This is a genomic window from Laribacter hongkongensis DSM 14985 (assembly GCF_000423285.1).
Lineage (GTDB): Bacteria > Pseudomonadota > Gammaproteobacteria > Burkholderiales > Aquaspirillaceae > Laribacter > Laribacter hongkongensis.
The window spans coordinates 1-56,193 of sequence record NZ_AUHR01000005.1; the positions used below are offsets into that span (position 1 = coordinate 1).

The 56,193-nt window shown below is 60.6% G+C and carries 56 protein-coding genes and 1 pseudogene (1 of these 57 only partly in view); 36 read left to right on the forward strand and 21 right to left on the reverse strand.

Annotated features, from left to right (window positions below):
- Nucleotides 1-18: 18 nt before the first annotated feature.
- The 6 genes and pseudogenes from G542_RS18925 to G542_RS0105830 form a co-directional block, all read left to right on the forward strand.
- Nucleotides 19-150, forward strand: a pseudogene (locus tag G542_RS18925) (integrase core domain-containing protein); the annotation flags it as partial.
- Nucleotides 151-219: 69 nt separating this feature from the next.
- Complete coding sequence (locus tag G542_RS19455; protein ID WP_012696396.1) at nt 220-354, forward strand: hypothetical protein; 135 nt, start codon at nt 220-222, stop codon at nt 352-354.
- Nucleotides 355-403: 49 nt separating this feature from the next.
- Nucleotides 404-967 carry an arsenic resistance protein gene (locus G542_RS19725; protein ID WP_444542964.1) on the forward strand — a complete coding sequence of 188 codons (564 nt, stop codon included), beginning with the start codon at nt 404-406 and terminating at the stop codon, nt 965-967.
- Nucleotides 913-1,467, forward strand: a complete 555-nt coding sequence (locus G542_RS19730; RefSeq protein ID WP_444542965.1) for an arsenic resistance protein — start codon at nt 913-915, stop codon at nt 1,465-1,467. The genes G542_RS19725 and G542_RS19730 overlap by 55 nt, the downstream gene beginning before the upstream one ends.
- Nucleotides 1,468-1,754: 287 nt before the next feature.
- Complete coding sequence (locus G542_RS16075; RefSeq protein ID WP_211218786.1) at nt 1,755-3,386, forward strand: AIPR family protein; 1,632 nt, start codon at nt 1,755-1,757, stop codon at nt 3,384-3,386.
- Nucleotides 3,387-3,650: 264 nt separating this feature from the next.
- Nucleotides 3,651-4,238, forward strand: coding sequence for a recombinase family protein (locus G542_RS0105830; RefSeq protein WP_027823640.1), 588 nt, complete (start codon nt 3,651-3,653; stop codon nt 4,236-4,238).
- A gap of 132 nt (nt 4,239-4,370) precedes the next feature.
- On the opposite strand, the gene G542_RS16080 is transcribed toward G542_RS0105830, so the two are convergent.
- A complete protein-coding gene (locus tag G542_RS16080) occupies nt 4,371-5,399 on the reverse strand; it encodes a rep family protein (protein ID WP_027823641.1) in 1,029 nt (342 codons plus the stop codon).
- 571 nt (nt 5,400-5,970) lie between these two features.
- Between G542_RS16080 and G542_RS18460 the strand changes: the two genes are divergently transcribed.
- Together G542_RS18460 and G542_RS17890 are read left to right on the forward strand one after the other, a co-directional pair.
- On the forward strand, nt 5,971-6,267 hold the full coding sequence (locus G542_RS18460) for a hypothetical protein (protein WP_012696401.1): 297 nt from the start codon (nt 5,971-5,973) through the stop codon (nt 6,265-6,267).
- Entirely contained in the window at nt 6,264-7,589 is a 1,326-nt protein-coding gene (locus G542_RS17890; protein ID WP_081666758.1) for a relaxase/mobilization nuclease domain-containing protein, read from the forward strand. Before G542_RS18460 ends, G542_RS17890 begins: the two co-directional genes overlap by 4 nt.
- A gap of 4 nt (nt 7,590-7,593) precedes the next feature.
- Here G542_RS17890 and G542_RS0105855 read toward each other — a convergent pair whose 3' ends face one another.
- Together G542_RS0105855 and G542_RS17895 are read right to left on the reverse strand one after the other, a co-directional pair.
- Nucleotides 7,594-8,118: a hypothetical protein gene (locus G542_RS0105855; protein WP_143714437.1), complete on the reverse strand. Its 525-nt coding sequence runs from the start codon at nt 8,116-8,118 to the stop codon at nt 7,594-7,596.
- A 113-nt stretch (nt 8,119-8,231) separates the two neighbouring features.
- A complete protein-coding gene (locus tag G542_RS17895) occupies nt 8,232-9,233 on the reverse strand; it encodes a recombinase family protein (RefSeq protein WP_081666759.1) in 1,002 nt (333 codons plus the stop codon).
- A gap of 210 nt (nt 9,234-9,443) precedes the next feature.
- Between G542_RS17895 and arsD the strand changes: the two genes are divergently transcribed.
- The 11 genes from arsD (at nt 9,444) to infA (ending at nt 17,482) form a co-directional block, all read left to right on the forward strand.
- Nucleotides 9,444-9,812: an arsenite efflux transporter metallochaperone ArsD gene (gene arsD / locus G542_RS0105860; RefSeq protein ID WP_012696404.1), complete on the forward strand. Its 369-nt coding sequence runs from the start codon at nt 9,444-9,446 to the stop codon at nt 9,810-9,812.
- 14 nt (nt 9,813-9,826) lie between these two features.
- Nucleotides 9,827-11,347 (forward strand): TRC40/GET3/ArsA family transport-energizing ATPase, encoded by a 1,521-nt coding sequence (locus G542_RS16085; protein ID WP_081666760.1) that lies wholly within the window; start codon nt 9,827-9,829, stop codon nt 11,345-11,347.
- 51 nt (nt 11,348-11,398) lie between these two features.
- On the forward strand, nt 11,399-11,956 hold the full coding sequence (locus tag G542_RS19460) for an oxidoreductase (RefSeq protein WP_211218787.1): 558 nt from the start codon (nt 11,399-11,401) through the stop codon (nt 11,954-11,956).
- A gap of 34 nt (nt 11,957-11,990) precedes the next feature.
- Nucleotides 11,991-12,374 carry a beta/alpha barrel domain-containing protein gene (locus G542_RS19465; RefSeq protein WP_280513441.1) on the forward strand — a complete coding sequence of 128 codons (384 nt, stop codon included), beginning with the start codon at nt 11,991-11,993 and terminating at the stop codon, nt 12,372-12,374.
- Entirely contained in the window at nt 12,352-12,630 is a 279-nt protein-coding gene (locus G542_RS18940; protein WP_211218788.1) for a hypothetical protein, read from the forward strand. The genes G542_RS19465 and G542_RS18940 overlap by 23 nt, the downstream gene beginning before the upstream one ends.
- A gap of 398 nt (nt 12,631-13,028) precedes the next feature.
- Complete coding sequence (locus tag G542_RS0105875) at nt 13,029-13,760, forward strand: class I SAM-dependent methyltransferase (RefSeq protein WP_027823645.1); 732 nt, start codon at nt 13,029-13,031, stop codon at nt 13,758-13,760.
- A gap of 672 nt (nt 13,761-14,432) precedes the next feature.
- Nucleotides 14,433-14,972: a hypothetical protein gene (locus G542_RS0105880; protein WP_012696411.1), complete on the forward strand. Its 540-nt coding sequence runs from the start codon at nt 14,433-14,435 to the stop codon at nt 14,970-14,972.
- A gap of 160 nt (nt 14,973-15,132) precedes the next feature.
- Nucleotides 15,133-15,882, forward strand: coding sequence for a sulfite exporter TauE/SafE family protein (locus G542_RS0105885; RefSeq protein WP_012696412.1), 750 nt, complete (start codon nt 15,133-15,135; stop codon nt 15,880-15,882).
- Nucleotides 15,883-16,053: 171 nt separating this feature from the next.
- Nucleotides 16,054-16,647 carry a GNAT family N-acetyltransferase gene (locus G542_RS0105890; protein ID WP_027823647.1) on the forward strand — a complete coding sequence of 198 codons (594 nt, stop codon included), beginning with the start codon at nt 16,054-16,056 and terminating at the stop codon, nt 16,645-16,647.
- A gap of 278 nt (nt 16,648-16,925) precedes the next feature.
- Nucleotides 16,926-17,129 (forward strand): cold-shock protein, encoded by a 204-nt coding sequence (locus G542_RS0105895; protein WP_012696415.1) that lies wholly within the window; start codon nt 16,926-16,928, stop codon nt 17,127-17,129.
- Nucleotides 17,130-17,218: 89 nt separating this feature from the next.
- A complete protein-coding gene (gene infA, locus G542_RS0105900; RefSeq protein ID WP_012696416.1) occupies nt 17,219-17,482 on the forward strand; it encodes a translation initiation factor IF-1 in 264 nt (87 codons plus the stop codon).
- A gap of 114 nt (nt 17,483-17,596) precedes the next feature.
- On the opposite strand, the gene G542_RS0105905 is transcribed toward infA, so the two are convergent.
- From G542_RS0105905 to G542_RS0105925, 5 genes are all read right to left on the reverse strand, one after another.
- Entirely contained in the window at nt 17,597-18,862 is a 1,266-nt protein-coding gene (locus G542_RS0105905; RefSeq protein ID WP_027823648.1) for a D-amino acid dehydrogenase, read from the reverse strand.
- Nucleotides 18,863-18,924: 62 nt separating this feature from the next.
- Nucleotides 18,925-19,830: a CheR family methyltransferase gene (locus tag G542_RS0105910; protein WP_012696418.1), complete on the reverse strand. Its 906-nt coding sequence runs from the start codon at nt 19,828-19,830 to the stop codon at nt 18,925-18,927.
- 107 nt (nt 19,831-19,937) lie between these two features.
- Nucleotides 19,938-20,288, reverse strand: a complete 351-nt coding sequence (erpA, locus tag G542_RS0105915) for an iron-sulfur cluster insertion protein ErpA (RefSeq protein WP_012696419.1) — start codon at nt 20,286-20,288, stop codon at nt 19,938-19,940.
- A 226-nt stretch (nt 20,289-20,514) separates the two neighbouring features.
- Complete coding sequence (argC, locus tag G542_RS0105920) at nt 20,515-21,543, reverse strand: N-acetyl-gamma-glutamyl-phosphate reductase (RefSeq protein WP_012696420.1); 1,029 nt, start codon at nt 21,541-21,543, stop codon at nt 20,515-20,517.
- Nucleotides 21,544-21,679: 136 nt separating this feature from the next.
- Nucleotides 21,680-22,297, reverse strand: a complete 618-nt coding sequence (locus tag G542_RS0105925) for a peroxiredoxin (protein WP_012696421.1) — start codon at nt 22,295-22,297, stop codon at nt 21,680-21,682.
- 438 nt (nt 22,298-22,735) lie between these two features.
- Here G542_RS0105925 and G542_RS0105930 point away from each other — a divergent pair, with 438 nt between their 5' ends.
- From G542_RS0105930 to G542_RS0105945, 4 genes are read left to right on the forward strand one after another with little or no spacing between them, the layout of a single operon-like run.
- The gene (locus tag G542_RS0105930) at nt 22,736-23,764 is read left to right on the forward strand and encodes an ABC transporter permease subunit (RefSeq protein WP_027823649.1); all 1,029 of its coding nucleotides are present in this window, start codon (nt 22,736-22,738) and stop codon (nt 23,762-23,764) included.
- A 10-nt stretch (nt 23,765-23,774) separates the two neighbouring features.
- Complete coding sequence (locus G542_RS0105935; RefSeq protein ID WP_012696423.1) at nt 23,775-24,695, forward strand: ABC transporter permease subunit; 921 nt, start codon at nt 23,775-23,777, stop codon at nt 24,693-24,695.
- 10 nt (nt 24,696-24,705) lie between these two features.
- Nucleotides 24,706-25,668, forward strand: coding sequence for an ABC transporter ATP-binding protein (locus G542_RS0105940; RefSeq protein ID WP_027823650.1), 963 nt, complete (start codon nt 24,706-24,708; stop codon nt 25,666-25,668).
- Nucleotides 25,665-26,642: a peptide ABC transporter ATP-binding protein gene (locus G542_RS0105945; RefSeq protein WP_012696425.1), complete on the forward strand. Its 978-nt coding sequence runs from the start codon at nt 25,665-25,667 to the stop codon at nt 26,640-26,642. Before G542_RS0105940 ends, G542_RS0105945 begins: the two co-directional genes overlap by 4 nt.
- Nucleotides 26,643-26,711: 69 nt before the next feature.
- On the opposite strand, the gene rimO is transcribed toward G542_RS0105945, so the two are convergent.
- Together rimO and phaR are read right to left on the reverse strand one after the other, a co-directional pair.
- Entirely contained in the window at nt 26,712-28,052 is a 1,341-nt protein-coding gene (gene rimO, locus G542_RS0105950) for a 30S ribosomal protein S12 methylthiotransferase RimO (RefSeq protein ID WP_027823651.1), read from the reverse strand.
- A gap of 154 nt (nt 28,053-28,206) precedes the next feature.
- Nucleotides 28,207-28,803: a polyhydroxyalkanoate synthesis repressor PhaR gene (phaR, locus tag G542_RS0105955; protein ID WP_012696427.1), complete on the reverse strand. Its 597-nt coding sequence runs from the start codon at nt 28,801-28,803 to the stop codon at nt 28,207-28,209.
- A 340-nt stretch (nt 28,804-29,143) separates the two neighbouring features.
- On the opposite strand from phaR, the gene G542_RS0105960 reads away from it, so the two are divergent.
- Nucleotides 29,144-29,704: a phasin family protein gene (locus G542_RS0105960; RefSeq protein ID WP_027823652.1), complete on the forward strand. Its 561-nt coding sequence runs from the start codon at nt 29,144-29,146 to the stop codon at nt 29,702-29,704.
- A 113-nt stretch (nt 29,705-29,817) separates the two neighbouring features.
- A complete protein-coding gene (locus tag G542_RS0105965; RefSeq protein WP_012696429.1) occupies nt 29,818-30,945 on the forward strand; it encodes a M14 family metallopeptidase in 1,128 nt (375 codons plus the stop codon).
- Between the two features lie 61 nt (nt 30,946-31,006).
- Here the strand turns inward: G542_RS0105965 and miaA are convergent, their stop codons facing one another.
- Entirely contained in the window at nt 31,007-31,942 is a 936-nt protein-coding gene (miaA, locus tag G542_RS0105970; RefSeq protein ID WP_012696430.1) for a tRNA (adenosine(37)-N6)-dimethylallyltransferase MiaA, read from the reverse strand.
- Nucleotides 31,943-32,163: 221 nt separating this feature from the next.
- Between miaA and G542_RS17415 the strand changes: the two genes are divergently transcribed.
- Entirely contained in the window at nt 32,164-33,165 is a 1,002-nt protein-coding gene (locus G542_RS17415; RefSeq protein WP_012696431.1) for a GGDEF domain-containing protein, read from the forward strand.
- A gap of 521 nt (nt 33,166-33,686) precedes the next feature.
- Here the strand turns inward: G542_RS17415 and G542_RS0105980 are convergent.
- Complete coding sequence (locus G542_RS0105980; protein WP_012696432.1) at nt 33,687-35,117, reverse strand: aminotransferase-like domain-containing protein; 1,431 nt, start codon at nt 35,115-35,117, stop codon at nt 33,687-33,689.
- Between the two features lie 173 nt (nt 35,118-35,290).
- On the opposite strand from G542_RS0105980, the gene G542_RS0105985 reads away from it, so the two are divergent.
- Complete coding sequence (locus G542_RS0105985) at nt 35,291-35,575, forward strand: hypothetical protein (RefSeq protein WP_012696433.1); 285 nt, start codon at nt 35,291-35,293, stop codon at nt 35,573-35,575.
- Between the two features lie 33 nt (nt 35,576-35,608).
- Here G542_RS0105985 and ubiG read toward each other — a convergent pair whose 3' ends face one another.
- From ubiG to mnmC, 6 genes are all read right to left on the reverse strand, one after another.
- On the reverse strand, nt 35,609-36,313 hold the full coding sequence (gene ubiG / locus G542_RS0105990; RefSeq protein ID WP_012696434.1) for a bifunctional 2-polyprenyl-6-hydroxyphenol methylase/3-demethylubiquinol 3-O-methyltransferase UbiG: 705 nt from the start codon (nt 36,311-36,313) through the stop codon (nt 35,609-35,611).
- Nucleotides 36,314-36,356: 43 nt separating this feature from the next.
- Nucleotides 36,357-37,673 carry a TRZ/ATZ family hydrolase gene (locus G542_RS0105995; protein WP_012696435.1) on the reverse strand — a complete coding sequence of 439 codons (1,317 nt, stop codon included), beginning with the start codon at nt 37,671-37,673 and terminating at the stop codon, nt 36,357-36,359.
- A gap of 254 nt (nt 37,674-37,927) precedes the next feature.
- Nucleotides 37,928-38,152, reverse strand: coding sequence for a hypothetical protein (locus G542_RS0106000; RefSeq protein ID WP_012696436.1), 225 nt, complete (start codon nt 38,150-38,152; stop codon nt 37,928-37,930).
- Between the two features lie 291 nt (nt 38,153-38,443).
- Nucleotides 38,444-38,713, reverse strand: a complete 270-nt coding sequence (locus tag G542_RS0106005; RefSeq protein ID WP_051189937.1) for a DUF2442 domain-containing protein — start codon at nt 38,711-38,713, stop codon at nt 38,444-38,446.
- Nucleotides 38,714-38,879: 166 nt separating this feature from the next.
- Entirely contained in the window at nt 38,880-39,503 is a 624-nt protein-coding gene (gene trhA / locus G542_RS0106010; protein WP_012696439.1) for a PAQR family membrane homeostasis protein TrhA, read from the reverse strand.
- A 117-nt stretch (nt 39,504-39,620) separates the two neighbouring features.
- Complete coding sequence (gene mnmC, locus G542_RS0106015) at nt 39,621-41,528, reverse strand: bifunctional tRNA (5-methylaminomethyl-2-thiouridine)(34)-methyltransferase MnmC2/FAD-dependent 5-carboxymethylaminomethyl-2-thiouridine(34) oxidoreductase MnmC1 (protein ID WP_012696440.1); 1,908 nt, start codon at nt 41,526-41,528, stop codon at nt 39,621-39,623.
- Between the two features lie 121 nt (nt 41,529-41,649).
- On the opposite strand from mnmC, the gene ppk2 reads away from it, so the two are divergent.
- From ppk2 to uvrB, 3 genes are all read left to right on the forward strand, one after another.
- Nucleotides 41,650-42,726 carry a polyphosphate kinase 2 gene (ppk2, locus tag G542_RS0106020; protein WP_012696441.1) on the forward strand — a complete coding sequence of 359 codons (1,077 nt, stop codon included), beginning with the start codon at nt 41,650-41,652 and terminating at the stop codon, nt 42,724-42,726.
- 229 nt (nt 42,727-42,955) lie between these two features.
- Nucleotides 42,956-43,261 carry an H-NS histone family protein gene (locus tag G542_RS0106025; protein ID WP_027823656.1) on the forward strand — a complete coding sequence of 102 codons (306 nt, stop codon included), beginning with the start codon at nt 42,956-42,958 and terminating at the stop codon, nt 43,259-43,261.
- A gap of 162 nt (nt 43,262-43,423) precedes the next feature.
- Entirely contained in the window at nt 43,424-45,433 is a 2,010-nt protein-coding gene (gene uvrB / locus G542_RS0106030; RefSeq protein WP_012696443.1) for an excinuclease ABC subunit UvrB, read from the forward strand.
- Between the two features lie 693 nt (nt 45,434-46,126).
- Here the strand turns inward: uvrB and G542_RS16100 are convergent.
- Nucleotides 46,127-47,527 carry an FAD-binding oxidoreductase gene (locus tag G542_RS16100; RefSeq protein WP_051189938.1) on the reverse strand — a complete coding sequence of 467 codons (1,401 nt, stop codon included), beginning with the start codon at nt 47,525-47,527 and terminating at the stop codon, nt 46,127-46,129.
- Nucleotides 47,528-47,657: 130 nt separating this feature from the next.
- Between G542_RS16100 and dnaX the strand changes: the two genes are divergently transcribed.
- The 5 genes from dnaX to G542_RS16105 all read left to right on the forward strand — a co-directional run bounded on the left by dnaX (nt 47,658) and on the right by G542_RS16105 (nt 53,472).
- The gene (gene dnaX / locus G542_RS0106045) at nt 47,658-49,967 is read left to right on the forward strand and encodes a DNA polymerase III subunit gamma/tau (protein WP_027823657.1); all 2,310 of its coding nucleotides are present in this window, start codon (nt 47,658-47,660) and stop codon (nt 49,965-49,967) included.
- A gap of 3 nt (nt 49,968-49,970) precedes the next feature.
- Nucleotides 49,971-50,297, forward strand: coding sequence for a YbaB/EbfC family nucleoid-associated protein (locus G542_RS0106050; RefSeq protein WP_012696447.1), 327 nt, complete (start codon nt 49,971-49,973; stop codon nt 50,295-50,297).
- A 73-nt stretch (nt 50,298-50,370) separates the two neighbouring features.
- A complete protein-coding gene (recR, locus tag G542_RS0106055; protein WP_027823658.1) occupies nt 50,371-50,982 on the forward strand; it encodes a recombination mediator RecR in 612 nt (203 codons plus the stop codon).
- A gap of 101 nt (nt 50,983-51,083) precedes the next feature.
- Nucleotides 51,084-51,725, forward strand: a complete 642-nt coding sequence (locus G542_RS0106060; RefSeq protein ID WP_012696449.1) for a nucleotide-binding protein — start codon at nt 51,084-51,086, stop codon at nt 51,723-51,725.
- A 130-nt stretch (nt 51,726-51,855) separates the two neighbouring features.
- Complete coding sequence (locus G542_RS16105; RefSeq protein ID WP_081666761.1) at nt 51,856-53,472, forward strand: Na/Pi cotransporter family protein; 1,617 nt, start codon at nt 51,856-51,858, stop codon at nt 53,470-53,472.
- Between the two features lie 215 nt (nt 53,473-53,687).
- Here the strand turns inward: G542_RS16105 and G542_RS0106070 are convergent, their stop codons facing one another.
- Together G542_RS0106070 and G542_RS0106075 are read right to left on the reverse strand one after the other, a co-directional pair.
- Complete coding sequence (locus G542_RS0106070) at nt 53,688-54,464, reverse strand: CHAD domain-containing protein (RefSeq protein WP_027823659.1); 777 nt, start codon at nt 54,462-54,464, stop codon at nt 53,688-53,690.
- 2 nt (nt 54,465-54,466) lie between these two features.
- Nucleotides 54,467-55,363, reverse strand: coding sequence for an ion transporter (locus tag G542_RS0106075; RefSeq protein ID WP_051189940.1), 897 nt, complete (start codon nt 55,361-55,363; stop codon nt 54,467-54,469).
- A gap of 160 nt (nt 55,364-55,523) precedes the next feature.
- Between G542_RS0106075 and cysK the strand changes: the two genes are divergently transcribed.
- Nucleotides 55,524-56,193 carry the 5' portion of a cysteine synthase A gene (cysK, locus tag G542_RS0106080; protein ID WP_012696454.1) on the forward strand. Its footprint extends 263 nt past the window's final position, so only the first 670 of its 933 coding nucleotides appear in the window; it begins with the start codon at nt 55,524-55,526; its stop codon lies beyond the right edge, outside the window.

Genomic DNA, 56,193 nt, shown 5'->3' on the forward strand with positions numbered 1-56,193 from the left:
AACCGGCAGAAGTAGTCCAGCGGCGAGCATGAATTCGACCGGCTATGTACAGCGCTGGAGATTGAGTTCCGGCTGACCAAACCGCGCACACCGCAGACAAACGGGATAGTGGAGCGTTTCAACGGCCGGATCAGCGAGGTGCTGGCTACGCTGGTGTTGCTGTTTGCCTTCTAGGGCGAAGCCATCCTGAACCAGCCGCTGGTCATCGCCCTGCTGGCCGTGCCGATCCTGATCCAGGTGCTGTTCAACAGCGGGCTGGCCTACTGGCTGAACCGGGTGACAGGGGAAAAGCACAGCATTGCCTGCCCGTCAGCCCTGATCGGCGCCTCCAATTTTTTCGAGTTGCGCAACTAATCCCACCAATAGATTAGAAATTTGTAGGTACTAAGTTCAAGGAAAAATTATGTCTACTCAGTGCGAAGTCACTGCCCAGGCCGCATCTCAAGCACGAATGAGCATATTCGAACGCTTCCTAACCATCTGGGTCTTCCTCTGCATCGTCACCGGAATCGCTGCCGGCCAGATGGCTCCCGGTTTGTTTCAGACCATTGGCCGGCTTGAAGTCGCCCAAGTCAATTTGCCCGTTGGCTTGCTCATCTGGGTGATGATTATCCCGATGTTGGTAAAAGTGGATTTTGGTGCCTTACACGAGGTCAAACAGCATGTCCGCGGCATCGGCGTAACGCTGTTCATCAATTGGTTAGTCAAGCCGTTCTCCATGGCCTTTCTTGGCTGGTTGTTTGTTCGCCACCTGTTCGCTCCTATGCTGCCAGCGGAGCAGCTAGACAGCTATGTTGCCGGACTTATCTTATTGGCTGCCGCACCCTGTACTGCGATGGTTTTCGTCTGGAGTCGGCTGTCCAAGGGAGACCCACTGTTTACGCTGTCCCAAGTGGCCATGAAGACACAATTATGGTGTTCGCCTTCGCCCCCGTCGTCGCCTTCCTGTTGGGCATCTCGTCCATAAAGGTGCCTTGGGATACGCTGCTGACCTCAGTTGTTCTCTACATCGTGATTCCGGTAATTTTGGCTCAGGTTTGGCGGAAGTATCTGCTGGACAAGGGACAGGATGCCTTTGATTCCGCTATGGCCATAATTGCTCCTTGGTCCATCTTTGCGCTGTTGGCAACCCTGGTGCTGCTCTTTGCCTTCCAAGGTGAAGCCATCATCAAGCAACCGCTAGTCATAGCGTTGCTTGCCGTTCCTATTCTGATTCAGGTCTTCTTCAACTCCGCCCTCGCGTACTGGCTTAATAAGGTCGTTGGCGAGAAGCACAATATCGCTTGCCCTTCATCACTCATTGCCGCAAGTAATTTTTTCGAGCTAGCTGTAGCTGCCGCCATTAGCTTATTCGGATTTGAGTCTGGGGCTGCGTTGGCTACCGTAGTCGGTGTTCTTATTGAAGTTCCTGCCATGCTGTTTGTCGTCAAAATCGTCAATAAATCGAAGTATTGGTACGAGTCCTGACCATAGGTGTAGCTACCCTATCGCTCATAGCGGCTAGTAATTTGTCCGAGTTATCCAAATAATCTCCATCAATAATTGGACCCAGCAAACGGAAAAAAGAACCCTTGGCCGATTCTCCCAAAAACAACCGGTCGACGACCAACTTTTCGCTACGTTTCAGGCTCATCAGATATGCTTTTGTTATATAATAATTGCCAAACGGAGAATTACATGGGCATAATCGACGTCAAGATGCCGGTAACCAAGCGAAGCCAACGGGTCGATTAAAATATTTCAAAGGGAGAGTCATGGATAAAATCACAAAATCGCTACTGGACACGTTTTCCGTCCAGAATGAAATAGAGCGACTAAATGAATCCGTCCAGTTTGAGTATTTCTCCAACTACTCGATAGTTTCAAAACTTAATAGGTCTAGCTTTGAGTTAGAGGATATTCACACGGGAACCGAGGGCGACTGTGCAATTGACGGTTTGTGCATCATTGCCAACGGAAAAATAATTGTCGACACAGATGAACTAAATGAAGTTATTGAGGGGCCGGGGTATTTGGACGCTGAAATTATATTCATCCAGTCTAAAACCACATCATCGTTCAGTGGATCCGACGTTGGCTCCTTTATTTACGGGGTAAAAGACTTTCTTTCTGACGAGCCGAAAATGGTCCAGAATGAAAAAATCATTAATGCCAAAAACATATGGGACAATGTTATTAACAAATCGTCTTATATGGTGAATCGCCGCCCCCTCTGTAAGCTGTTCTATGTGTGCACGGGCAAATGGGTGGGCGACCAAAATCTCCAGGCAATCATAGATAGCGGGAAGACGGAAATCGAGTCGTTCGGCATATTCGAAGACGTTACGATAATTCCAAATGGCGCCACGGAGATTCAGAAACTATATCACGAAACAAAAAACAAGCTCTCAACAACGGTTAATTTTCAAAACAGAATAACCCTCCCAGACATTGCAGACGTGCAAGAAGCATATCTTGGAATTATTCCGTTTGGAGAATTCATAAAACTAATTCAGGATGAAAACCAGACAATTCACAGTATATTTGACGACAATGTACGCGACTTTCAAGGGGAAAACGCAGTTAATAAGCGCATCAAAAGCATACTTTCAAGTGGTAAGTTTGACCTGTTTTGCGTTCTAAACAACGGGATTACATTGGTTGCGACCTCTCTAACCGCCGCCGGAAACAGGTTTACCCTGAGAGATTATCAAATAGTGAATGGATGCCAAACAAGCAACATCCTCCACGAGTGCCAGAATATCGAAAACATCAATAGCCTAAACGTTCCAATAAAGATAATTGTCACGGAAAGCGAGGATATAAAAACGGAAATCACACTGGCAACAAATAGTCAGACAGAAGTTCGTACAGAACAGCTGGAAGCGCTCAGCCAATTCCAAAAGCGTCTTGAGTTATATTTCAATGCTGAGAATAATACAATAAAACTTTATTACGAGAGAAGGTCGCAGCAGTACAATTCTCTCCCCGGGGTTAAGAGGACGCAGATTATATCCATTCCAACCCAAATAAAATCATTTGCATCGACCTTCTTAGAGTCGCCCCATCTGGTTTCCGGATACTATGGAACCATAGTGAATAGATTTAAGGGTAGTATATTTGATGGCGGTCACAAATACCTACCCTATTACGTAAGTGCTCTTTGTTATTATAGAATTGAACAGTTTTTCCGGTCCGGCGAGCTGCCAGCCGATTACAAAAAAGCACGGTTCCATATCATGATGGTGGTTAGAATGCTTGTAATGGGCTTCCATTTAGACCCTTTGAATAGCAATGCCATCGAAAAAAGTGCGAGTCGTTTAAAAAATTGCTTCTTGATGAGAAAAAATCACTCAATATTTTTAAGTTGGCAACAGAGATATTTGCCAAATCCGGCTTGGATATGAGTAAGCGACAATACAAATCCGAGTCGGAGACGGAAACTCTAAAAATTGCAGTAAAAAAGCATTGCTGACTGTCTGTCGCATTATCCGCTTAACACTTGATTTTCTTGTTCGCAACAAATATTCTGGCTGAAAGCAGACTATCAATACACTCCAGATTCCGACCGTTTTATAGACCCCTTTCCTAACACTGAAAAACGGGATTCACACTATACATTTTAGTGCGAATTCCCGTACATCAATCAATGTCAGAGAAAGGGGTTTTTTATGGCAATTATTGGATACGCTCGGGTCAGCACCCATGAACAGAATCTGGATTTGCAGATTGACGCCCTCAACCGGGCGAGCTGTGACCTGATATACACCGAGCAGGCATCCGGCAAGTCGGCGAAGAAGAGCGACCGGCCGGAACTTGACCACTGTCTGCGCGCCCTTCGTCCTGAGGATACTCTGGCGGTTTGTCGACTCGACCGCCTGGGCCGCAGTCTCCATGACTTGATAAGCATCGTTCATCAGTTAGAGAGTAGGGGCGTGGGCTTCCGCTCACTAACGGAGGCGATGGATGCCACCGGGCCAATGGGGAAGCTCATCCTGCATATCTTCGCCGCCTTGGCTGAATTCGAACGCGCTTTGATTCGGGAACGCACCCTGGCAGGGCTAGCCGCCGCCCGCAGCCGAGGCCGGCACGGTGGGCGGCCGCGTGCCCTGTCGGATTCTGACGCACGCGCAGCCGTCGCCCTCCTAGCGCAGCCGGGAATCCCTGTCAGTGACATTTGCCGGCGCTTTGGGGTATCGCGCTCGACCCTGTACGGTTATGCGAACGCACTCAAGCAGGCAAGCCCTCAAGCAAACTGACGGTGACCGGGCCACTCTTGACCCCTATTACGGTTTTGGTTGCCGGCGTCAATGTCAGCCAGCCGGTCGGGATGGACGTATAACCGGCGAAATAGGCGGCACGAAGGGCGGCCACCGCCAAGTCCTCCCGCGTCACCACCTGGGCCACGGCCTCCCGAAGACCAGCCTGCACCACCGCGCTCCAGGCATCGGACGAGACCGTCCCCAACCCAACCGCACATATTCACTGTCCGAGGTGTCATCAGCCGTTTCCGCTATCGCCGCTTTGGCGACCCGCGCCGTACCCAGGAAGGACAAGGCATGCTTGCCTTTGATGGCGGCGACGTACTCGGAAAACAAGCGCTTGGCAGCCTGCACCGCTACAGGGTCGGCAATCTGGTCGATGACGCGCAGGAGGTCTATCGGTGTCAGGCTATCGCTCTTGCCGCCATACCCCATATTTTTGGCGCTGTAGGCGACAGCCTTTGCCGCATCGACGGCGGCAACGATGGCCACGGCCGCCTGGGCGAACAGGCAGACCCCGATACCGGCCCGCTTGCCCGCTTCCGACCAGCGTCCGGCAACTAGGGCATGGGCATCCGCCAAAACTGCATGCCGGCTACAGCCTTTGAGGCCCTTGGTAGCCCGCCAATCGCACAGGAAGGACACGTGGTAGTGCGGATGCCAGCCATGAGGAGTCAAAGTGACCTCTAGCCGGCGGATACTGCCGACAATGCCCAAACAGTCGGCCAGTTCGCGCCAGATTGGTTTGCTGCGTAGGGATTTCCAGACCGACTCCAGCCGGTTCAGCACCTCCGGCAGGGATTCGCCGGACGCATGAGGAACGGTCAGGACGGCATCGACCATGAAGCCGCTGGAGGTATAGTGCCCGGTGACAATCTCGGCAATCATCGCCTTATCCTCTGTCATCTTGTTGTGATGACAGACGGGGCAGACGTGGGTGGCGTTGCAGACCATCAGTCCACCCAAGCGGGTGCCTCCTTCGGCGGTCGCGCTGACCGTGACCGACGAGGCCCCCAAACGATGGCGCAGGCAGGCAGAGGCCCGGTGTGTGGGCAGAGCAATACGAACAGCGTTTTGCAGGGTCAAACGCTGCTGCTTATTCCATTCGCGTTTCAGAAACGGCGCGGTGGAAAGCACCGCGTTGAGGTGATACGACAAAGACGCACTCCAAAGTGCGTCGCGTCCCAGCGTTCAAATAGCTGGCCTCAATAGCCCTTACGGGCATTCAAATATTTCCTCTCGTAGCCAGTTGCGACGAGGTTTATCAACTGGCGCTATACTGAGAACGATTGTTGTTACAAGTACAGCGCCAACATGCCCACGCCCCGGTTCCCGCCGGGGTGTTTTTATTGGCTCGCTCCAGTATATCCATTTGCTGGATAAATGCGCAGCATCGTTTGTGGCTCGCATCCGGAGCAGCAAAAAACGGGGGGCTGATTGCCCCCTTGAGAAACGCCACCCCCTCGGGATGACACACTGATTGCCTGCCCGGCCCGTTTCCGGCCTAGTCCCGGTGCGGGGTGCACCCCGGCGTACGATTTCCTCCCTCCGTATAGCACGCCTGCCCCGGATAAGGCGCGACTCATCGCAAGCGCGCTCTTGGCGCTATACCTTCCTGGGTGGTGTCAGGGTAGGAAGCAAGGTATGACCCGCGCTTCGCTTGGTCCCCCTTGCCCTTCCTTTCCTGCGGTCAGTCAGGGGAAGTGCCGCCCATTTCAAGGAGATTGGCATGGGCAACCGAAACCACTGCATATCCGTCCGCGTCTCAGCAGACGAACTCGGCCGGCTGGACGCCGAGCGGGGCCATCGGCCACGCGGCGCCTACCTGCGCGCTTGCTGGCTCAGGCTGCCAACGCCACCGATGGTTCCCGAGGTCAATCGGCGGGCATGGCAAGCCTTGGCCCGAAGCGCAGCCAACCTCAACCAGTTGGCTACGGCCTACCACATGGGCGACGTTCCTGAGTTGGCGGCGGTGCGCCAGGAACTCGCCGCCTTTCGGGCGGCACTCCTGGGCGGCAACGGATGAAGGCCAAGGTGGTACGCGGCGCCGGCTTTCGCGGCACGTTGAGTTACGTCTTGGGCAAGGGCGAGGCAGAGCTAGTCGCCGGCACCATGGCCGGCGCTGACGCCCGCCAACTGGCCCAGGAGTTCGGCGCCCTGCGCCAATTGCGCCCGGACATCGAGCGCCCTGTCTGGCATACGGCCCTCTCTCTCCCGCTGGGCGAGTCGCTTGCCCCCGAGCGCTGGGTCACCGTCGCCCGCGATTTCATGAACCGCATGGGCTTTGACGACCGCCATAGCTGGACCTGCTGGCAGCACCACGACACCGACTATGACCATGTCCATATCGTCGCCTGCCGGATTGGGGCGGATGGGTCGGTCTGGCTGGGTCGCCACGACGTGCGGCAGGCAATCCGGGTAACGGCAGAGCTGGAAGCTCAGCACGGCTTGCAATCGACGAAGGCCTACTCCCCCGAAACCGCCAACCCACAACGGCAGCCAACTAAGGCCGAAATCGAGCAAGCTATCCGTACCCACGAGCAGCCTGTCCGGGCACAGCTCCAAGCAGCCCTTGACCACGCCCTTACCGACCGCCCCGGCCTGCTGGGACTGATGGGCCGCCTGGAAGCCGCCGGCATCTCAGTTCGCGTCAATATGGCATCTACCGGGCGCATCAGCGGAATGTCATTCGAATTTCAAGGTGTCGCCTTCAAAGGCAGTGACCTTGGCAAACACTACTCTTGGAATCAACTTCAACAACGTATCGACTATGAACAAAACCGAGACAATCAAGCAATTGCCGAGCACTGCACCGGCTGCCGGGGCCCAGATGCAACGGTTAGAAACCACAATAGCTCGCCTAGACGAGACCTTGGCGATAGCTATCAATCGAATCGAGACCCAGCAAGATGCAATGGCGGCGGACCTGCTCCCTGTGGTCGAGCTACGCGACCAGATGATGCACGTGCTGACGGAGGCATTCAAAACTTTGAAGACCACAACCACCGCCGCCAAGGACGCAAAAATAGCCCTCACCGACACCCTGAGCGTGTTACAGGAACGGGCGCAGTTGCTCGCAACCGTCTCGCAGAACTCAAAACCGGTCATTTGGAAATCCAGCCTCGCCGCCGGCCTGGTATCCGCGGTGCTGGTCGCCGCCTTGCTGACATGGTGGCAGCCTGGTCAGCCCCTACAGATGCCGACTGTAACAGTGGATGCTCAAGCGCTCAGCGACCAAATCATCTTGAAATGGTCACAACGACAGCAACACAACAGAACGCACGAATAGTCGAGGCCACTCCCGCTACTGTGTCCGCAGCAAAGCGTGACAATGGGCGGGAACGCTAAGAAATTACTTGGACGATTCGTCTATCCACACTGGTTTTCTCTCGCTTTCAATTGAAATAGCATCCGTTAGCGCTATGAACGAAGGAACTGCCACCCTCCGTAATTTTAGAATCGCATGGTCATGAAAGACATTGATTACCTCAATTGCCCCTTGAAGGCGTATCCTAAACTCAGCCCTCTGGTCTATGGCGTTAACGTCGACTATGCAGTGCTCAACTGTATGCATTTCCTCTTCGACAGCCTCCACAACCCAACTATTATTTGAGCCAGACGATGCTAGTTCGAGTTTAAGGCTCTCGTGTTCGTCATTCAGTCGCACATCCTCTGCACGAATCTTATCCAACCGAGAAGCAACATCCGCAATTGTTATGGCGCCGACTTCAATCGCATTCAGCAGGTTTTGTTTCCTGGCTTCACAGTCAATTCGCTGAGCATCGATAGCTCTTATACGGTCCTCGATTTCCTGCCTCTGTGTTTCCATAGCTGGATTGTGCCCAGCCATGTAGAGGTGCTCCAACAAAGCTTGCATCAATGAGAGCCTTTTGGGTCGCTTATACCGACCACTGGTTCTGGCTTCGGCACCGAGCAACAATGTTTTGTAATTGATACGGTTGTCGCAGGTGGTGACACCATTGTTGGCGTTCATGCATGAATAGAAGAATTTGCCGATTTCATCCTGGCCAGCTTTTTATCCAATGTGAAAGTGCCACCGCAATATTCGCACTTCAACATGCCGGCAAGGAAATTACGGTAGCCCCCATCTGTGCGCCGCCCCTTAGGCGCCCGTTGGCTTAACAGCGACTGAACCTTCCAAAATAGTTCTTCGGTAATGGCTGCGGGATAATAATTCGGTATTGGAGGCCCAACAGGAATCATCTTTACGCCATCCATTACAAAAGCCTGGTATTCACCGATAACAGACTTGGCACGCAGTAGCTTGGATACCCGACTTGGATACCAGCCTTTACTCTTTCGTCTAGAGGGTACTACACGTTTCTCAGTATTAAACCTGCGTGCAATAACGGTTGCGCCAATGCCTTTAGCTGCAAGTTCGAATATTTCCATGACGGTTGCTGCGTGTTCTGGGACTAACTCCCATCCATTGGCAGTTGGCCTCAACCATCCGGGTGGCACGTGACCAATCTTTGAAGCCCCTTCAGCCCTACGCTTCGCGTAGTGCCCTTGGAGCATTTCAGACTTTCGTCGGCTTTCCTCATGCCCTCGAACCAACATAACGGCAGCCATCATCAGTGCCGTCAAATCACGATTTAAGGTCTTTGAATCGTACAGGCGACCATCAGATACGGTGACAACGCTAATGCCACACTGAACAAGGTCATTTAATAGATTGAACGCATCCATCGGTTCTGCGCGTGTTAGGCGGTCAAATGCCTCAATTGCGAGGATGGAGCCTTTTTCTATCTTTCCCTCTCTTGCTAGTGTCAAAAACTGGCCCAATGCCCCTGTACGAAGGTTGGTACCATCAAAAGCGGATTTGCCGCGGTCATCTAGTTGCAGCTCGGTGTCTATCACGTAACCGTGCTTATCTGCCCATTCCTGTGTTTTGTCTTTTTGGCGACGGATGCTGTCCCCCGTTGCCTGGGCTACATGGGAGAATCGTTTGTATGAATAGACTTTAGGCATCGTCCACCTCAACTTTGTTGGTGGGGATGATAAACCAACTTCTTTGAACTGGCCGTTGCCGCCGCCATCAGCCTGTTCGGTTTCCAGTCCGGCGCGGCACTGGCCACCGTTGTCGGCGTACTGATCGAAGTGCCGGTCATGCTGCTGGTCGTCAAGGCCGTCAATACCAGCAAAGGCTGGTACGAATCCCGCTAAACCAAGGAATCCTTCATGAAAAAGCTCGAAGTCTTTGATCCGGCCATGTGCTGCTCCACCGGCGTTTGCGGTGTCGATGTTGATCCGGTACTGGCGCAATTCGCCAGCGATCTCAAGTGGCTGACCGGGCAAGGCGTGACGGTGGAACGCCACAATCTCGGACAGGAACCGCAGGCTTTTGCCGCGAATGCAGCCGTCGTCAAGGAAATGCAGGCCGGGATGGACCGCCTGCCGCTCCTGCTGGTCGAGGGCCAGGTGGTCTCCACCGGTCTGTATCCGACCCGGGCGCAACTGGCCCAGAAACTAGGCATCTCCATGGATGCCATGGACAAACCACATGCCAGACCGGGGGGCTGCTGCTGCAAACCCGGCGAACGCTGCTGAAAGAGGATTGAAACATGGCATTTCTGACCACTCAGACCCGCTACCTGTTCTTTACATGCAAGGGTGGCGTCGGCAAAACCTCGATGTCGTGTGCCACCGGGCTGGCTCTGGCCGAAGCGGGCAAGAAGGTCCTGATCGTCAGCACCGACCCGGCTTCCAACCTGGATGAAGTGCTGGGTGTCGCTCTGGGCCAGCAGCCCGGGCCGGTTCCGTCAGTTCCGGGTCTGCGCGCCATGAACATCGACCCGGAAGCAGCAGCCCGTGCCTACCGTGAACGGATGGTGGCTCCTTACCGGGGCATTCTTCCGGATGCGGCCATCCACAGTATGGAAGAACAGTTTTCCGGTGCCTGTACCGTGGAGATCGCGGCTTTTGACGAATTTTCGAAGCTTCTGGGCGATCCGGCCATCACGGCGGATTTCGACTATGTCATCTTTGATACGGCTCTGACCGGACACACCCTGCGTCTGCTGACCCTGCCGTCAGCCTGGACCGAATTCATTGCCTCGGCGACCGGTGGCGCATCCTGCCTCGGGCCACTGGCTGGCCTGGAACAGCAGAAAACCCTGTATGCAGCCACGATGGCGCGTCTGTCGGATGCGGGTGAAACCACCGTCATCCTGGTCAGTCGCCCGGAACAGTCCGCCCTGCGCGAAGCCGAGCGCACCCGTGGCGAACAGGCCGGGCTGGGCGTGACCAACCTGCGGCTCATCATCAATGGCCTGTTTGCCGATGCAGCCGGAACGGATCCTGTCGCTCGGGCCATGGCCGGACGGGCCAGCGAGGCACTGACCGGCATGCCGGTCATGCTGGGCCGGCTGCCGCGCATGACGGTGCCTTTCCTGCCGCTCGGCACGGTAGGGCTGGATGCCCTGCGGCTGGTCGCGCACCCGGAGCGGATACCGGCACCTGTCGTGCCCGTCAGCCCCCCGCAAACCGTTCTTCCGGGCGGTATGGGGCCGCTGGTGGAGCAGATCGCCCGCAACGGCCGCGGGGTGATCATGACCATGAGCAAGAGCGGTGTGGGCAAGACCACCGTTGCTGCCGCGATTGCCGTGAATCTTGCCCGGAACGGACATAAAGTGGTTCTGTCCACGACTGATCCGGCAGCACATGTTGCCAGCACCCTTGACGGCCGGATCGACGGCCTGACCGTGACCCGGATTGATCTGGCGGCGGAAGTGGCGCAATACACGGCCGAGGTGCTGGGCAAAACCGCTTCGCAGCTCGACAGCAGCGGGCTGGCCATGCTGGAGGAAGACCTGCGCTCCCCCTGCACGGAAGAAATCGCCGTGTTCCGGGCTTTTGCACGTACGGTGGCCGAGGGCAAGTTTTCATGGGCCTCCTGGGCGGATTGCCGGTTTGATGTGCCCGGACGGCTGGCTGGCGGGGGCGGGACACCGGTCGGGTTCAGGCCGGCGAGCGGGGCGGAGATGTCCGGCAGATGGACCGGAGCCCGGGGCGTGGCTATGGTGCATCGGCAGCAAGCCGGCCGGCAGTCTCCTGCCATGTGTGTGTCTTTATCAGGTGCTTGACCTTCAAGCCAGCTTCAATCTTATCGTGCTGCTTCGTACATGCGGGAGATCATGATGAGTCCTTTTGTGTCTTTGCAGCTGCCCAACGGGGTCATGTTGCCAAACCGTCTTGCCAAGGCTGCGATGGAGGAAGGCATGGCCGACCGGGATCATGCGCCATCCGGCGCGCTGATCCGTCTTTACCAAACATGGGCACAATGTGGTGCGGGCCTGCTGATTACCGGCAACGTCATGGTGGACGGCCGGGCGATGACCGGGCCGGGAGCAGTGGTTCTGGAGTCGTTGCAATTCCGGGAGCGGTTTGAAAAGTGGTCTGCGGCTGCGCGGGTACAAGGTGCGCACATCTGGATGCAGATCAATCATCCTAGTCGCCAGGTGCCTGCTGCGCTGGGGCAGGAGGCGATTGCACCTTCTGCCGTGGCGATGCAGCTGGGAAGTTTTTCCCGACAGTTCGACATGCCGCGCACCATGACGGAGGCCGATGTCCAGGATGTCATCGCCCGCTTTGTCAGGACTGCGCAGCTGGCGGAGCAGTGCGGCTTTACCGGTGTGCAGGTCCACGCGGCACATGGTTACCTGATTAGCCACCCTTGCCAACAAGCGCACTGACCGCTGGGGTGGCAGCCTGGAAAACCGGGCCCGTTTGCTGCGGGTCATCGTGTCGGGAATACGGCAGGTCGTCGGGCCGGATTTTGCCGTTTCGGTCAAGATCAACTCGGCTGATTTCCAGCGGGGTGGCTTTGACGTTGATGATGCGAAGCAGGTCGTTGCCATGCTGGATCTGCTTGGTGTTGACCTGATCGAACTGTCTGGCGGGAGTTATGAGGCGCCTGCCATGCACGGGCAGGCCCGTGATGGCCGTACCCTGGCCCGCGAGGCTTATTTTCTGGAGTTTGCCCGGGACATTGCATCGGTCGCCCGGATGCCGGTCATGGTGACGGGGGGGCATTCGCCGTTACCCGGTGGCGGAACAGGTGTTGGACAGCGGTATTGCGGTGGCCGGTATGGCTACCGCACTGGTGATTGATCCGCAATTGCCGAATGCCTGGCGTGCTGATACGACCGTGACAGCCCGGCTGCATGCTGCCGGCTGGAAAAACAAGGTATTGGCTTCGGTTGCCTACATGGCGCAGGTGAAATACCAGCTGCGCCGTCTTGGCAAGGGCAAGCCTGCCCGTCCCGGTATTTCTCCGGCAATTGCGCTGCTTGGGCAGCAATGGCATGACCGGATCGGGACCATCCGGTATCGCCGCTGGATCGTCAGGAGGACTGCTGTTTCATAATTCTGGTGGATGATTTGCCAGTCGGATGGATATCGGTATGACAAATGTTTTTTTGTCAGAAGGATACCGGGCATTCAAAACAAGGAAATAGTAGAGCTGGCTGGAAAAACAAATTCAAGACCCGCTGGTGAGCACGGATGGTTTGGATTGGGACCCGGATGCTTTTCGGTGCCCTTTAAAAACTGTCATCCTGTTGTTTTCGGGCTGGGACATAAGGTTTTTTCTGACAAGATATGACACAGTTCCATCCGGGCTGACCAATTCGTGCCTTCAGGTTTGTCAGTATCTCTTTTTAGTTTCATGTCATTTTTATGGTGGCATGCAAAGCGTAAACAAATGGTTGCTTTATGGCTGCGATGGCCAAAAGACAGTGATGATCTTTTAAGGTGAGTGTGCAAATGGCGCAAAACATTTATGACCAGCAACATTTTTTTGACAACTATGCCCGGTTGCCCAGATCCGTGCATGGATTGTCAGGTGCTCCGGAATGGGCGGAATTGCGCGCCATGCTTCCATCCCTGCAGGGCAAGGATGTGGTGGATTTAGGCTGTGGATATGGCTGGTTTTGCCGCTATGCCGTTGAACACGGAGCGGCATCCGTTTCTGGACTGGACTTGTCCAGGAAAATGCTGGAGCGCGCGCAGGCACTCACCAATAGCGAAGCAATTACGTACCAGTGCTGTGATCTGGAACAGCTGTCGTTGCCTGCGCAGTCTTTTGATCTGGCATACAGCTCGCTTGCCCTTCATTACCTTCGTGACATTAATCGCTTTTTTGATTGTTTGTCGCAGGCAGTCCGTCCGGACGGGTGGCTGGTGGTTTCCATGGAGCATCCGGTCTATACCTGCCCGGAGAGGCAGGAGTGGGGCGTTGACAGCATGGGGAAACGCTCATGGATGGTGAACCAGTATCAGGAGGAAGGAGAGAGGGTAAGCAACTGGCTGGCAGATGGAGTCAGGAAACATCATCGCACGCTGGGTACAACCCTTAATGCCGTAATCCATGCAGGCTTTGACTTGCGGCATGTCCGGGAATGGGGACCGGACGATGCACAAATTGCAGAACAGCCGGCTCTGGCGGAAGAGGCTGAGCGTCCCATGCTGCTGCTGTTTTCAGCACAAAAACGCTGAGGGTGCAGGTCTGGCAGTGAGCCAGGCCTGTCTATTTATTTCGCGGTTTATCCAGAAACCGTTTATCCACAATGGCTCATGATTTGTCGTTGGTACGGCGTCCGGATCATCAGGGATCGGGACATGTAGCAAAATGATGCATGGTCAATCCGGCAATCACACCCATTCGTCAATGTTGGCGCCGGTATTGTTTGAACCTGAACCTTGTGGTGCTCGCTGCGTGTTTTTTGCGAGTCTTGTGATGATTGCCCCTGTTCAGCTTTTAGTTGGGCAATCCGTTGCAAGCCTGATCCAGCAGCGTCGTGCCTTGGGGGCGGCTGGACGTTGCGGTTGCCTGAAGCTTTCGTGAAGCCAGCACAAAGCATCTGGACAGTAGAGATGGATGAAAACCGGGCTAGGCAAGCGCGGTGTATTTGAACTCGTGCACGAATGGACTGTAGCTGGGCAATGAATCGTTGGTGAGCATGCCGCTATTCCTGTCCGGGGGGCATGATGGCAGATACGGTGCCTGCTGACCGTGATGGTAAAGCTTCGTGTGGGCCGATGTGTTGTTGTCACCATCGTTGTCAGTCCAAAAACTTAAGCCAGATCAAGGTTGCTACAAATAGCCATGCCGGGATTTGTTCTGGATACTGATAGCCTCTGGTTAACCGGACTTGATGGAGGCTGTTTGTGAAACATATCCCGTACTGCACGTTTTCGATAAAAATGGCTATCAATGCAGCATGCAATAGCAGATACCTGATCTCCTTGTTAGTACTGTCCGTTGCATCTGGATGTGCTTCTCTGGAGGATTTCCGGAAAATGGCTCCGGAACAGAGGGCCAGGATGGTGTGTGAAAGTCGGCCTGATTATCTGGAGTTGCAAAGAAAGATCCGGGATTTTGAGCAGAGGATTACCGATATTGATGAGGCACTGAGAAAAGGAATCAGGAATTACCGTCAATGTGAGCAGGTCAAGGTATATGGTGACAGAGTTACAACCTGTACCACGGCAGGTAACACCACGCAATGCAGGGAAAGCCGGCCTGAACGCTTTGAAAAGCGGTGTGTTGATGTGCTGGTTCCAGTTGATCCTAGACAGGAAAAGGAAAACAGAAAAGAGTGGATGGCTGAAAAAAACACTCTTCAGGAGCAGGCCGGTAATGTTTATGGATCTTGCTACAAGATAGTGGTCAAAATGAATGCTGAGGATGCTTATGGGCTTTATTGAATATTGGTTGCCGGTTTTTTCGGCAGGCGCCAACTTTGGGTTTGCTGTGTCATGCGCCACACTTTTTGTATGAAAAAGCATTTTTATTGATATTTTTTTGATTTTGTAATGACGCGGTGATAATCAAGGTCTTTCTGGAGTGCGAGAGAAAGGCTTGATCATGTTGATGTACCTCTCTTGGGTGGATTTGTCTGTAGTTTTTCTGACTGTTTTTGCTGCGTATGTGATTTTCGGGATCGCTGGATTTGGAACGTCGCTTGTTGCCACTCCCGTCCTTGCCATGGTTGTTCCGTTGGGGAAAATAGTTCCGTTGCTGGCTCTGATGGATATGTGTGCTGCAACAGGCAATTTTTTAAAAGATGGCCGAAAGGCCGAGTTGCATGAACTCAAGCGTTTGATCCCATTCATGATTTCGGGCAGCATGATTGGTGCGGCTATCTTGTTGTATGCACGGCCTGATACTCTTGTGTTGGCTCTTGGCCTGTTTGTTGTGGCTTATGCTGTCTATGCTTTGGCTGGCATTCATCCTCACCGGAAATTTTTGCCAGGAGCTGCCATTCCATTTGGACTAGTTGGTGGTGTGTTCAGTGCCTTGTTTGGTACGGGAGGGCTGTTTTATGCAATTTATCTGTCTGGACGGATCGAGAAAACAGACCGTCTGAGGATAACCCAGAGCACTTTGATCGGTCTGGCGACAATGACCCGTGCGATCCTGTTCCTGCTTGCTGGCATATACATGGATACCTCATTGCTGCTGTTGGCATTGATGCTTGCTCCAGCCATGATTTTGGGTATGTTGACTGGAAGGCATGTTTCGATTCGCTTGAGTAGGGAGCAATTCATGCGCGTTATTCATTATGTGGTGTTGATGTCAGGATTGATGTTGCTTGGCCGTTATTTCAGTGGTTGATATTCAATGGCTTGCGTCTGTTTTTGGATTGATAATTGCATCAAGCATGTTGCATGAAATTTTTTGGTGTCTTTTTTGATTGATTATGTATTTTCTTGAAAAAAAGTATCTGTTCAAGGTCTGCGTGTTTCCGTGTTGATGACGATGGAAAATTTCAAAAAGGCTACATGAATGCTGGATGTAAAGCCGGTCGAGTTGCAGGGAAAGCATGTCAGGCTTGTCCCTTTGTCTCGTGATTACCTGCTTGGTCTGCTCGAAGCGGTGGCGGATGGTGAGCTGTGGAAGCTTTGGTATACGGCTGTTCCTGCTTCAGCAGGCATGGGCGATGAAATCGACCGTCGTTTGCGTTTGCAGGCGGAGGGACGGATGCTGCCGTTTGCCGTACTGGATGCCGGAGGACAGGCTGTCGGCATGACGACCTACATGAATATTGATGCGGGAAATCACCGGCTGGAAATAGGGTCGACCTGGTACCGCAAGAGCGTGCAGCGCAGCCCGGTGAACACCGAGTGCAAGCTGTTGCTGCTGAAGCATGCATTCGAGCAGCTGGGGTGCATCGCTGTGGAGTTCCGGACGCACTGGCTCAATCATGCCAGCCGGAATGCAATAGAACGCTTGGGTGCCCGGCTGGACGGTGTGCTGCGCAGCCATCTTGTCCTGCCGGACGGTAGTGTGCGCGATACCTGTGTCTACAGCATCCTCTGTCAGGAGTGGCCTGCCGTGCAGCAACATCTTGCTTATCAACTGACCAGGCCCCGTGACTGAGCTATGCACTGTAGTGCTTTCATTGGAGGTGCCTGCCACCAGGAGATGCAGGAGGTTGCCCGGCCGGTCCGTGTCTTTAGTGCAACCACTTGCCGATTGTATTTGCCACACAGGCAAATGACGTGTAACGTATTGCCTGCGATTTTTAAGTAGTGTTGTTGTTTTGTCGGTTTCGTTCCCGCGGTTTAGCGGTATCAATCCACCATTCGTACCGCGCCAGCTTGAAACTCGCCTTTCTTGGGGCTTTGCCCTGTCACTAGTTTACGGAGAGTCAAGATATGGCAACCGGTATCGTCAAATGGTTCAATGAGTCCAAGGGTTTTGGTTTTATCTCCCCCGATGAAGGTGGTGAAGACCTGTTCGCTCACTTCTCTGCCATCCAGTCCAAGGGTTTCAAGACTCTGGCTGAAGGTCAGCGCGTGTCGTTCGATGTAACGACCGGACCGAAAGGCAAGCAGGCCAGCAACATCCAGCCGGCCTGATGCCTAAATGCCACCCGGCCACTGGCCGGGTGTTTCATTTCAGGGGTTGAGTTTTTCAACCCCTCTTTTATTTTGTAACGGAGCAACCTATGGCCAAAGAAGAACTGCTGGAAATGCAGGGCACCGTCATGGAAGTCCTGCCTGACTCACGCTTCCACGTCACTCTGGATAACGGACACTCGCTGGTCGCCTACACGGGTGGCAAGATGCGCAAGCATCACATCCGCATCATTGCCGGTGACAAGGTGACGGTAGAAGTTTCGCCGTATGACCTGACAAAAGGACGGATTACCTTCCGCTTCATCGAAAGACATCCCTCCGCGCCTTCCCACACCCCGCGCCGGCGTTTCTAAGCCCGTCGGGCTTCCTGTGCAAGCGATCGCTCCAGTCGGACCTGGTCTTGCTTGCGCTCAAGCTGTTTCCCCTCCGTTTTTGCCTTTTTGCCTGGCTCCGGAGCAACAGGCCTCCTAGTCCTGGCTGCACAAACGGAAATCCACCTCGGGCCGGCGCCCGCTGATCACATCGGCAACCAGTTGCCCTGAGCCGCAGCTCTCGGTCCAGCCCAGCGTACCATGCCCGGTATTCAGGTACAGGTTGGCCAGGCCGCGCGCCCGACCGATCAGCGGCACGTTGCCCGGCGTGGTCGGACGCAGTCCTGACCAGTTGTCGGCCTGCTGCCAGTCCAGTGCATCACCAAACAGCTCGCGCCCACGCCGGGCCAGGGCCTCGCAACGCACCGGGTTGATGTGATGCGTGTAGCCACTGCCGAATTCAGCCGTACCGGCAATCCGCAGCTGGTTACCCATGCGGGCAATCACGATGCGGTGGGCTTCGTCTGTCAGGCTGATGCTGGGTGCGCCGGCCGGATCACGGACCGGAACCGTGATCGAATAACCCTTGGTGGGATAAACCGGCAAGTCCAGTCTGGCTGTCCGGGTGATTTCGCCGGAAAAGCTGCCCAGTGTCACGACATAGGCATCGCCTGTCAGCGTGTGGTATTGACCATCACTGCCAGTTACGCCAACCCCCTCAATACGGTTGCCGTTACGGACCAGTCCGTTGATGCGGGTATTGAAACGGAACTCCACCCCGCGCGCAGCACAGTGGCTGGCCAGTTGCCGGGTGAACAGGCGCGCATTGCCTGATTCATCGTCCGGGCAGTAGGTGCCGCCTACCAGCCGGGGAGCAATACGGGCCAATGCCGGTTCCAGCCGGACCAGCTCCTCACTGCTGACGACTTTGCGGGTGATGCCGAAATCGGCCATGAACCGTGCCGAGCGGCCGGCATCATTCAGTTCTTTTGCCGATTCGTACAGGCAGATGATGCCCTGCGTCTGCTGCTCGTATTCCAGATGCAGCTCCTGGCGCAGCGCCTTGAGTGCGTCCCGGCTGTAGCGGCCCAGAAGCAGCATTTGCCGCATGTTGTCAGTGACACGGGACGGACGGCATTCGGCCAGAAAGCGCAGCCCCCACTTCCATTGTTGTGGGTCCAGCCGCAGGCGGAACAATAGCGGGGCATCTTCCTGCCCCATCCAGCGTACGATCTGCGGCAAGACATGAGGCTGGGCCCACGGCTCGGACTGGCTGACCGAAATCTGGCCACCGTTGGCAAAGCTGGTTTCACTGGCGGCCTCGCTCTGGCGATCGACCACGACTACTTCGTGGCCGGCCCGGTTCAGATACCAGGCACTCGTCACGCCGGTCACGCCGGCCCCCAGCACTATCACCCGCATGGCAATCTTTCTGTCGTTTTAAAGGTCAATAAACCTATGCTAATTCGTCTGGCCGCGCGACATCAAATCCGGCGTGGCGAGACCGCCGGAGCAGCCTGGCCTGGCGTGACGACTTCGTAGACGGTCTTGCCGCGCAGTTTCAGCCGCGGATTGGCCTGATAGAAGTTTTCCGAATGCCCGACAAACAGCACGCCGTCTTCGCGCAGGACCGGCGGGAATTTGGCCAGCACGTCAAGTTGCGTCTGGCGGTCAAAATAGATCATCACGTTGCGGCAGAACACGGCATCCATGCGCTCGCTGATGCCCCAGCCGGACTGCGGATCAATCAGGTTCAGGCGGCGGAAGCTGACGATCTGGCGCAGGGCCGGCTTGACGCGGACCTGCTTGCCGTCAGGCAGGGTTTCGAAATAGCGGGATGCGTAGCCGGTAGGCAGCTTGTCGAGTGCTGCGAGCGGATAGACCGCTTCCCGGGCCTGGAGCAGGACCTGGGTATCAAGGTCGGTAGCGAGGATCTGGATACGCGGCGCGCGTCCCATGCCGGCCTGGGCATCCAGCAGGGCCATGGCGATCGAATAGGGTTCTTCACCGGTCGAGGCCGCAGCGCACCAGACCCGGAACACGTCCGCACCTGCCGCTGCCCGCTGGCGGTAGTGCTCGGCCAAGATGGGGAAGTGGTGCTCTTCGCGGAAGAAATAGGTCAGGTTTGTGGTCATTGCGTTGGTGAAGGCTTCCAGCTCGCTGCGCCCGGACGGGCTTTCGAGATGAGCGAGGTAGGTGGCGAAATCTGCCTGTCCCAGTTCACGGACGCGCTTGACCAGGCGGCCGTACACCATGTCTTTTTTGCTGGGGTTGAGGGCGATGCCGGCCGTGCGGCGGATCAGGTTGCGTACCCGCTCGAAATCGGCCTCGGTGAAGACGAATTCGCGGGTGGGAGGATGAATGGGGGTCAACGGTGGAAACATTGCCATGAGAACAGACCGGGTGGCAAAAGCCCGACTCTAAAACAAAAAGCCCAATGACTTGGGCTTTTTTGTCGATGGCCGCATATGCGGCCGGCCGGGCCGGAGCCGGAAAATCAGACCGAGAACGACGAACCGCAGCCGCAGGTCGAGGTGGCGTTGGGGTTCTTGATGACGAACTGCGAACCTTCCAGGCTTTCCTGGTAGTCGATTTCGGCGCCCACCAGATACTGGTAGCTCATCGGGTCGATCAACAGGGTCACGCCGCCTTTTTCCATCACGGCGTCGTCTTCGTTGGTGATCTCGTCGAAGGTAAAGCCGTACTGGAAGCCGGAACAGCCGCCACCGGTGACAAACACGCGCAGTTTCAGGTCCGGATTGCCTTCTTCGGCGATCAGTTCGCTGACCTTGGCTACGGCGCTGTCGGTAAAGTTGAGCGGCAACGGCATTTCGCTTGCAGCGTTCATGTGGTTCATTCTCCAGAAAAACTGGCGCGGATTATCCTGCGCGCGCCAGCAGATTGCAACGCTAATGCAAATAGGGGTTTTGGATGGAAAAGCAAGTGCTTAGCCCGGATTTTTCTGCTCGTGGAGCCGGGTGACCGGGCTGCCGGCAGCCGTTGCCGTACCGGCCGGAGCAGTACCGGAACGATGTGGCGGGCAACCGGGAAGTCCGGCCGCCCGCCGGAGGGGGTTACGGCATCAGCGGGACGATTTCGAGTCCGGTCGATTCCGGCAGGCCGAACATCAGGTTGAGGTTTTGCACGGCCTGGCCGGCAGCACCCTTGACGAGGTTGTCGATCACCGACAGCACCACGACCGTGTCACTGCCCTGCGGGCGGTGGACGGCGATGCGGCAGGTGTTGGAGCCGCGTACCGAGCGGGTTTCCGGGCAGCTGCCGGCCGGCAGGACATCGACAAAACGCTCACCGGCATAGCGTGATTCAAACAGCCCTTGCAGGTCGACGTCTTTCTTGAGGCGGGCGTACAGCGTGGCATGGATGCCGCGCACCATCGGCGTCAGGTGCGGCACGAAGGTCAGGCCGACCGGCTGGCCGGCAACGGCTGCCAGTCCCTGGCGGATTTCCGGCAGATGACGGTGGCCGGCGACACCATAGGCCTTGAAGCTGTCGGTGGCTTCGGCAAACAGGGTGTGCACCTCGGCCTTGCGGCCGGCTCCGGACACGCCGCTCTTGCAGTCGGCGATCAGGCTGGCCGGATCAATGGCTTCGGCTTCGATCAGGGGCAGGAAGCCCAGTTGCACCGCCGTCGGATAGCAGCCGGGGTTGGCCACCACGCGGGCCGTGCGGACGGCGTCACGGTTGATTTCCGGCAGGCCGTACACCGCCTCGGCCACCAGCTGCGGAGAGGCATGGGTCATGCCGTACCATTTTTCCCATTCGGCAATGTCCTTGATGCGGAAATCCGCCGCAAGGTCGATGACCCGCACGCCGGCTTCGACCAGACGCACGGCTTCCTGCATGGCGATGCCGTTGGGAGTGGCGAAGAACACCACGTCGCAGCCGGCGAGGTTTGCTTCGTCCGGCGTGGTGAATGCCAGATCAACCCAGCCGCGCAGGCTCGGATACATGGCATCGACGCGCAGCCCGGCTTCCTTGCGCGAAGTGATGGCCGTGAGCTCGACATCCGGATGACGGCTCAAAAGACGCAGCAGTTCCACACCGGTGTAGCCGGTGCCGCCGACGATACCCACCTTGATCATGCTTTTATCCTCGTAATGCGGGTGTGATTGACAAGCCTGTCATGTTAGCGCGCAAGGCGTGACAGGGGGAAACAAATGGGCATGCAAAAGCCCGCCGGTTTCGGCGGGCTTGCGGGCGGACGGATCCGGCTGGCGATTACAGTTCGCCGGCGTTTTCAGCCAGGTATTCGGCCACACCGGCGGTGCTGGCCTTCATGCCCTTTTTGCCCTTGTTCCAGCCGGCCGGGCAGACTTCGCCGTTTTCTTCGAAGAACTGCAGGGCGTCGACCATGCGGATCATTTCGTCGATGTTACGGCCCAGCGGCAGGTTGTTGACCACCTGGTGCTGCACCACGCCCGACTTGTCGATCAGGAACGAGCCGCGGAAGGCCACGCCGCCTTCGCTTTCCACGTCATAGGCCTTGCAGATGTCGTGGTTGAGGTCGGCCACCAGCGTATAGCCGACCGGGCCGATGCCGCCCTGGTTGACCGGAGTGTTGCGCCAGGCGTTGTGGGAGAACTGGCTGTCGATCGACACACCGATCACTTCGACATTGCGCTGCTTGAACTCTTCCAGACGGTGATCGAAGGCGATCAGTTCGGACGGGCACACGAAGGTGAAGTCGAGCGGGTAGAAGAACACCACGGCGTACTTGCCGGCCGTTGCAGCCTTGAAGCTGAAATCGTCAACGATCTGGCCGTTGCCGAGCACGGCGGAGAACTTTTTGTCGTCATCGGCAAAAAACGGGGCGGTCTTGTTAACCAGAACAGCCATGGAGCACTCCTTCATTTCAATGGTCGTTTAGATACCGGGCAGCAGCACCCGGAAAACTGGACAGTTATACGCAAGCCGTCCAGGGCGAGCCAATTGGGTTTGCCAATGACTCTGATAGCCCGGCGGGCCGATCCGGTACATGGGGATATGCTAGGGGCCATTCAAGCCGTCGCTGGAAAAAACAGCATCCATGCATAATTTTCTGGTGCCGGGGAAGAACAAAAGACTGGTGATTTAATTTGAATCAGGGTTTGTTGCCAGAACTTTCCGCTAGCATCCTCCGCAGATGCCCGTGTGTCCGGTTGTGTTGGCAACCAGTCCGCAGGTCCTGTCCCGGCCCGCTGCGTGTATTGCTCTTGTGTCGAGTCGATGCCGCTGCGGGCGGTTTGTTTTGTACGGGCTGGTGTCTTGCGCACGGCCCGATCAAAGGGAGTTCCGATGCTTTCGTTTGTTCTGAAGCGGCTCGGCCTGCTGATCCCGACCTTCTTCGGCATCACGCTGATCACCTTCGGGCTGATCCGCATGATTCCGGGCGATCCGGTCGAGGTGATGATGGGCGAGCGCCGGGTGGACCCGGTCATGCATGCCGAAGCCATGCACCGGCTGGGTCTCGACAAGCCCTTGCCTGCGCAGTATTTCGATTACGTCAGCAGTCTGGCTCAGGGCAATTTCGGTGAATCGCTGGTCACACGCGAGAGCGTGTGGAAAGAATTCGTCACCCTGTTTCCGGCTACGGTCGAGCTGTCTGCTGCGGCCATGCTGTTCGCCATCGTGCTGGGCCTGCTGGCCGGAGTGCTGGCGGCCATCAAGCGTGGCTCGATTTTCGACCATGGCGTGATGGGCCTGTCGCTGACCGGGTTTTCGATGCCGATTTTCTGGTGGGGCCTGATCCTCATCATGTTTTTCTCGGTATCGCTAGGCTGGACGCCAGTGTCCGGGCGGATCGACCTGATGTACGACATCGAGCCGCAGACCGGCTTCATGCTGATCGACACCTGGCGTGCCGAAATGCTGGACCCGGAACTCAACGCCGGCGCTTTCCGCGATGCGCTGATGCACCTGATCCTGCCGGCGATCGTGCTGGGTACCATCCCGCTGGCGGTGATCGCCCGCATGACCCGCTCTTCCATGCTTGAGGTCCTGCGCGAGGACTACATCCGCACGGCGCGCGCCAAGGGCCTGAGTCCGCTGCGGGTGGTGTTCGTGCATGCGCTGCGCAATGCGCTGATCCCGGTCCTGACCGTCATCGGCCTGCAGGTCGGCGTCCTTCTGGCTGGCGCCGTGCTGACCGAAACCATCTTTTCCTGGCCTGGCATCGGCAAATGGCTGATCGACGCCATCAGCCGCCGCGACTACCCGGTGGTGCAGAACGGCATCCTGATCGTGGCCACCCTCGTCATCATCGTGAACTTCACGGTGGACATCCTCTACGGCGTGGCCAATCCGCGCATTCGTCACCAGAAATAAGGAGGACGGCATGTCTGACACTGCAAGTACGGCAAGTGCCGTCATCAGCCAGGATTCGCCGGCGTATCCGTCGCCGCTCAAGGAATTCTGGCAGAGCTTTTCGCACAACAAGGGTGCCCTCGCCGGTCTGGCATTCATGATCGTCATCGTGGCCTGTGCGCTGTTTGCACCGTGGCTGGCACCTTACGACCCGGTCGAGCAGCACCGCGACTTCCTGCTGGTGCCGCCGGTGTGGGCCGACGGCGGTACGGCCGCCTTCCTGTTCGGCACCGACGAAGTCGGGCGCGACATCCTGTCGCGGCTGATCCACGGAGCCCGCCTGTCATTGCTGATCGGCCTGTCGTCGGTGCTGCTGTCGCTGCTGCCGGGCATTGCGCTCGGGCTGACGGCTGCCTTTTTCCCCAGGGTGGCCGGCAGTTTCATCATGCGGCTGATGGACGTGATGATGGCCCTGCCCAGCCTGCTGCTGGCCGTGGCGATCGTGGCGATCCTCGGGCCGGGCCTGATGAACACCATGATGGCGATTGCCATCGTGGCGCTGCCCGGCTACGTGCGCCTGACCCGCGCTTCGGCCATGGCCGAACTCAACCGTGAATACGTGACCGCCAGCCGGGTGACCGGTGCCGGCACGCTGCGGCTGATGTTCATCTGCGTGCTGCCCAACTGCATGGCGCCGCTGATCGTCAACGCCACCATGGGCTTTTCCAGCGCCATCCTCGACGCCGCAGCCCTGGGCTTTCTCGGCCTGGGTGTCCAGCCGCCGACGCCGGAGTGGGGCACCATGCTGGCCAGCGCACGCGACTACATCGAGCGGGCCTGGTGGGTGGTGACCTTTCCGGGCCTGACCATCCTGCTGTCGGTTCTGGCAATCAACCTGATGGGGGACGGCTTGCGCGATGCGCTTGACCCGAAACTCAAGCGCGCGGCCTGAGGAGGACGACATGAGTCTGTTGGAAATCGCCAACCTGTCGGTCAGCTTTGGCCGTTTCAATGCAGTGGAAGGGGTGGACCTGACGGTGGAGGCCGGCGAGATCGTCGGCATCGTCGGTGAATCCGGCTCCGGCAAGTCGGTCACCATGATGGCGCTGATGGGCCTGCTGGACAGCAATGGCCACATCAAGGCCGACCGCATGCAGTTTGACGGCCAGGACCTGCTGACCATCAGCGAGCGGGCGCGGCGGCGCATTGTCGGCCGCGACATCGCCATGATCTTCCAGGATCCGATGACCAGCCTGAACCCGAGCTATACGGTGGGCTTCCAGATCATGGAGGTGCTCCGGCTGCACCAGGGGCTGCGTGGCAGCGCGCTGAAGGCGCGGGCGGTGGAACTGATGGAAATGGTGGAAATCCCGGCCGCCAAAAGCCGGCTGGACACGTTTCCGCACCAGCTGTCGGGCGGCATGAGCCAGCGGGTGGTAATCGCCATGGCGATTGCCTGCAACCCCAAGCTGCTGATTGCCGACGAGCCGACCACGGCGCTGGATGTCACCATCCAGGCACAGATCATGAACCTGCTGGTCAGCCTGCAAAAAGAGCAGGGCATGGCACTGGTGATGATCACCCACGATCTGGCGGTGATTGCCGAGGTGGCGCAGCGGGTGCAGGTGATGTATGCCGGCCAGGTGGTGGAGACCGGCACGGTGCCGCAGCTCTTCCGCACGCCGCGTCATCCGTATACCGGGGCCCTGCTGGCGGCCATTCCCGAGCACAGCAAGGGCGCCGAGCGCTTGCAGACGCTGCCCGGCGTCGTGCCGGGAGCGTGGGACCGGCCGGCCGGCTGCCTGCTGGGTCCGCGCTGTCCGTTTGCCCGGCCTGACTGCCACGCCAAACGCCCGAGTCTGGTGATGACGCCGCAGGGCGAATCACGCTGCTATTACCCGCTTGCCTATCCGGAGGTCGCATGAGTGACACCATTCTTTCTGCCCGCGATCTCACCCGCCACTATCAGGTGAGCCGGGGTTTCCTCAAGGGCGAGGCAACGGTCAAGGCGCTGAACGGCGTCAGTTTTGACCTCATGCCCGGCCGTACGCTGGCGGTGGTGGGCGAGTCGGGGTGCGGCAAGTCGACGCTGGCGCGCCAGCTGACCCTGATCGAAGCGCCGACGTCCGGCCGTCTGATGCTGGATGGCGTGGATGTCAGCCAGTCCGGTGCGGCTGTCGTCAAGAAACTGCGCCAGAAGGTGCAGATGGTGTTCCAGAACCCCTACGGTTCGCTCAATCCGCGGCAGAAGATCGGCCAGCAGCTGGGCGAGCCGCTGGCCATCAACCGGGCTGATCTTGACGCCGCTGCGCGCCGCGAGCGGGTGCAGGACATGATGGCGCGGGTAGGCCTGCGCAGTGAGCACTATTTCCGCTATCCGCACATGTTCTCCGGCGGCCAGCGCCAGCGCATCGCCATTGCCCGGGCGATGATGCTGAATCCGAAAATCGTGGTGGCGGACGAGCCGACCAGCGCGCTGGACGTGTCGATCCAGGCGCAGGTGCTCAACCTGTTCATGGACCTGCAAGAGGAGTTCCATACCGCCTATGTGTTCATCACCCACAACCTGGCGGTGGTCGAGCATGTGGCGGATGACGTGATGGTGATGTATCTGGGCCGGGCAGTGGAGGTAGCCGACAAGCCGACCCTGTATGCCCGCCCGCTGCATCCCTACACCCAGGCACTGCTGTCGGCCACACCGTCGATCCACCCGGAAAACCGCCGCATCAAGATCCGGATCGAGGGAGAGCTGCCCAGCCCGCTCAATCCGCCCGGCGGCTGTGCCTTCCACAAGCGCTGTCCGTTTGCCGACGCGCGCTGCAAGGAAGATGCACCGGAACTGCGTGCGGTCGGAGCCACGCAGGTGGCCTGCCACCACGCCGAGCGGATCAACAGCTGACCGCCGCTGTACCCGGCATGCAAAACGCCACCCGGCCGGGTGGCGTTTTTTTGCGTGGCGGTACGGTACTCAGACGCGCTCGGCCCACAGGTCGTGCTCGTCGGCATCGACGACCTTCACGGTGAGGATGTCACCCGGCCGGGCATTGCCCACGCCGTCGATGTAGACATTGCCGTCGATTTCCGGCGCATCGTAGCGCGAGCGGCAGGCCAGTCCGTCGGCTTCGCTGTCGACTTCGTCCACGATCACGTCGAGCGTGCGGCCGACCTTGGCTGCGAGGCGGGCGGCACTGATGCGCGCCTGTACTTCCATGAAGCGGGCCTGGCGCTCCTGCTTGATTTCTTCGGGAATCTGCCCGTCCATCGCCTTGGCCGGTGCGCCGTCGACGTTGGAATAGGTGAAACAGCCGACGCGGTCGAGCTGGGCTTCTTCAAGGAAACCGAGCAGTTCCTGGAAGTCGTCCTCGGTTTCGCCGGGGAAGCCGACGATGAAGGTGGAGCGCAGGGCGAGGTCCGGGCAGATGTCGCGCCATTTCTTGATGCGGGCCAGCACGTTTTCGCTGTTGGCCGGGCGCTGCATGGCCTTGAGCACCTTCTGCGAGGCGTGCTGGAACGGGATGTCGAGGTAGGGCAGCACCAGTCCTTCGGCCATCAGCGGAATGATCTCGTCGACGCTCGGGTACGGATAGACGTAGTGCAGGCGCGTCCACATGCCCATCTGGCCCAGTTCGCGTGACAGCTCCAGCAGGCGGGTGCGGATCGGCCGGCCTTGCCAGAAGCCGGTGCGGTACTTGAGGTCGACCCCATAGGCCGACGTGTCCTGCGACACCACCAGCAGTTCCCTGACGCCGCCTTTGGCGAGGTTTTCTGCCTCTTGCAGCACATCGTGAACCGGCCGGCTGACGAGATCGCCGCGCAGCTGCGGGATGATGCAGAAGGTGCAGCGGTGGTTGCAGCCTTCGGAAATCTTCAGGTAGGCGTAGTGCTTCGGCGTCAGGCGTACGCCGGTACCGGGCACGAGGTCGACAAACGGGTCGTGCGGCTTGGGCAGGTGGGCGTGAACGTGGGCCAGCACTTCGTCGGTGGCATGGGCGCCGGTGACGGCCAGCACCGACGGGTGCACGTCGCGCACCATGTTGCCGCCTTCGCGGGCGCCAAGGCAGCCGGTGACGATGACCTTGCCGTTTTCCTTCAGGGCTTCGCCTATGGCATCCAGCGATTCGGCCACGGCGTCGTCGATGAAGCCGCAGGTGTTGACGACCACCAGGTCGGCATTGTCGTAGCTGGACGACAGTTCGTAGCCTTCGGCCCGCAGGCGGGTGAGGATCTGTTCGGTATCGACCGAGGCTTTGGGGCAGCCAAGGGATACGACACCTATACGCGGGCTGGGGCTGGTCGTGGACTGGGTCATGGGCGTGCTCCGTATTGACGGATGATGTCCGGGCGGGCTGCGTGGGGCATGAGGGGATCATCCTTGCAAAAAACCTGAGGCCGACACTTTCGGGCGTCGGCCTCAGGTCAAAATCGCGCGGGATGATACAGCAACAACAGGCGCTTGGGGCGGCTTATTTTTTGGCGGGCTTGCCGGCCGGCGGGGCGGATTCGCCGGCTGCCGGGGTTTCGCCGGCATAACCGGCAAACGGGAAGCCGGTGAAGATCTGCTTGGTGCGTTCCTGCATCTGCGACTGCATCTCGACGAACATGTTGGTGCTCTGTTCGAGGTAGTTGGTCATCATGTTCTGTACGGCCGGGCCCTGGAACTTCATGTATTCGGCCCAGAGGTTTGAGCCTTGCGTCAGCGGGTTGTCGCCCATCATCTGGCGGGTCTGGTCCTGCAGCTTGTTCTGCATCTGCGAGAAGAGTTCGAGGTTCTTTTCCAGATAGCCGCCCATCAGGCCCTGCATGGCGTTGCCGTAAAAACGGATCAGCCGGGTCAGGACGTCGTAGGTGAAGAGCGGGGCGCCGGAGGATTCTTCTTCCAGGATGATCTGGAGCAATACGCTGCGGGTGATGTCTTCCTGGGTCTTGGCGTCGGTGACCTGGATGTCGATATGGTCGAGAACCAGCTGCTTGACGTCCTCCAGCGTGATGTAGGAACTGGTGGCGGTGTCATACAGACGGCGGTTCGGGTATTTCTTGATGACGCGTTTTTCCGTGGTCATGGTGTGTCTCCTGCAGCGGATTTTTATCGGTGTGAACGGCTGTACGGTGCAGCAAAGGTGTTGGAAGTCGTACGCATCATACGCGCCGCCGCAGCTATCCGGTAGCCATGCGGCATGAGTGTTGCATGCCCGCGGGGCTTGGGTTTGCTGCGTTGCGGCGGCCTCATAGTAGATGTAAATGACCTTGGCAAGTCATTAATCGTTATGGAGAAATTGCCATGACGAAATGCAATAACAGGTTGACGTTGGAATGCATGGCTCCATAGAATCATCCCGTATGTTGCGTAGCACAAACCTGTTCCGGATCCCCCATCCACGTCCGTCCATTGAGGAGACACCCATGTTTAACCAGGAAGAAATCCGCAAAGTGCATGCCAGCCAGATCGACTCGTTCCTGCGCCTGAGCCAGATTTCGTTCGGTGGTATCGAGCGTATCGTCCGCCTGCAACTCGACATGTCGCGCCAGTCGCTGGACGATCAGGGCAAGCTGGTGGGCGAGCTGGTCAAGCTCTCCAATCCGCAGGATGTGGCCAACCATGTCAGCAAGGCAGCCAGCGCTTCGCTGGAACAGGCCGTGAACCATGCGCGCAACCTGTACGAAGCCGTGTCGGAAATCCAGGGCGAAGTGGCCAAGCTCGCCGAAGACAACATCGGCCTGCTCAACAAGTCGATGATCAGTACCATCGATGCACTGGCCAAGAATGCACCGGCCGGCAGCGAGTCGGCCGTCAATGCCGTCAAGTCGGGCATCGCTGCCTCGGCCGCTGCCGTCAACAGCATGACCAAGGCAGCCCAGCAAGTAGCCGAATTTGCCGGTACCAGCGTCAAGGCTGCCTCGACCGCCACGGCTGACGCCGTGCGCAACGCCAGCAAGAAGGCCGCTTCGCAGGCAACGGCCTGACCGGCGCAGTCGTATCGCCAGCACACCCTGCCTGACCGGCAGGGTTTTTTGTTGGCCGCCGGCAGGACTACAATGGCAGTTTGTGATTTTTCAACATGATCGGCCTTGCACCCATGAAGATCAGTACCCAGTTCGACGCCGGCAGCATCGATGTTGTCTCAGCCGAGCGCTACGACGATATCCAGTTACGCCTGCGACCGGACAATGCAGCCGGATTTGCCCAGTGGTTCCATTTCCGGTTGCAGGGCGTGGCCTACCAGCCCTGTGTGCTGCGCATCCTCAATGCGTGCGATGCTGCCTATCCCGAAGGCTGGGATGACTACCAGGCCTGCGCCTCCTATGACCGCAGCAACTGGTTCCGGGTACCGACCCGCTATGAAAACGGCGAGCTGGTCATTGAACACACCCCGTTGTCCAACAGCGTCTATTACGCCTACTTCGAACCGTACAGCCATGAACGGCACCTTGACCTGATCGGCGAAGCCCAGGGCTCGGGCCTGTGCCAGCTGGATGACCTGGGTTCCACGCTGGACGGGCGGGACATCAACCTGCTGACCGTGGGCAACCAGGTCGCGTCCGACCTGAAAGTCTGGCTGATTGCCCGCCAGCACCCTGGCGAAACCATGGCCGAATGGTTTGTCGACGGTTTCCTGCGCCGGCTGCTTGACTGGCAGGATCCGCTGTCGCGGGCCTTGCTCGAACACGCCACGTTCTACATCGTGCCGAACATGAACCCGGACGGTGGCGTACGCGGCAACCTGCGTACCAATGCCGTCGGTGCCAACCTCAACCGTGAGTGGCTGGCACCCAGTGCCGAGCGCAGTCCGGAAGTGCTGTGCGTCCGGCAGAAGATGCAGGAAACCGGTGTCGACCTGTTCCTCGACATCCACGGCGACGAAGCCATTCCTTACGTGTTTGTGGCCGGTACCGAAGGTGTGCCCGGCTATGGCGAACGCATTGCCGTGCTTGAAGCCCGCTTCAAGGAAACGCTGGCGCTGGCGAGCCCGGATTTCCAGGATACCCACGGCTACGACAAGGATGCACCGGGAGAAGCCAATCTCAGCCTCGCTACCAACTGGGTCGGACACACGTTCGGTTGCTTGGCCTTCACGCTGGAAATGCCGTTCAAGGACAACGACAACCTGCCTGACGACGACTACGGCTGGAGCAGCCAGCGCAGTATCCGGCTGGGCGAGGCCATGCTGAACCCGGTTTACGCCGTGCTCAACCGCCTGCGCTGACCGCCCTTCGGCGGCTGGATGTGAACAGGGACGCTGCCAGCGTCCCTGTGTTTTTCCGGCATCAGTCCAGAAAGGCCGAGCAGGCAGCCAGTGCCGGTGTCAGCGTGTCGGCAGACCGGCATTCCAGCCGGACGAGGTCCGGCATTGAGCGCATCCAGGTAATCTGCCGCTTGGCCAGCTGGCGGGTGGCGGCGATGCCGCGCTCGATGAATTCGTCTTCGCTGCATTCTCCGCGCAGCCATTCCCACGCCTGCCGGTATCCGACGCAACGCATGGAGGGCAGATCCGGATGCAGTTCCGGATAGTCATGCAGTAGCGTCCGCATTTCATCCACGAAGCCTGCATCCAGCATCAGCCGGAACCGGCGGGCAATGCGCTCGTGGATCCAGGCACGCTCACCGGTATCCAGTGCAAGCCGGAGTACGTTGAATGGCAATGCTGTTGTCTTTTCGTCGGTGTGGAAACTGGACAGCGGCTGTCCCGTCAGCTGCCACACTTCCAGCGCGCGCTGGAGCCGCTGGCTGTCGTGGGGGGCCAGGCGTGCAGCTGTCTGCGGGTCAATCCGGGCCAGTTCCTGATGCAGGGCCGGCCAGCCCAGCATGGCAGCCCGGGCATCCAGTCCGGCCCGGATGGCCGGATTGGCCGGGGGCAGGTCCGACAGCCCTTCGGCAAGTGCCTTGAAGTACAGCATGGTTCCGCCGACCAGCAGCGGAATGCGGCCGCGGGCAACGATATCGTCCATCAGGGAGCGGGCATCAGCCACAAATTCAGCGGCTGAATAGCGTTCGAGCGGCGAGCGGATGTCGATCAGGTGATGCGGTGCCTCGGCGAGTTCATCCGCTGTCGGTTTGGCCGTACCGATATCCATGCCGCGATAGATCAGGGCTGAATCCACGCTGATCAGCTCGACCGGCAGGCGCTTTGACAGCTCGATGGCGAGTCCGGTCTTGCCGCAGGCGGTGGGTCCGATCAGGAAGATGGCCTTGGGGAGGGACATGCAGGACTCCAGCGGCAAATGGCAGGAAAAGGGGAAGAGGCGGAGGGTAACAGAGCCGGGCTGCGGGTCAAAATCACCTCCTAGTTGATAGGCATAATGGTATGATTGGTTGCCATTCCTTTAGAATGAACCGGTAGTTTTGGGCGTGTTCATGTAATTGAAGGCAAGGGTTTTCCGGTGCCGGAGAACAGGTTCAGACCAGCCTCGACATTTTTCCCTACATGACAAACCAGCAATATTCAGCGTTGTTTCACGACCCCAAGTGGGTGAATGAGGCTTTGCGCGCCGGCAATACCGGGTTGTGGAAAATCACCCTGTACCCAGAGCAGGAGCGCTATGAAATGGTCGGCAATGAAACCATGCTGGAGCTGCTGGGGCTGGATGCTCATCCCGAACCTGGCGTGTGCTACCAGCACTGGCACGAGCGCATTTCGCCCGCGTATGAAAGCCAGGTGGTGGAATGCGTCGAACGCATCGTCTCCAACCACTATGCCGAGGTCGAATATCCATGGGAGCACCCCGAGCTCGGTCGCATCCATATCCGTTGTGGTGGCCGTCTGGTCGGCAACCACGGCAACTGGTTCGAGATCATGGGCTATCACCAGGACGTCAGCGAAATCCAGACCATGCGCGAGCAACTGGCGCAAAGCCTGTCGCAACTGGACCAAGCCAACCACGACGCGCTGACCGGCCTGATGACCCGCCGCATCTTTTTCAACCAGCTGGGTGACTGGCTGACCATGAACCTGGCCCGGCGTGGCGCGTACATCCTGATGGCCGACATTGACCACTTCAAGGCCATCAACGATACCCATGGTCACATTGCCGGTGACGCTGTCATCCGCACCGTGGCCGACTGCCTGCGGGCCGAGTTGCGGGCCGACGACCTGAGCTGCCGCTTTGGTGGCGAAGAATTCTGTGTGCTGATCCCGACCGGCCAGACGGCCAACGCCGTGGCCATGGCCGAGCGTATCCGCCGGCGTTGTGAAAACACCCCGGCTGTCTTCCGCGACCGAGTCATTCCTTTCCGGATCAGCATCGGGCTGGCACCCGTGCCGACCGAAGGCGCCCAAGGCATCCGGCCGGACGAAAAATGGGTGGAGCATCTGCTGGAAGATGCCGACCAGGCCCTGTACGAGGCCAAGCGTACCGGGCGTAACCGCACCTGCATGCTGCTGCCCGGCGCCGATGGCGTCAGCCGCATGACCTGCGTGCTGTCCTGATCTGGTGTCATGCCGCACGGCGTGCTGCGCCGCGGGCTGACCTCTCCGGTTTGCCCGACCTCATGCAGGGGCTGCTGTTCGTACCGGGGCATGTGGCCAGACATCGTCATTGCTACCCGGACCACGGACCGTGTCCCGGCCCTGCGCTGGTGATGACTGATTCCCTAAGGTATGCAGGCACGCCTGCTCCAGCCGCCTTGCCGGCAGCCTGCCTGGTACACAGGCCGGGCCATGGGCAATGTCCACCATTGAAGATCGGTCGCACACAGAATGCCGTGGGCACTGACTGAGTGCGGCCTGTCATGCTTGATGGCCGGTTTTCTCCGGGTACCAGCTGCTGGCTGCCCGTTCCGGACCTGCCTGCCCCGTTCCGGCATGTCAAAAAAGCCGGGCCGGTGTTGCCCGGCTCGTGCCAGCAGCGGGTTCGGCTACCGTTCCGCACGGTGACCAGAAACGTGCAGCCCTGCGGTGATCGATTTGTCCTGCACTGGTGGCCGGTACCGTGCCGGCATGTGGCGCGGCTACGGCCTGAGCAGTTGCTGTCCGGCCAGTTCGCCCAGCCGTGCCAGCCGCCTGTCCTGGTCGGCATCCCACGGAGCCGTACAGGACAGGCGCAGGGCATGGCGATAGCCGCCCCGTGCCGAAAACAGCGGGCCGGGGGCCATGCCGATGCCTTCCTTCCGGGCTGCGTGGAACAGCTTCACGCTGTCGAATGCCGGGTCCGGCAATTCCAGCCAGAGTGCAAAGCCGCCCTGGGGGCGGGAAAAGCGCGTGCCGGGCGGAAAAAACCGTTCAACCGCATCGGCTACCAGCTCGACCTGTTCGCGGGTGCGGCGACGGAACTGGCGCAAGTGGCGCTGGTAGCCGCCGTCCTCCATGAAGCGGGCCAGCACCAGCTGGTTGAGCGAGGGAGTGGAGTGGGTAGTGATGTATTTCTGTATCAGCACCCGGTCGCGGTAGCGGCCGGGTTCGATCCAGCCGATACGCAGCCCCGGTGCCACGGCCTTGGTCAGCGAGGAGCAGTAGAGCACGTGTCCGGTACGGTCAAACGCCTTGATGGGACGGGGGCGCGGGCCGCTGAAATGCAGTTCGCCATACACATCGTCTTCGATCAGCGGAATGTCGCGCTCGCTCATCAGCTTGGCCACCTGGGCCTTGGCATGATCCGGCATCAGTGCCCCGGTCGGATTGGAAAAATTCGGCACCAGCACCACGGCCTGCACGGCATGGTCCCGCGTGGCCAGCTCCAGCGCTTCCACTGAAATGCCGGTGGCCGGATCGGTGGGGATTTCCACCACCCGCAGGCCGAGGGATTCCAGGCACTGGAGCAGGGAAAAATAGGTGGGAGACTCGACTGCCACCACGTCACCGGGCCGGGTCAGGGCGCGCAGGGCCAGATTGAGAGCCTCGATGGTGCCGAGGGTGACGATCAGGTTGTCCGGTGCCATCTGCCCACCCCAGGCCAGCGCATGCCGGGCCACCTGGCGGCGCAGTTCCGGAATGCCGCTGGGCGAGCCGTAGTCGGCCAGCAGGTCCGGACGCCGGCGCGCGCAATCCACCAGCAGGCGTTGCAGCTGGGTGACCGGCAACAGTCCGGCTGGCGGGATGACGCTGCGGAATCCGCACAGTCGCCCCTCGTATTGCAGGCGGATGTCCTGCACATAGTTCCACAGCAGGGGATCGACTGTAATCGTGGTTGGCTGCATGGGTGGCGGCGGTGCGTCATGACTCTGGCGGCGCACGAAAAAGCCGGACTGGGGACGCGCATCCACCAGTCCCCGGTCTTCCAGCAGGCGGAAGGCTTCCTGTACCGTATTCAGGCTCAGCCCGGTACGTTCGCGCATGTTCCGCAGCGAGGGCAGGCGTTCGCCGGCGTGCAGGATGCCTTGATGGATCTGGCCGGCAATGTCGTCGGCCAGCTGGCGGTACAGGGCTGGAGTCGGTGCGTTCATGCAAAAATCATAAACGATGTGGCGGTGCAGCACAGTGACAGATTGCGCTCTCCGGGAGGGTGACAGTTGCCGCCAGGCTGCAACTGTACTGCTGCAACTTGTGCCCGGGTGTGGCTGTCGGGACCGGTGCCGTGACCCGTAATCTGGTGCCATCAACCGGGGAGGAACATGGCATGGACAAGCTGCTGCTGACGGAATGGAAATTGCGGGCGCTGGAGGGCAACGTATCGCGCCAGTTTTACTGTGAACGCGGCGTGGTATGGATCACGGCCGGTCCGCGCGACATTACCCTGCGGGCCGGAGAAAGCTGGACCCAGCCGGTGATGGCGGCTGGCTGCAAGGTGCTGGTGCAGTCGATGGTGGCCGAGTCGGTGTGCTGGGTGAGGGGAGAGGTGGCGCCAGCCCGTTTTTACGGATTGCAGCGCTGGCTGGAGGCCTTGCCCGGCAATGCCGGATAGGGAAGCGGGCGGCATGGCCGCCCGCAGTTTGTTTCAGCCGGGCCGCCGGCAGGCCATCAGGTAGTTGACGCTGGTATCGGCCGGATCGAGTACGTAATCGCGCGGCAGCGGACGGTAGCGCATGCCGGACACATCGACCACTTCCAGCCCGGCCTGGCGCGTCATGCGTGCCATTTCCGACGGGCGGATGAAGCGGGCGTAGTCATGCGTGCCGCGCGGCAGCCAGTTCAGCACGTATTCCGCACCCACCACGGCCATCAGGTAGCTCTTGAGGTTGCGGTTGAGGGTGGAGAGGAATACGTAGCCGCCCGGTCTGACCAGGGCGGCGCAGGCGCTGATGATACTCTGCGGATCCGGCACGTGCTCAAGGAGTTCCATGCAGATCACGCTGTCAAAGCTGGCCGGCACTTCGGCGGCCAGGGTTTCGACGGCAATGCAGCGGTAATCGATGGAGAGCCCCTGGTCGAGCGCGTGCAGCTGCGCCACTTTCAGCGATTTTTTCGCAAGATCGATGCCGGTGACGCTGGCTCCGGCCCGGGCCAGCGCTTCGGACAGGATGCCGCCACCGCAGCCCACGTCGATGACGCGGGTGCCGGCCAGCGGAGCGTGGTGGTCGATATACCCCGTGCGCAGCGGATTGATCTGGTGCAAGGGCTTGAACTCGCCGTCCAGATCCCACCATTTGTGGGCCATCTGGCTGAACTTGTCGATTTCAACGTGGTCGACGTTTTCCTGCATGGTGCAACATCCTGCAAAAAGCGGGTGCGTGGACCCGCAGTCATCAATTGCGGGCGGCAATGCGCTCGCGCCATTCGGCCGCGGTGGCCTTGAGGACCGGCAGGTCCAGCGTGGTCAGCCGGCCGGCCTGCAACAGGCGCTCGCCTGCCACCCATACCTCTTCGACCTGCTCGCGGCCGGCGGCGTACACCAGATGCGAGATCGGATCAAAAGCCGGAGCGGTTTCGACGCAGTCCAGATTCAGCGCGATGGCGTCGAACTGCTTGCCCGTTTCCAGTGATCCCACCCTGTCGTCAATGCCCAAGGCCCTGGCGCCGTTGAGCGTGGCCATGCGCAGGGCCGTGGCGGCCGGCACGGCGGTCGGGTCCAGCGTGCCGACCTTGGCCAGCAGGGCAGTCATGCGGGTGTCGGCCAGCATGTCGAGCTTGTTGTTGCTGGCGGCGCCATCAGTGCCGATACCGACATTGATGCCGGCGTCCAGCATCCGGCTGACCGGGGCAATGCCGCTGGCGAGCTTCATGTTGGAGGTCGGGTTGTGCGCCACGCTGATGCCGTACCTGGCTGCCAGCTCCAGATCGCCGTCATCGACATGCACCATGTGCGCAGCGGTCAGCCGCGGCGACAGCAGGCCCAGACCGGCCAGACGCGCCAGCGGCCGGACACCGTGGTCGCGCAGGCTGTCAGCCACTTCGCCGGCCGTTTCGTGGATATGGCAATGCACCAGCATGTCGGCCTGCTCGGCGGTGGTGACAATCTTGCGGAAAGTGTCGTCCGACACGGTGTAGGGCGCATGCGGCGCCAGCGTGAACGTAACGCGCTCCTCGCCCAGGTAGTCCTGCCGCTCGGCCAGGGCTTTTTGCAGGTATTCATCAGCACAGGCGGCGTAATTGGTCGGGAACTCCAGGATGGTGCAGCCGACGAAGGTGCGCAGTCCGGCCTGAAGGCCGGCGCGGGCCACCGCACCATGGAAGAAGTACATGTCGTTGATGGTGGTGGTACCACTGCGGATCATTTCGGCCATGGCCAGCAAGGTGCCGTCAAAGACGAAATCATCACGCACATGCCGGCCTTCGGCCGGCCAGATGTGGTTGGTTAGCCAGTCCATCAGTGCCAGGTCGTCGGCATAGCCGCGCAGCAGGGTCATGGCCGAATGGCCGTGCAGGTTGATCAGGCCCGGCAGCAGCACGTGCGAGGGCAGGCTGACGGTTTCGCCGGCCTGCCAGTGGGCACGCTCGGCCGGTGACAGGATGGCGGCAATGCGGCCGCCGGAAACGGCGAGGCTGTGGTGTTCGAGCACGGTGGCGTGCGGCTCGACCGGAACGATCCAGCGGGCATCCACCAGCAAGTCGGCATGGGGCATGGCGTGCAAGTCTAAAGAGGGAAATGCGGCGAGTGTAGGAGGGCTGCCGTCCGCGGGCAAGACAAACGGGCCGCCCTTGCAGGGCATGCAAACTCCTGACCGGCCGGGCAGGAGGGCGGAAATGCAGTGGCAGGCAGACTGGCCGGTGTGAAGGAGGCTGGTGCCGGACAGGTGCGGGCCTGGCGTGACGGGCCATCGTCTGCAGGTCCGGTCCCCGTCCGGCGGACTTCAGCCGGGGTACGGGGACTGGCGGTTTACAACAGTGATTCTTCGATCTGTTCCAGCAGGCTGCTGACACAGTCCATGTGATCGGATACGACGGGGTCTTCGTCGTTTGCCAGTACGAGTGCCTCGTTGCGGGCATCTTCCATGGCTTTGTACAGGTCGACTCCTTGATCCCGGATATGCTTGATGACGAGGGCAACGGCGATCTGGCTACAGCGCACATGCTTGCAGGTAGGGCGGGGAGGGGTACTCATTACTGCTCCAGTCATGACACAACTTGAAAGCAAGTTGTCCTAAATAGTCCATTGGCAGTTTACGGGAATTTAAGTGGAATTACTTATATCCGCCCCGGCAAAGCTTGTTTGCATGCGACATGGATTTTCTTGTCATCGTGAAGCGTGGTGCCGGATGCATGCCGGCGCAGAAAGCGGGCCAGGCAAGCAGGTGAAACGGCAGCACCAGCCAGGGAAACTTGCCAAAGTTGAGAATGGCCCGGCAGGACCGGCCGGACCATAAGGTAGGAAAATTGACCTTTATGACCGTTTTCAATGCGGTCCGGCCTGACTGTTGTGGCAAAGATGCAGCAGACCGTCCAGGCACAGGTCAAAACGCAGCATGTCCCAGTGGATTTCCCGCGGGAGCAGCTTGAATTGCTGCAACTGTTCCGGTGTGGCATCGCGCAACCGGGGAAACCATGCCAGCGGTACACGAAGATCCTTGCCGCTGGAAAGGCGGGCAGTCAGATGGGTGGCATCGAATCCGAGGCTGACAAAATGCAGGTCGGCAGCGGGCGTGTCGGCAGGGCGGTGTTCCATGGGCAGCACTCGCAAGGAAGGAGAAAGAGCGCACGCATCATTGCACAAGCCCGCTCCGGCGACTATCGGCCGGATGGTCTGGCCGGATTCCGCACGGCAGGCAGATATGCAGCGGCCGCAGCATCGGGGCTGCGGCCGCTGTCTTGCCAGGCTTTGCCGGAACCGGTCAGAGCACCCAGCCCACCACGCTGATCACCATGCACAGGCTGCCGCCCAGTACAAAGAGGTGCCAGATGCCGTGGCCGTGGCGGATTTTCTCGTCGTTGATGAACCAGTACACGCCAATGCTGTATACCAGCCCGCCCAGCACCAGCCAGACCAGGCCCGCAGTGGCCAGGTTGGCGATCAGGGGCTTGATGGCAATCAGCACCAGCCAGCCCATGACCAGATAGATCAGCAGTGACAGCCAGCGGGTCTGGCTTTTGCGGCTGATGGTTACCTCCTGCACGATGCCGAATGCGGCCAGTCCCCAGATCAGGCCGAACAGGGTCCAGCCCCAGGTACCCTGCAGGGTGACCAGGGCATACGGGGTGTAGCTGCCGGCAATCAGCAGGTAAATGGCGCAGTGGTCGAATTTTTGCAGCACGTTTTTGCTGCGGCCCTTGACGCTGTGGTACAGCGTCGAAATCACGTACAGCAACACCAGCGTGGCGCCGAACACGCTGGCACCGACCACGCGGTACGGGTCGCTGGTACCGGCCGCAATGACCACCATGGTCACCAGTGCGCCGATGCTGGCCACCGCGCCGACCATGTGGCTGATCGCATTAAAGCGTTCTCCGTAATACATCGTTCCTCCCTGAAACCGCCGGTTTGGCCGCCGTGCTGTCCGGTGGTCTTTTACCCGGTATAAAAACAGCCCAAACCACGATATGACACAGCTTGATCCTGCCGGGTTGCGCACGGCTTAAGATTTGACCTTTTCACGGGCCAGTTGTCTGGCGGCCCGCCAGCCGAAGCGGGCCGGATCGCAGGCCTCGGCCAGGTCCCGCTCGACCGGCAAGGGCTCACCGCAGATCTGGCTGGCCAGCAGCTCGCCTGCCAGCGCGCCCCATGCAAGGCCGCGGGCACCGAAACCGAGGGCGCAGTAAAGCCCCGGAGCACGCTCGATCCGGGCCGGCTTGACGTCAAAACGGGCGCCTGCGGCCGGCAGCGGTCCGACCAGCGGCAGGCGGTCGGGTGAGCTCGGGCGGTCGCAGCCGCGGCCGGTCAGGGTGTCCGGTAAAAAACCGGTCTGCTGGCCCGGCAGCATGCGCCCGAGCTTGTCTAGGTTGGCCGCGTGCCAGTGCGGATCTGCTTCGGCACCGGCCGGTGCCTCGGTCGCACCCAGTACGCGCAGGCCGTTCAGGGCCGGTGTCAGGTAGGCATTGCGGCAGATCACGATGTCGCGGGCGGCCAGGGGCGTCGTTTCCGGCAGCAGCGTGACCACGCGCCGGCTGTTGCTGAGCGGCAGGCTGGCGGTCTGTGCGAGATGCAGGGCGTCGGTGGCATTGGCAATGATGGCGACGGGAGCCCGGGCGAGTTCGGTGCCGGCAGCGTCGCGGGCCACCCAGTCGCCCGAGCCGGGATCGCGCTCCAGCTGTGCCGCGGCCGCGCGGGTCAGCACCCGGATGAGCGGGCCGTGGGCATTGAGCTGGCTGCGGCAGTAGGCCGGCGGGTGAATCCAGCTGCCCTGGGCAAACCACCAGCCGCTGGTCGGAACGCGGGCTCCGGCCAGTACCGACGCCTCGGCAGCATCCATCCAGCGGGCGTAGCCCTCGGGAAAACCGGCAGTTTCAATCACGCGTCGTTGCAGTGCGGCCTGCTCGTCATCCCGGGCCAGTTGCAATACGCCACACTGGCCGTGTTCAAACGCCGGCAGTTCGGCAAAACGCGACAGGGCATACAGGAATCCGGTGCGTGCCAGCCGGGCCTGCAGGTTGTCGTCCAGTGACAGGACCGGCAGCAGCACGCCGACATGGTTGCCCGAGGCACGCTGCGCCGGGGCGGATTCGCGCTCCAGCACGGTGACCTGCCAGCCGCGGGCCGCCAGCCGTTCGGCGGCAGCGGCACCGGCCAGCCCGGCCCCGATGACCAGTGCTTCCTGGCGTGACCAGCAAGGCTGGCGCACCGGTGTCTGCCGGGCATAAACGCCGCCCAGCATCTGTCGCTTGCCGCCGAAGCCCGGCCGGCGCTCGACCGCAAAGCCGGCGTCGATCAGGCCGCGGCGCACGAAACCGGCAGAGGTGTAGGTGGCCAGCGTGGCTTGCGGTCTGGCGAGGCGTGCCAGTGTCCGGAACAGGGCCGGGGACCAGAGTTCGGGGTTTTTGGCCGGCGAGAAGCCGTCAAGGTAAAAGGCATCGACGCGGGCGACCAGCTGGGGCAGCAGGGTCTGGGCATCGCCCAGCAGCAGCGTGAGCACCACGCGTCCTTCGTCGAAGGTCAGCCGGTGAAAGCCCGGTGTGAGCACGGGCCAGCGGGCCTGCAGGTCGGCGGCTTCGCGGGCGAATCCGGGCCATTGCGCGTGCAGGTGTTGCAGGCTGTCCCGCGTGAACGGGAATTTTTCCACCGAGATGAAATGCAGGCGCTGGCAGCGTTGCGGATCAGCCCGCCATGCGGCGAGGGTGGTGAGGAAATTGAGCCCGGGGCCGAAGCCGGTTTCCAGCATCGTGAAAACGGCTTGCCCCTGCCAGGCTGCAGGCAGGTTGTTGCCGTGCAGGAAAACCTCCCGGGACTGGCCCGGTCCGCCGTCGGCAGAGTGGTAAACATCGTCAAAAACCGGACTGAATGGCGTGCCGTCGGAGCGGAATTGCAAAGGGGCTGGCTGGATGGACATGGGGAATCAAATGTTGATTAGAGTTGTATCAAATACGCATTCAAGATTGTTGGACGCTGTGACATGGCAGGAATAGGATGTTTGCAAAATTTTTAAAGCCATAAAATCAGGAGAACTGCTCATGAGTGAAAACGGCATCAGCCATCCTACGGATGTTCCGGTTGATGTGGTGGACGCCCCCACTGCTGTTGTTGAAACAGGCGAAGAAGCTCCGGCCGGAGTGGCAGTCAATGCACCGCCTCCGCGTACCCGGGCCAGCCGCATGAAAGTGGCCCGTGACCGGGCGCACGAGCAATCACTGACCGATATCCGGGCCAGTGGGCTGGGTCCGAATGCCATCGAAGTGGCCAATGCACCGTCCGGCAGTTCGGAGGACAGCAATGAAGCTCCGCTGCCTGCCAATTATCCTTATCGAACGCGGATGCGGCGAGCCGAATATGAACGGCTCAAGGCGGAATTGCAGATCGAGCTGCTGAAAGTGCAAAGCTGGGTCAAGGAAACCGGTCAGCGCATCATTATCCTGTTTGAAGGACGCGATGCTGCCGGCAAGGGTGGAACCATCAAGCGCTTTACCGAACACCTCAATCCGCGTGGTGCCCGGGTCGTGGCCCTGGAAAAACCCTCGGATGTCGAGCGCGGACAGTGGTATTTCCAGCGTTATATCCAGAACCTGCCGACTGCCGGGGAAATCGTCTTCTTTGACCGTTCCTGGTACAACCGCGCCGGGGTTGAACGGGTGATGGGATTCTGCTCTCCGGCGGAATACCTTGAATTCCTGCGCCAGGCACCGCAACTGGAGCGGATGCTGACCAACAGCGGCGTGCATCTTTTCAAATACTGGTTTTCGGTCAGCCGGGAAGAGCAATTGCGCCGGTTCATCTCCCGCCGGGATGATCCGCTCAAGCACTGGAAACTGTCGCCGATCGACATCCAGTCGCTGGACAAGTGGGATGACTATACCGCTGCCAAAAAAGCCATGTTCTTCCATACCGATACGGCTGATGCTCCGTGGACGGTGGTGAAATCCGACGACAAGAAGCGCGCCCGCCTCAATTGCCTGCGCCATTTCCTGCATACGCTCGACTATCCGGGCAAGGATCCGAAAGTGGCGCATATGCCTGATGGCCTGCTGGTTGGACCGGCCTCACGCCTGTTTGAAGCTGATGAGCGGATAATGGACGTATCCCAGGTATTCTGACGAACCGGTTTTGCTTGGCGGAACAGGCTCCTGTAACGGGCCTGTTTTTTTATGCCCTGGTTTTATCGGCGGTTGATTGCCATGTTGTGGCCAGGATTAATCGGCTTAATGCCTTTTTTGCACGAAAAAATAATCTTTCACTTGCTAATTGTAAATCTGCCCTTAATATTGCAACTTGACAATCCAAGTCGTGGATTGTTTGTTATCACGCGATCAAGGAAATCGAACAATGGATCTCAAGAATCTTGATTACCCGGCTCTTATTGCACTGCTGGGCGATGTTGAAAAAGAAATTGCTGCACGCGAAGCTGCCGAGAAAGAAAACGCCCGCCGCCAGATCATGGATCTCGCGCGCAATTACGGGCTGTCAATTGAAGAAGTGCTGAACCCGGCCAAGAATGCCCGCAAGCCGGTCGAAGCCAAATACCGCAATCCGGAAAACGGCCAGACCTGGAGCGGTCGCGGTCGCAAGCCGAGCTGGATTACCGACCTGCTTGCGCAAGGCCGTACGCTGGAAGAGTTTGCCGTCCAATGAACCTGGACCCAAGCCGACGCCAGTCGTCCTGATCGCGGGACATCTCGCTGACTGCACCGCCCGCCTGGGTTTCCGGCCGGGCGGTTGTGTTTTGGGCGACTGCCCGCAGGCCGGCAATCGGCCTACAATGCAGCGCCCGTCCTGATTCCGGATTCTCCTGCCATGGCCGACATCGCCACCTTCCCCGGTTCTCCCTATCGCCTGCACCAGCCCTTCCCGCCGGCAGGCGACCAGCCGACTGCCATTGCCGGCTTGGTCGAGGGACTGTCCGACGGGCTGGCCTTCCAGACCCTGCTCGGGGTGACCGGTTCCGGCAAGACCTACACCATGGCCAACGTGATCGCTCGCACCGGGCGGCCGGCCATCATCATGGCGCCGAACAAGACACTGGCGGCACAGCTCTATGCCGAAATGCGCGAGTTCTTTCCGGAAAACGCCGTCGAATACTTCGTCAGCTATTACGACTATTACCAGCCGGAAGCCTACGTTCCCAGCCGTGACCTCTTTATCGAAAAAGACTCGGCCATCAACGAGCACATCGAGCAGATGCGGCTTTCGGCCACCAAGGCCATTCTCGAACGCCCCGACTGCATAATCGTCGCCACGGTCAGTGCCATCTACGGTATCGGTGACCCGTCCGACTACCACCAGATGATCCTGCACCTGAAGGAGGGCGACAAAACTGCCCAGCGCGACATCATCAAGCGCCTGACCGTCATGCAGTACGACCGTGCCGAACTGGACTTCAAGCGCGGCACCTTCCGCGTGCGCGGTGACGTCATCGACATCTTTCCGGCCGAATCGGCCGAGCTGGCCCTGCGCATCAGCCTCTTCGATGATGAAGTGGAAACCCTGCACCTCTTTGACCCGCTGACCGGACGTACCGACCACCGGGTCGGCCGCTTCACCGTGTTCCCTTCCAGCCACTACGTCACCCCGCGCGCCACCGTGCTGCGGGCCTGCGAGGCGATCAAGGAAGAACTGGCCGCCCGGCGCATGAGCTTCGATCTGGCCGGCAAGCTGGTCGAGGCGCAGCGCATTGAACAGCGCACCCGCTTTGACCTGGAAATGCTCTATGAAATGGGCTTTTGCAAAGGCATCGAAAACTACTCGCGCCATTTTTCCGGCAAGCAGCCGGGCGAAGCCCCGCCGACGCTGATCGATTACCTGCCCAAAAGCACGCTGATGATCATCGACGAGAGCCACGTCACCGTGCCGCAGATCGGCGGCATGTACAAGGGTGACCGCGCGCGCAAGGAAAACCTGGTCGAATACGGCTTCCGCCTGCCCTCGGCGCTGGACAACCGCCCGCTCAAGTTTGAAGAATTCGAGCGGATGATGCCGCAGACCGTTTTTGTCTCTGCCACGCCCGGGCCGTACGAAGCCAGCCACGCCGGGCAGGTGGTGGAACAGGTGGTGCGGCCGACCGGGCTGGTCGATCCGCAGATCAGCGTGCGTCCGGTCACCACCCAGGTGGACGACCTGATGAGCGAGATCACCGCCCGCGCGGCCAGCAACGAACGGGTGCTGGTCACCACGCTCACCAAGCGCATGGCCGAACAGCTGACCGATTACTACACCGAGCACGGCATCAGGGTGCGCTACCTGCACTCCGACATCGATACCGTCGAGCGGGTGGAGATCATCCGCGACCTGCGCCTCGGCCTGTTCGACGTGCTGGTCGGCATCAACCTGCTGCGCGAGGGACTGGACATTCCCGAGGTGTCGCTGGTAGCGATCCTCGACGCCGACAAGGAAGGCTTCCTGCGCAGCGAGCGCAGCCTGATCCAGACCATCGGCCGTGCCGCCCGCAACCTCAACGGACTGGCCATCCTTTACGCCGACAAGATCACGCCGTCGATGGAACGCGCCATCGGTGAAACCGAACGCCGCCGCCAGAAGCAGCAGGCGTTCAACGAGGCCAACGGCATCGTGCCGCGCGGCGTGCAGAAGAAGATCAAGGACATCATCGACGGTGTCTACCATGAGGAAACCGGTGCCCCGGCACCCAAAGCCGGCAAGCTGCACGATCCCAAGCAGCTCGCCCGCCTGATCAAGGACACCGAAAAGCAGATGCTCGACGCCGCCCGCGACCTGCGTTTTGAAGAGGCTGCCCGCCTGCGCGACCAGCTCCGGCAATTGCGCGACCAGTTGTTCGTCGACGAGGACTGAGGCGGCTCCGACGGGCCGCTATCAGCCGTCATTTCAGGTTTCGGGGCCGGCGGGCCAACGTTGCGGTCCGGGATGACCTGCTTCAGAGGCACCGGCATGGATGTCCGTACGCTTTGCTGTTGCTGTTGCTGTTGCTGTTGCTGTTGCTGCGACTGCGCTGCATGCCCCGTCTTGCCAGCCGCACCGGTTCCTGTTCCGGTTGTTTCTCCGTTACGTGGCTGCTTTGCCCGGATTTGCCGTCCGGGCGCGGAACCTGAGGCAGCGTCTGCCTTGTCTGCTTGAGGGCACGTCATGGCCGGACTGGCAGCAAGGAATGTGCTACCGGTCACCAGCTGGCCGTATGGTGTTGCCTTGTCAGGGTTTGTCAGCTGTTCATGCCGGCCGTACCCGGCAGGCATGAACATGAAGCGGACCTGTAGGGGCATGCGTCCGGGGCATTCCGGTGGCTTTCCGGTACGGATGTCCGCCATGGCCGTGCCTGCCTGCATTTTTGTCACCTGCCGGCTGGTGGCAGACCTTGCTCTGGATTTTCTTGCCGGCCGGCCACTCCGGTTCCGGCCCGGAACGGGGCATCCGGACGCCGGCATATGCTAAAGAAGCGTGCCGGTACTGCTGTGGCCGGCGCATCATTTCCGGGCGGAAGCTGGCGGTATCCGGCAGGTCACAGCGTGAGGCATGCCACCGGGACGGCGCTCAGGGCAGGAAGGCGTCAGTCGCCTCCAGCGGAGGCAGCAGTTTGCCGGGGTTGAACAGCTGCCGGGGATCGAAGGCGGCCTTGAGTGCGCGCATCAGGTCCAGCGTATCCTCGCCATGCTCGGCAGCCATGAAGCGCATCTTGTGCAGGCCCACGCCATGTTCGCCCGAGGCCGTGCCGTCCATGGCCAGTGCCCGTTCCACGATGCGGGTATTCACCGCCTCGGCCCGATCGCGGTCTTCCGGACGGTCCGGGTCGACCAGCAGCAGGACATGGAAATTGCCGTCGCCGACGTGGCCGAGCACGGTGGCGGTCAGGCCGCTGGCGGCGATGTCGGTGCAGGTAGCCGTAATGCATTCGGCCAGCCGCGAGATCGGTACGCAGACGTCGGTGGTGACGCCGACCGCGCCTGGCTGCAACTGCAACGAAGCGAAATAGGCCTTGTGGCGGGCGGCCCACAGGCGGCTGCGTTCTTCGGGCCGGCTGGCCCATTCAAAGTCCATGCCGCCAAACTCGCGGGCAATCGCCTGCACGGTTTCGGCCTGCTCGACCACGCCGGCTTCGCTGCCGTGGAATTCAAACAGCAGGGTGGGCGCTTCCCGCAGGCTGAGCTTCGAATACGCATTGACCGCCTGCACCGCCCGCACGTCCATGAACTCGACCCGGGCGACCGGAATGCCGAACTGGATGGTCTGGATCACGGTCTGTACCGCGCTGTCCACGTCGGGGAAGGCGGCAATGGCGGCTGACACCGCCATGGGTTGCGGATACAGGCGCACGGTGATTTCGGTGATGATGCCCAGCGTACCTTCCGAGCCGACAAACACGCGGGTCAGGTCGTAGCCGGTGGACGACTTGCGGGCGCGGCTGCCGGTCTTGACGATGCGTCCGTCGGCCGTCACCACGGTCAGCGCCAGCACGTTGTCGCGCATGGTGCCGTAGCGTACGGCATTGGTGCCGGAGGCGCGGGTGGCGGTCATGCCGCCCAAGCTGGCATTGGCGCCGGGGTCGATCGGGAAAAAGAGGCCGGTATGGCGCAGTTCGTCGTTCAGTTCCTCGCGGGTGACGCCGGCTTCCACCGTGGCCGTCAGGTCGTCGGCGTCCACACGCACGATGCGGTTCATGCGCGACAGGTCCACTGAAATACCGCCGTGCAGGGCCAGCACATGGCCTTCGATCGAGCTGCCGGCCCCGTAGGGAATCAGCGGCACGCCGTGTTCGCTGCACAGGCGCACGATGGCGGCGACTTCCTCGGTGGTGAGCGGCCACACCACGGCGTCGGGTGGCAGGGCCGGATAGGGGGACTCATCGCGGCCGTGCTGTTCGCACACGGCACGGGCGGTGGAAAAACGGTCGCCCAGGCGGGCGGTCAGGGCATCCTGGAGGGTTGTCGGCAGCATGATCGGGGGCACAAGAAGGGAAACAGCACCCAAGGGTAGCAATTTATGACGATCATGTAGAGGCGGGCGGGCACCAGCCATCTGTCGGCCTCGACCCGAAATGCCACGCCTGCGTTAGAATCCGCACCCTATGAGCTATCAAGTCCTTGCCCGCAAATGGCGGCCGCGCCGCTTTGCCGACCTGGTCGGCCAGGAACACGTCGTGCGTGCGCTGTCGAATGCGCTTGCCGGCCAGCGCCTGCACCATGCCTATCTCCTGACCGGTACCCGCGGGGTGGGCAAGACCACCATCGCCCGCATTCTGGCCAAAAGCCTGAACTGCGAACGCGGCGTCGGTGCCGAGCCGTGTGGTGAATGCGCCGCCTGCCGGCAGATCGACGCCGGGCGCTTTGTCGACCTGCTGGAAATCGACGCTGCTTCCAATACCGGCATCGACAACATCCGCGAAGTCATCGAAAACGCCCAGTACGCGCCCACGGCCGGCCGCTACAAGGTCTACATCATCGACGAAGTGCACATGCTGTCGAAGTCGGCCTTCAATGCCATGCTGAAAACGCTGGAAGAGCCGCCGGCGCACGTCAAGTTCATCCTTGCCACCACCGATCCGCAGAAAGTGCCGGTCACCGTGCTGAGCCGCTGCCTGCAGTTCGCCCTGCGCAACATGACGCCGCAGCAGGTGTCCGGCCATCTGGCCCACGTGCTGGCGACCGAAGGCATCGAGTTCGAATCACCGGCGCTGTCGCTGCTGGCACGGGCGGCATCCGGGTCGATGCGTGACGCGCTGTCGCTGCTCGACCAGGCGATCGCCTACGGCGAAGGTGTGGTGCGCGAAGATGGCGTGCGCGCCATGCTCGGGGCCGTCGACCGGCGTTATCTCTTCACCTTGCTGGCCGCTCTTGCCGACGGTGACGGTGCTGCCGTGCTGGACGAGGCGCGCGAGCTGGCTGCCCGCGGCATCGGCTTTGATGCCGCACTGGAAGAGTTGGCACAGCTGTTCTACCAGATCGCCCTGATGCAGGCCGTGCCGCAGGCCATTGCCGACGACGAGCCGGAGCGCGAGGCACTGGCGGCGCTGGCAGGCAGCATGGCACCGGAAGACGTGCAGCTTTACTACCAGATGGCCGTGCAGGGCGGTCGTGACCTGCCACTGGCGCCGGACGAGCAGCTTGGCTTCAACATGGCCCTGCTGCGCATGCTGGCGTTTCACCCGCAAACCGGCAGCCCGGCACTGGCCGCACCAGCGGCCGCTGCGGGCGGTATTGCCAGTCCGCCGCAGGCACCGGCCGGCATGACTGCCGGTGCTCGCCCGGCCGCGCCGGCCGGCACGGCGACAGATGACGATGATGATCCGGCCTCCGGGCGTGGTGCGGCGCGGGCAGCCATTGCCAAAGCCCTGCGGCGCAGTCCGGCCGAACGGCCAGTGGTGGCCACCAGGCAAGCGGTGCCGGCTGACACTCCCGTCGAATCCGGCCTGCCGGCAACCACCGGCACAAGCCGGCCCGGTAACACAGGTCAACCGGCATCCGTACCGGCCGGGACGACTGCGCCGGCTCCTGTGCCCGCGTCTGCCAGCGGACTGGACAGTTCGCTGCCGTGGGACGACGAGGTGCACGACAGCCTGAGCGCTGCCCCGGTGGAGGCCATACCGGCCGCCGGCCTCGGCCAGGCATCGTTGCCGCATGAAGATGCGTACAACTGCCCGGAGCGTGAACCCGCCGCCAGCACCCCGGAGGTCCCGGCTGGCGCAAGTCCTGCCGGAGAAGCCGTCCGGCTGGTCTCCGGGCCTGCTGAAGCACTGCCGTGGGATGATGAAACCGCCCACGGCCTGAACGCCGACGAGCAGGCAGCGCACGACGACATGTTCAGCGCCCCGGCGGAACCGGCCTCCGTGCCGGTCCGTGGCGGGGAGCGATCCGGCACGAGGGCACCAGACGTGACACCACCCGCTGCCGTCCGTGCACCGGACGTCATGCCGGATGCCGTTGCTGTACCGGCTGAATCTGCCGAAGCCCTGGCCGCGTCCGGGCCGGTTGCTACCGGTACCGGTTTGACCGGTGACTGGATCGCGCTGGTGGACACGCTCAAGGATTCGCTGGGCGCCAAGGCGCGCCTTCTGGCCCAGAATGCCGAGCTGGTGGCGCGCGAGGGCGAGCTGGTGCGCCTGCGCCTGCCCGGTGCCCACCGTTTCGTGGCCGGTGCCGACTATCGTTCGGCCCTTGCCGATGCCCTGGCGACGCACTGGGGGCAGCCCGTGCGCATCGAGGTGGAAATCGGCGACGTGGTGGGCGAAACCCATCTGATGCAGCGTGCGCGCGTGCAGGGTGAAAAGCTCGAACTGGCACGCAGTGCAATCGAACAGGACCCCAGGGTGGCCGAACTCAAACGCGAGTTCGGTGCCGTGGTGGTACCCGAATCCATCCAACCGCTTGACGAGGAGTAACCGATGTTTGGCAAAAACGGCATTGCCGGCCTGATGAAGCAGGCGCAGCAAATGCAGGACAACATGAAAAAGGCGCAGGAAGAACTGGCGCAGATCGAAGTGGAAGGCCAGTCTGGTGCCGGCATGGTCAAGATCACCATGAGTTGCAACCACGACGTCAAGCGCGTCACCATCGACGATGGCGTGATGGACGACAAGGAAATGCTGGAAGACCTGATCGCTGCTGCCATCAACGATGCCAACCGCCGCATCGAAACCACCACGCAGGACAAGATGTCGGGTTTCACCTCCGGCCTGAACCTGCCGCCGGGCATGAAGCTGCCGTTCTGAGGCCGTTTCGTCCGGGCTGGTCCCGTTTCCCGTTTGACAGGGCGGCGCGGTGTGATCCGCGCCGTTTTTGCTGATGAAAACTCCCGCTTCCCTCGAGTCGCTGATCACGGCACTGCGCGTGCTGCCCGGCGTCGGCCCGAAAACGGCCCAGCGCATGGCCTATCACCTGATGCAGCGTGATCCGGGCGGTGCCGACCGGCTGGCCCGGGCCATCGACCATGCCCGTTCCCACCTCAAGCACTGCGCCCGCTGCAATACCTTCAGCGAAACCGAACTGTGCGCCCTGTGCGCCGACGACCAGCGCCGGCAGGACGTGCTGTGCGTGGTCGAAATGCCGGCCGATGCGCTGATGATCGAGCAGACGCACAGCTACGACGGGCTCTACTTCGTGCTGATGGGCAAGGTGTCGCCGCTTGACGGCCTGACCGCCCGCGACATCCCGCTGGAGCAGCTGGCACGCCGGGCGCTGGACGGCACGGTGAACGAAGTGATCCTGGCGACCAACTTCACTGCCGAAGGCGAGGCCACCGCACACGTGCTGGCAACGCTTTTCAAGGACCGCGGCCTGTCGGTCAGCCGCATTGCCCGCGGCCTGCCGGTCGGCGGCGAGCTTGAGCACGTCGATGCCGGCACGCTGGCGCAGGCCTTGTACGAGCGTCGCCGGCTGTCCACGGGTGACGCCTGAGCGCGGGTTTCATCCGGCCGGCATGACCGGCGCTGGCCTGCCGGCCGCAAACAGGGGATGATTTCGGCAATTGAATCATCACACTGGATAGCGGAGGGCATATGCGGGTCATTCTGGTCGCCAATTCCAAGGGCGGAAGCGGCAAGTCCACGGTCGCCACGCATCTGGCGGCGTATTACGCCGGGCAGGGCGAACGGGTGCTGCTGGCCGATGCCGACCGGCAACTGAGCGCACTGGCCTGGCTGTCGCGCCGCCCTGACTCGGTCAGCCGGATTACCGGCCGGGAATGGGCCATCGGAGATGAAGACCGGATTCCCAAGGGGGAAGGCGTCATGGTGCTCGACAGCCCGGCCAACCTGCACGGCAAGAAACTGACCGCCCTGCTGCGGCTGGCCGACCAGGTGGTGGTGCCGGTGCAGCCGTCGCCGTTCGACATGTGGGCCAGCCGCGAATTCTTTGCCGCCCTCGCCGAGGAAAAGAGCGTGCGCAAGGGCCGGGTCGACATTGCCGTGGTCGGCATGCGCATGAATCCGCGCACCCGCGCCGCGGCCGACCTGTGCGAATTCCTTGGCCAGTACGAACTGCCGGTCTTGGCGCACCTGCGTGATACCCAGGGCTATGTGCAGGCCGCTTCGCGCGGGCTGGCGCTCTTTGACCTGCCGGCTGCACGCACCCAGCGCGACCGGAGCGAGTGGCAGCCGCTCCTGCACTGGCTGGGCGCACCGGCTGCGGCGGCGGTCTGAGTCCGCAGCGATCAGGCGTGAGTTCGTTGCCGTTTTTCGCTACCATCGCGCCGTTCATTACAATCTGGTGATATTGTTATGTTATTGGCATGGCAGGCGGACCGGCGGCAAGGACTCCAGAGGATCATCCATGATGGGCTTTAACCTCATGATTGCCGGCTTTGTCGGCGGACTGGGCCTGTTCATGCTGGGCATGGGGCAGATGACCGACGGCCTGAAAGGACTGGCGGGCGGTGCGCTCAAGACCATTCTGGCCAGCTTTACCAGCAACCGTCCCAAGGCGCTGCTGGTCGGCGCCGGCCTGACCGCACTGGTGCAGTCGTCCAGTGCCATCACCGTTGCCGCTATCGGCTTCATCAATGCCGGCCTGCTGACCCTGCCGCAGGCCATCTGGGTGATTTTCGGCAGCAATATCGGCACCACCCTCACCGGCTGGCTGGTAGCGCTGATCGGGCTCAAGGTGAAGATCGAGCTGTTTGCCCTGCCGGCCATCGGCATCGGCATGGCTATGCACATGGCCGGCGGCAAGAGCCGCTGGGGTGCGGGCGGGCTGGCACTGGCCGGCTTCGGCGTGTTTTTCCTTGGCATCCACCTGTTGCAGAACGCCTTTACCGGCGTGTCGGCATATATTGATTTCAACCAGTTCGGCACCGGCACCGTGCTCGGTGACCTGGTTTACGTCGGGCTGGGCTTCCTGCTGACCTTGTGCGTGCAGTCGTCCAGTGCCGCCATGGCGCTGGCCCTGACCGCCGCAGCCAGCGGCACGATCGGGCTGGAGGCTGCCGCCTCCGTGGTGATCGGTGCCAACGTCGGTACCACCTCCACGGCCATTCTCGCCGTCATCAAGGCCACGCCCAACGCCCGGCGCGTGGCGGCCGCGCATGTATTCTTCAACGTGCTGACCGGGGTGGTGGCGCTCCTGATCCTGCCGACCGTGCTGGAGCTGGTCAAACGCGTCAGCGAAGCCCTGTCGCTCGATCCTTCGGTTGCCACCACGCTGGCGCTGTTCCACACCCTGTTCAACTGTCTGGGCGTGCTGCTGATGTGGCCGCTGGCCGGCGGCATGATCCGGGTCCTGCTCCGGCTGTTCAAAAGCCAGGACGAAGAGCTGGCCCGGCCGCAGCATCTGGACGACAGCCTGCTTGATGCGCCGGAGCTGGCGCTGGAAGCCGTGCGCAAGGAGCTGGTGCGCCAGGGCGACATGGCGCTGGAAATTGCCCGCCATCATGTCCTCGGTGCCCGGATTCCGCATCCGGTGGCAGCGCTGGAAGCAGCCGTGCCCCGGCTGGGAGCCGACATCCGCTCGTTTGCCTTCCGCCTGCACCGCATGGCCGAATCGGTGGACGACAATACCCTGCAACGCATCGTGCGCAGCTCGCACCATTACGAGCGCATGGCCATCCGGGCCGAAAGCCTGCCGCGCGCCATCCGTACCACCAGCTGTACCGAAGTCAACCAGGCGCTGGGCGTATTCCGTGGCCTGCTGGACCGGCTGTGTGCCGAGCTGGATACCAGCCAGCCGGACTTCGTGCTGGACACGACGGAAACCCTGTTCCAGTCACTGCGCGAGGAATACCGCATGCTGAAATTCCACCTCCTGGCGGCGGTATCGGCACAAAAGCTGCCGATCGAGATCATGGAGGCCCTGATGGCCCGCAGCGAGGGCAAGATGACCAGTCTGGAATCGGGCCTGAAGGCTGCCCGCAGGCTGTCGCAACTGCGGGGACTGCCGGCGTCTGTCCTGTAGGGCGAGCGATGCCGCGCCGGTCGTCTTGACACGCGAACCGCTCCGGGCCAGCCGCGCTTGCGTCCGGGAACGCGGGAGTGCAGCGAGGCCGACCCGTCCGGCGTGAGGGCTTGGCCCGGTTCAGGCTGGCCGGCGTGCTGCGGCCGTGTGCTGGAATGGCGGCATCGCCCGGTCAGCTGCTGCGTCCGGCCTTGCTGCCGGCAAGGCGCCGGTGGTCATGCGTGGCGGAAGTGCCGGTGGGCGGCTTGCCAGGCTTGTGCGGCAGCTGCGGCGGCCTGCTGCCGGGCAACGGCCAGTGCCTGGGCGAGCTGGCTGGCCGGATCGTGGCCGACATGCTGTGCCAGCAGGGCCAGGTCGCGCAGGTCGCCCAGTGTTTCCTGCAAGGCCTTGCACACGGGCAGGTGGGAAGCCAGCCGGTCGTCATCCAGCCAGTCGGCGTACAGCTCGGCCTGGTAGCGCAGGCGTTTGGCTGCCAGCCGGGCCTCGTGCTGTTTGCCGAGCCCGACCGAGCCCAGGTCGGCCTTGGCCAGCAGTGTGTACAGCCGGCGTTCGGTCCGCTGCACGCTGTGCCTGAGGATGCGCTCCAGCTTCTTGTCACCGGTTTTCTTCAGACGGCGTCCAATGCGGCCCGGCTGCCGCAGCTGGCAGCGTTGCAGGCAGGCGCCCAGCTCAGCCGGAACCGGCGGCACGAGCCCGAGCCGCTGGCGGCTGTAATTGAGCCTGTCGAGCCATTCTGCCCGCACTCCGGCGTCGCGCAGGGGGTTGGTCAGGGTCAGCACCCGTTTGATGCGGCGGTCAAAGCGGGCCAGCCGCCGCAGGCCGGGCTGGTCCTTGAGGGGGGCAATCAGGCTGTGCAGCCGCCGGATGGCGATGCGCAGGGCATGCAGGCTTTCGGCGTCACGCCTGACTCCCAGGGTGTCACGTGCTTCGTACAAGGTGTGCAACCGGGTACGGATCGAACGGTCCAGCCGGGCGTGCAGGGTACGGGGCATGGCTATCTCCTTGTCGGGGTGGCAGGGGGCGGCATGATGGCGACGTCGGCAGGGCCGGTTTCATCGGGCTCGTCCGGTTCCAGCACGCTGCCACAACGGCGGCAAAAGCGTGCGTCCGGCTCATGGCCTTCGGTATGGCAGTCCGGGCAGATGCGGCTGCCGTGGGTCCGGGCATCGGGAACCCGTGCGAATTCGGCAGCGAAGATGCCGGTGGGGACGGCGATGATGCCGTAGCCGATCACCATCAATACACTGGCAATGGCCTGCCCGAGCGGTGTCTTGGGTGTCATGTCGCCAAAACCGACCGTGGTGATGGTGACAACGGCCCAGTAAATGCTCTGCGGAATGCTGGTAAAGCCATGCACCGGTCCTTCGACGACATACATGATCGTACCCTGGATAATGACCAGCAATGTCACGCCCAGCAGAAAGACGGCAATCTTGTTCTTGCAGGCCACCAGTGCAGCCGTGAGCTGGCTTGAGGCCGTCAGGTAGTGGCCGAGCTTGAAGATCCGGAAAATCCGCAGTAGCCGCAATACCCGCACGTCCAGCAGGAAATGCACTTCCGGCACCAGGAGGGCGGCGTAGGTCGGCAGGATCGAGACCAGGTCAATGATGCCGTAGAAGCTGCGGGCATAGCGCCAGGGGCGGGGAGAACAGGCCAGCCGCAGGCCGTATTCCACCGTGAACAGCAGGGTGAAAAACCACTCGAGTATCTGGAAGTGCGATGCGAAACGCAGGTGGATGCTGACGACGCTGTCCAGCATGACGACGGCCAGGCTGGCGATGATGGCGACGATCAGGCAGGTATCGAACAGGCGGCCGGCCCGGGTGCCGGATTCAAAGATGATGTGATAGCACTGGCGTTGCCAGGGACGGCGGGCGGGAAATGGCGACATGGGCATCCGGATGAAACAGGTCGAACAAGTATTCTGCCTTGTCATATAACCGTCGTGTCATAACTTAGCGCAAACTGCTTGCACGTTCCGGGCAGGGCTCGGGCTAATATGAATTCATCGCAGTCAGAAGCGTCTGTTTTTACTTTCAGGAATAAAGACCATGGGTATTGCACAAAACGTGACAGAACTGATCGGCAACACACCGCTGGTGAAACTGAACCGGGTGACGGCAGGCATGCCGGCCACCGTGCTGGCCAAGCTCGAATTCTTCAATCCGGCCCACAGCGTCAAGGACCGGATCGCCGCCGCCATGCTGGATGCCGCCGAATCCGAGGGCCTGATCGGTCCGGACTCGATCATTCTGGAAGCCACCTCCGGCAATACCGGCATCGGGCTGGCCATGGTCTGCGCCGCCCGTGGTTACCGGCTGGTCATCACCATGCCGGAAACCATGAGCCGCGAGCGCCGCATCCTGTTGCGTGCCTACGGGGCCGAGCTGATCCTGACACCGGGTGCCGAGGGCATGGCCGGTGCCATCGCCAAGGCCGAAGCCCTGGCTGCCAGCGACAGCCGGTATTTCATTCCGCACCAGTTCGACAATCCGGCCAACCCGGCCATCCACCGCCAGACCACCGCCGAGGAAATCTGGCGTGACACCGCCGGTGAGGTGGACATCGTCGTGGCCGGCGTGGGCACCGGTGGCACCATCACCGGGATTGGTGAAGCACTGAAGGCCAGAAAGCCGTCCGTCAGGATCGTGGCGGTCGAACCGGATGCCAGCCCGGTGCTGTCCGGCGGGGCCAAAGGACCGCACCCGTTGCAGGGCATCG

Bases quoted from the DNA above. Each gene is read 5' to 3' on its own strand.
- G542_RS19725 (WP_444542964.1), top strand. From the start codon at position 404: ATGTCTACTCAGTGCGAAGTCACTGCCCAGGCCGCATCTCAAGCACGA.
- G542_RS19730 (WP_444542965.1), top strand. From the start codon at position 913: ATGGTGTTCGCCTTCGCCCCCGTCGTCGCCTTCCTGTTGGGCATCTCG.
- G542_RS16075 (WP_211218786.1), top strand. From the start codon at position 1,755: ATGGATAAAATCACAAAATCGCTACTGGACACGTTTTCCGTCCAGAAT.
- G542_RS0105830 (WP_027823640.1), top strand. From the start codon at position 3,651: ATGGCAATTATTGGATACGCTCGGGTCAGCACCCATGAACAGAATCTG.
- G542_RS18460 (WP_012696401.1), top strand. From the start codon at position 5,971: ATGGGCAACCGAAACCACTGCATATCCGTCCGCGTCTCAGCAGACGAA.
- G542_RS17890 (WP_081666758.1), top strand. From the start codon at position 6,264: ATGAAGGCCAAGGTGGTACGCGGCGCCGGCTTTCGCGGCACGTTGAGT.
- G542_RS0105855 (WP_143714437.1), bottom strand. From the start codon at position 8,118: ATGCAAGCTTTGTTGGAGCACCTCTACATGGCTGGGCACAATCCAGCT.
- G542_RS17895 (WP_081666759.1), bottom strand. From the start codon at position 9,233: ATGCCTAAAGTCTATTCATACAAACGATTCTCCCATGTAGCCCAGGCA.
- arsD (WP_012696404.1), top strand. From the start codon at position 9,444: ATGAAAAAGCTCGAAGTCTTTGATCCGGCCATGTGCTGCTCCACCGGC.
- G542_RS16085 (WP_081666760.1), top strand. From the start codon at position 9,827: ATGGCATTTCTGACCACTCAGACCCGCTACCTGTTCTTTACATGCAAG.
- G542_RS19460 (WP_211218787.1), top strand. From the start codon at position 11,399: ATGATGAGTCCTTTTGTGTCTTTGCAGCTGCCCAACGGGGTCATGTTG.
- G542_RS18940 (WP_211218788.1), top strand. From the start codon at position 12,352: ATGGCTACCGCACTGGTGATTGATCCGCAATTGCCGAATGCCTGGCGT.
- G542_RS0105875 (WP_027823645.1), top strand. From the start codon at position 13,029: ATGGCGCAAAACATTTATGACCAGCAACATTTTTTTGACAACTATGCC.
- G542_RS0105885 (WP_012696412.1), top strand. From the start codon at position 15,133: ATGTTGATGTACCTCTCTTGGGTGGATTTGTCTGTAGTTTTTCTGACT.
- G542_RS0105890 (WP_027823647.1), top strand. From the start codon at position 16,054: ATGCTGGATGTAAAGCCGGTCGAGTTGCAGGGAAAGCATGTCAGGCTT.
- G542_RS0105895 (WP_012696415.1), top strand. From the start codon at position 16,926: ATGGCAACCGGTATCGTCAAATGGTTCAATGAGTCCAAGGGTTTTGGT.
- infA (WP_012696416.1), top strand. From the start codon at position 17,219: ATGGCCAAAGAAGAACTGCTGGAAATGCAGGGCACCGTCATGGAAGTC.
- G542_RS0105905 (WP_027823648.1), bottom strand. From the start codon at position 18,862: ATGCGGGTGATAGTGCTGGGGGCCGGCGTGACCGGCGTGACGAGTGCC.
- G542_RS0105910 (WP_012696418.1), bottom strand. From the start codon at position 19,830: ATGGCAATGTTTCCACCGTTGACCCCCATTCATCCTCCCACCCGCGAA.
- erpA (WP_012696419.1), bottom strand. From the start codon at position 20,288: ATGAACGCTGCAAGCGAAATGCCGTTGCCGCTCAACTTTACCGACAGC.
- argC (WP_012696420.1), bottom strand. From the start codon at position 21,543: ATGATCAAGGTGGGTATCGTCGGCGGCACCGGCTACACCGGTGTGGAA.
- G542_RS0105925 (WP_012696421.1), bottom strand. From the start codon at position 22,297: ATGGCTGTTCTGGTTAACAAGACCGCCCCGTTTTTTGCCGATGACGAC.
- G542_RS0105930 (WP_027823649.1), top strand. From the start codon at position 22,736: ATGCTTTCGTTTGTTCTGAAGCGGCTCGGCCTGCTGATCCCGACCTTC.
- G542_RS0105935 (WP_012696423.1), top strand. From the start codon at position 23,775: ATGTCTGACACTGCAAGTACGGCAAGTGCCGTCATCAGCCAGGATTCG.
- G542_RS0105940 (WP_027823650.1), top strand. From the start codon at position 24,706: ATGAGTCTGTTGGAAATCGCCAACCTGTCGGTCAGCTTTGGCCGTTTC.
- G542_RS0105945 (WP_012696425.1), top strand. From the start codon at position 25,665: ATGAGTGACACCATTCTTTCTGCCCGCGATCTCACCCGCCACTATCAG.
- rimO (WP_027823651.1), bottom strand. From the start codon at position 28,052: ATGACCCAGTCCACGACCAGCCCCAGCCCGCGTATAGGTGTCGTATCC.
- phaR (WP_012696427.1), bottom strand. From the start codon at position 28,803: ATGACCACGGAAAAACGCGTCATCAAGAAATACCCGAACCGCCGTCTG.
- G542_RS0105960 (WP_027823652.1), top strand. From the start codon at position 29,144: ATGTTTAACCAGGAAGAAATCCGCAAAGTGCATGCCAGCCAGATCGAC.
- G542_RS0105965 (WP_012696429.1), top strand. From the start codon at position 29,818: ATGAAGATCAGTACCCAGTTCGACGCCGGCAGCATCGATGTTGTCTCA.
- miaA (WP_012696430.1), bottom strand. From the start codon at position 31,942: ATGTCCCTCCCCAAGGCCATCTTCCTGATCGGACCCACCGCCTGCGGC.
- G542_RS17415 (WP_012696431.1), top strand. From the start codon at position 32,164: ATGACAAACCAGCAATATTCAGCGTTGTTTCACGACCCCAAGTGGGTG.
- G542_RS0105980 (WP_012696432.1), bottom strand. From the start codon at position 35,117: ATGAACGCACCGACTCCAGCCCTGTACCGCCAGCTGGCCGACGACATT.
- G542_RS0105985 (WP_012696433.1), top strand. From the start codon at position 35,291: ATGGACAAGCTGCTGCTGACGGAATGGAAATTGCGGGCGCTGGAGGGC.
- ubiG (WP_012696434.1), bottom strand. From the start codon at position 36,313: ATGCAGGAAAACGTCGACCACGTTGAAATCGACAAGTTCAGCCAGATG.
- G542_RS0105995 (WP_012696435.1), bottom strand. From the start codon at position 37,673: ATGCCCCATGCCGACTTGCTGGTGGATGCCCGCTGGATCGTTCCGGTC.
- G542_RS0106000 (WP_012696436.1), bottom strand. From the start codon at position 38,152: ATGAGTACCCCTCCCCGCCCTACCTGCAAGCATGTGCGCTGTAGCCAG.
- G542_RS0106005 (WP_051189937.1), bottom strand. From the start codon at position 38,713: ATGGAACACCGCCCTGCCGACACGCCCGCTGCCGACCTGCATTTTGTC.
- trhA (WP_012696439.1), bottom strand. From the start codon at position 39,503: ATGTATTACGGAGAACGCTTTAATGCGATCAGCCACATGGTCGGCGCG.
- mnmC (WP_012696440.1), bottom strand. From the start codon at position 41,528: ATGTCCATCCAGCCAGCCCCTTTGCAATTCCGCTCCGACGGCACGCCA.
- ppk2 (WP_012696441.1), top strand. From the start codon at position 41,650: ATGAGTGAAAACGGCATCAGCCATCCTACGGATGTTCCGGTTGATGTG.
- G542_RS0106025 (WP_027823656.1), top strand. From the start codon at position 42,956: ATGGATCTCAAGAATCTTGATTACCCGGCTCTTATTGCACTGCTGGGC.
- uvrB (WP_012696443.1), top strand. From the start codon at position 43,424: ATGGCCGACATCGCCACCTTCCCCGGTTCTCCCTATCGCCTGCACCAG.
- G542_RS16100 (WP_051189938.1), bottom strand. From the start codon at position 47,527: ATGCTGCCGACAACCCTCCAGGATGCCCTGACCGCCCGCCTGGGCGAC.
- dnaX (WP_027823657.1), top strand. From the start codon at position 47,658: ATGAGCTATCAAGTCCTTGCCCGCAAATGGCGGCCGCGCCGCTTTGCC.
- G542_RS0106050 (WP_012696447.1), top strand. From the start codon at position 49,971: ATGTTTGGCAAAAACGGCATTGCCGGCCTGATGAAGCAGGCGCAGCAA.
- recR (WP_027823658.1), top strand. From the start codon at position 50,371: ATGAAAACTCCCGCTTCCCTCGAGTCGCTGATCACGGCACTGCGCGTG.
- G542_RS0106060 (WP_012696449.1), top strand. From the start codon at position 51,084: ATGCGGGTCATTCTGGTCGCCAATTCCAAGGGCGGAAGCGGCAAGTCC.
- G542_RS16105 (WP_081666761.1), top strand. From the start codon at position 51,856: ATGATGGGCTTTAACCTCATGATTGCCGGCTTTGTCGGCGGACTGGGC.
- G542_RS0106070 (WP_027823659.1), bottom strand. From the start codon at position 54,464: ATGCCCCGTACCCTGCACGCCCGGCTGGACCGTTCGATCCGTACCCGG.
- G542_RS0106075 (WP_051189940.1), bottom strand. From the start codon at position 55,363: ATGTCGCCATTTCCCGCCCGCCGTCCCTGGCAACGCCAGTGCTATCAC.